This is a genomic window from Microvirga sp. 2TAF3, assembly GCF_052114965.1.
Classification (GTDB): domain Bacteria; phylum Pseudomonadota; class Alphaproteobacteria; order Rhizobiales; family Beijerinckiaceae; genus Microvirga.
In genome coordinates, this window is sequence record NZ_JBFRFT010000001.1 from 454,802 (window position 1) to 509,626 (window position 54,825).

Here is a 54,825-nt window from a genome sequence, read left to right on the forward strand (position 1 = left end):
TGCACGGTACAAATCATGGCCGAACGGCCCGACGGCACCATGTCGGTCGACGAATGCGAGACGGTGAGCCGGGCGATTTCGCCGGTTCTGGACCTCGAAGATCCCATCGATCGGGAGTACTATCTCGAAATATCCTCCCCCGGGATCGACCGTCCGCTCGTGCGCGCCAGCGATTTCGAGCGGTGGACGGGCTACGACGCAAAGATCGAACTGGCCGTGCCTCTCGACGGCCGCAAGCGCTTCCGGGGGTTCATCCGGGGCGTGGAGAACGGGACGCTCGTCCTCGAACTGCCGGATGTGAAGGAAGGCAACGAGCCGATCGCCCGTCTGCCCCTGAACGATCTGGGCGAGGCGCACCTCGTTCTGACCGACGAATTGATCCGCGAGTCGCTGCGCCGGGGATCGGCTCCGGCGGCGGGCGATAGCGAAGAAGACGAGACCGAAGATTTGAATGCGGAACCGGCGCCTCAGGGACGCGGCCCGCAGAAGAAGAAGACATCGAAGAAGGAGTGACCTCGATGGCTGTAAGCGCCAACAGGCTTGAACTCTTGCAGATCGCCGATGCGGTCGCGCGTGAGAAGGTGATCGACAAGCAGATCGTGCTGGATGCCATGGCGGATGCCATCGCCAAGGCAGCACGGTCCCGCTACGGCGCCGAAACCGATATCCATGCGGAGATCAACCCGAAGACCGGCGAACTGCGCCTGTCCCGGCATCTCCTGGTGGTGGACGATGCCGCGATGGAGAACGATTCCCGCGAGATCGCCCTCTCCGAGGCGCGCAAGCGCAACCCGGCCGCCCAGGTGGGCGACGCCATCTCCGAGACCCTGCCGCCGTTCGATTTCGGGCGTATCGCCGCTCAATCCGCCAAGCAGGTGATCGTGCAGAAGGTGCGCGACGCCGAACGCGACCGCCAGTACCAGGAATACAAGGACCGTATCGGCGAGGTCGTGAACGGCGTCGTGAAGCGCGTCGAATACGGCAACGTGATCGCCGATCTCGGCCGGGGCGAGGCCATCATCCGCCGCGACGAGCTGATCCCACGCGAGACCTTCCGTCCGGGCGACCGGATCCGCGCCTATCTCTTCGACGTGCGCCGCGAGGCGCGCGGGCCGCAGATTTTCCTGTCCCGCACGCATCCGCAGTTCATGGCCAAGCTCTTCACCCAGGAAGTGCCGGAAATCTACGACGGCATCGTCTCGGTGCAGGCGGTGGCCCGCGATCCCGGCTCCCGCGCCAAGATCGCCGTGATCTCGCGCGATTCCTCCATCGACCCGGTCGGCGCCTGCGTCGGCATGCGCGGCTCGCGCGTGCAGGCCGTGGTCGGCGAGCTGCAGGGCGAGAAGATCGACATCATTCCGTGGTCCCCGGACCAGGCGACCTTCATCGTCAATGCGCTCCAGCCCGCGGAAGTGGTCAAGGTCGTGCTCGACGAGGATGCGGACCGCATCGAGGTGGTGGTGCCCGACGACCAGCTCTCGCTCGCCATCGGCCGTCGCGGCCAGAACGTGCGCCTGGCCTCGCAGCTCACCGGCTGGGACATCGACATCCTCACCGAAGCCGAGGAATCGGAGCGCCGCCAGAAGGAATTCGCGGAGCGCACCGAATTGTTCATGAACGCGCTCGACGTGGACGAGGTGGTGGGTCAGCTCCTCGCCTCGGAAGGTTTCCGCACGGTCGACGAAATCGCCTATGTGGATCCCTCCGAAGTGGCCTCCATCGAGGGCTTCGACGAGGACACGGCGAGCGAGATCCAGGAACGCGCCCGCGAATACCTGGCCCGCATCGAGGCCGAGAACGAGACCCGCCGCACGGAACTCGGCGTTTCGGACGACCTGAAGGAGATCGAAGGCGTGACCACGGCCATGCTCGTGGCCATGGGCGAGAACGACATCAAGACAGTCGAGGATCTGGCCGGCTGCGCCACCGACGACCTCGTCGGCTGGACGGAAGGCCGCGGCCAGGACGCGACCCGCTATCCGGGCGCCCTCGACGGCTTCGACCTGTCGCGCACGGATGCGGAAACCATGATCATGGCCGCCCGCGTGAAGGCCGGCTGGATCGAGGCTCCGGTGGAGTCGGTGGAGACCGAGGGCTCGGCGGAAGAAGCCGAGACCGAGGCCCAGCCGTCTTAACCCGGTCATGGTCGAGCGAGGTCAGCACCCGTGTCGCGGCATGAACCGGAGCGCACCTGCATCGTCACCCGCACGGTTCATCCGTCGGCGGGGCTGATCCGCTTTGTCCTCGGGCCCGACCGCCAGATCGTCCCGGACCTGAAGCACAAGCTGCCGGGTCGGGGCGTCTGGGTCGCGGGCCGGCAGGATCTGGTGGAAGAGGCGGTCAAGCGCCGTCTCTTCGCGCGCGCCTTCAAGGCCGAAGCCAGGGCGCCCGAAACGCTCGCCGCCGATATCGAGCAGATGCTTCGGGCGGATCTGCGCCAGAGCCTGTCGCTCGCCAACAAGGCGGGAGCGGTGATCACCGGATTCGCGAAAGTTGAGTCGGCTATCGCCGAAAAACCCATTGCCGCCCTTATTCATGCCGCAGAAGCGGCTGAAGATGGGCGACGAAAGATCGCTAACCAGTTGCGAAAACGCCTCGGCGAGGCAATATCAGGCTTTCCGGTCATCCAAGATCTGTCAAATGACGAATTGGATTTGGCATTAGGCCGGTCACATGTGATACATGCTGCCCTCGTCGCGGGCGCTGGGAGCGACGGCTTTCTGAACCGCTGGCATCGTTACCGCACCTATTGCGGCCTCGATGCCGATCAGGCTGGCCTCGAAACCGAGTCCGGCGAACCCACGATTTTGAAACCCGCAGGATATTGAGCGGAATGACCGATACGAAAAATCCGGGCGACAAGACACTCCATGTGTCGTCCAAGACGCTTTCATTGAAGCGACCCGTCGAACAGGGCGTGGTGCGTCAGAGCTTCTCCCATGGCCGCTCGAAGGCGGTCGTGGTCGAGACGGTGAAGCGTCGCCCTGTTGGACCGGGCGGAGCGCCGGAGCAGAAGGCTGCGCCGCCACAGGCCGCGGCCCCGGTGACGGCTACGCCGAAAGTGGCCCCTCAAGGTCGTCCGCAACGGGGCGGCCCTTCCTCCAACGCGCCTCGTTCCGGCGTAGTGCTGCGGACGCTCTCCGATCAGGAGCGCGATGCCCGCGCCAGCGCGCTGGCCGATGCGCGCCGCCGCGAGGAAGAGGACCGCAAGCACCAGGAGGAAGAGGCCAAGCGTCGCGCCGAGCGCGAGGTGGCCGAAGCCAAGGAGCGCGCAGCGGCAGAAGCCCGCAAGCAGGAAGAGGATGAGCGTCGCCGCCAGGAAGACGAGCGCAAGCGCGTCGCCGAGAATCAGGCCCGCCGCCGCCTCGGAGAGGAGGCCGCGCCTGCCGCACAGGCTCCGCGTCCGAGCACCGGTGCGGCGCCGCAGGGCGCACGCAGCGAGAGGGGTCCTTCCGACCGCTCCGGCGACCGCGGCTTTGGCGACCGGCCCCGTCCGAGCGGTGACAGACCCCGTCCGGCCGGCGACCGGCCCGGCGGTGATCGCTCGGGACCTCGTCCGGCTGGCGCGGGTCCGCGCCCCGGTTTCGGCGGTCCCCGCAGTGGTGGCGGCACGACCGGAGGTCGTCCGCCGAGCCTGAATCACATGGCCCGTCCCGCTCCCCCGGCCGTGCCCGATCCGACGACGGCCAAGCCCAATACCCGCACGGCTCCGCCAGTGGCGGCCCGCGCCGTCGAAGTGGATGACGAGGACGGTGCGCGCATTGTCCGGCGTCCCGGCGTCGCAGCCAAGCCCGCTGCCCTGCCGAAGACGCCGAAGGCCGCTCCGGGCGAGGAAAGACGGCGTGGCCGCCTGACCGTGACCGCAGCGACCTCGGGCGAGGACGAGCGCACCCGCTCGGTCGCGTCCTTCCGTCGCCGCACGCAGCGCCTGACCGGTCACCGCCAGGTCGAGCAGAAGGAAAAGATCGCCCGCGAGGTGATCATTCCCGAGACGATCACCATCCAGGAACTCGCCAACCGCATGTCGGAGCGGGCCGTGGACGTGATCAAGATGCTCATGAAGCAAGGCCAGATGCACAAGATCACGGACGTGATCGATTCGGACAGCGCCCAGCTGATCGCCGAAGAGCTCGGCCATACGGTGAAGCGCGTTGCGGAATCGGACGTGGAAGAAGGTCTCTTCGACACGCCGGACGTGGACGAGAACCTCGAGTCGCGCCCGCCGGTCGTCACCATCATGGGCCACGTCGATCACGGCAAGACTTCGCTGCTCGACGCCATCCGCAAGACCAACGTGGTCTCCGGCGAAGCCGGTGGCATCACGCAGCATATCGGCGCCTATCAGGTGACCTCGCCGCTCGGCGGCAAGATCACCTTCATCGACACCCCCGGCCACGCAGCCTTCACCGCCATGCGCGCCCGCGGCGCCAAGGTGACGGATATCGTCGTGCTGGTCGTGGCTGCCGATGACGGCGTCATGCCCCAGACGGTAGAGGCGATTTCCCATGCCCAGGCCGCAGGTGTGCCGCTGATCGTTGCGATCAACAAGATGGACAAGCCCGACGCCAATCCGCAGCGGGTCCGTACCGAGCTGCTCCAGCACTCGATCGTCGTCGAGTCGCTGGGGGGCGAAACCCTCGAATTCGAGGTATCCGCCAAGACCGGCCAGGGCCTCGATGTCCTGCTCGAAGGCTTGCAACTGCAGGCCGAAATTCTCGATCTGAAGGCAAATGCGGATCGTTCGGCGGAAGGCACCGTCATTGAGGCGAAGCTTGATCGCGGTCGCGGCCCCGTCGCCACCGTTCTCGTCCAGCGCGGCACGCTGCGCACGGGGGACATCGTGGTGGCCGGCGCCGAATGGGGTCGCGTGCGCGCCCTCATCAACGATCTCGGCAGCTCCGTGAAGGAGGCAGGTCCCTCCGTCCCGGTCGAGGTTCTGGGCTTCAACGGCACGCCCGAGGCGGGCGACCGCGTGGCGGTCGTCGAGTCCGAGGCCCGCGCCCGCGAAGTCACCGAGTACCGTACGCGCCAGAAACGCGAGCGTCAGGCGGCCCGCATGGGCGCAGCCGGCCGCACACTGGCCGACATGATGCGCGATCTGAAGGCCGGAGCAGGCCGTAAGGAATTCCCGCTCGTGGTCCGGGCCGACGTGCAGGGTTCGGCGGAAGCCATCATCGGCGCGCTCGAAAAGCTCGGCACCGAAGAGGTTGGGGCCCGTGTGGTCCAGGCCGGTGTCGGCGGCATCTCGGAATCGGACATCACGCTCGCGGAAGCCTCCGGCGCCATCGTGCTCGGCTTCAACGTGCGCGCCCACAAGGAAGCGCGCGAGGCGGCCGAACGGGCCGGCGTCGAGATCCGCTACTACAACATCATCTACGACCTCGTGGATGACGTGAAGGCGGCGATGTCGGGTCTTCTCGCTCCGACGCTCCGCGAGGAGCGGCTCGGCGAGGCGCAGATCCTCGAAGTGTTCAACGTATCGAAGGTCGGCAAGATCGCCGGCTGCCGCGTCCTCGACGGCGTGGTCCAGCGCGGCGCCCATGTCCGCCTCATCCGCGACAACGTGGTCATCCACGAAGGCCGCTTGAGCCAGCTCAAGCGCTTCAAGGACGACGCCCGCGAGGTCACGGCCGGCCAGGAATGCGGCATGTCCTTCGAGAACTACCAAGACATGCGCGTCGGCGACCTGATCGAGTGCTATCGTGTGGAAGAGGTGAAGCGGTCGCTCTAAGCCCGTTTCCGACCCCTTTTTCAAAGTCTGAAGTCAATCGTCATGGCCGGGCCAAGCCCGGCCATGACCCCTTTTGAATGGTCCGGTTCAACTCCGGAATGTGACGATGGCCAAACGTTTCGAACAAAATACCGGCCCCTCCCAGCGCCAGCAGCGCGTGGCCGAACTCGTGCGCCATGCGCTCGCCGAAGTGCTGTCGCGCGGCGACCTGCAGGACGACGTGCTGACGAAGCACGTCATCACGATTCCGGAAGTGCGCATGTCGCCGGACCTGAAGCTCGCCACCGCCTATGTCATGCCGCTCGGCGGCAGGGACGAACAGGCGGTGATCAAGGCGCTCGACAAGAACAAGAAGGTCCTGCGCCAGGAAGTGGCCCGCCGGGTGAATCTCAAATTCGCGCCGGACCTGCGCTTCCTCCGCGACGAGACCTTCGACGAGGCCGCGCGGATCGATGCCCTGCTGCGCACCGAAAAGGTCGTCCGCGACACGGCCAAACCCTCTCCCGACGACGACAACGACGAGTAAGGTTCATGACGGAAGAACGACCGCAGCGGCGTCCGCAACACGACCGCCCGAAGAAGCGCGACGTCAACGGATGGATCATTCTCGACAAGGGCGTCGGCATGACCTCGACCCATGCGGTCGCAGTGGTCAAGCGCGGCCTCCTGGCCAAGAAGGCCGGCCATGCGGGCACCCTCGATCCGCTCGCCTCCGGCATCCTGCCGATTGCGCTCGGCGAGGCCACCAAGACAGTGCCTTTCGTCATGGACGGGCGTAAATCCTATGTGTTTACCGTCGCCTGGGGCGCGGAGACGAATACGGACGACGCGGAAGGCGAAGTGGTCGGGCGCACGGACCAGGTTCCGGAGCCTGCTTCCATCGAGGCCCTTCTTCCGCGCTTCACGGGCTCGATCCAGCAGGTGCCGCCACGCTTTTCCGCCATCAAGATCCAGGGCGAGCGCGCCTATGACCTCGCCCGCGACGGCGAGGTGGTGGAATTGCAGGCCCGCACCGTGGAGATCGACCGCCTGGCGCTCGTCCACCACGAAGGCAACCGCTCCGTGCTCGAGGCCGATTGCGGCAAGGGAACCTATGTGCGCGCCATCGCCCGCGATCTCGGCCGCGCGCTGGGCTGTCTCGGCCATATCGCGGCCCTCAGGCGCACCCGCGTCGGGCCGTTCACGGAAGCCGATGCGGTAGTGGTCGACGATCTCGCCACCGACCCGGCCGCCTTACGCCCCGTCGAAACGGCCCTGAGCGAAATCCCCTCGATCGCGGTCAGCCGCGACATGGCGGGACGCCTAATGCGCGGCCAGTCGATCATCCTGCGCGGCCGGGAGGCCCCGCTGTCGGGCAAGGTCTACGCCACCTGCAATGGCGTTCTCGTCGCTGTCGGCGACGTGGAGCGCGGCGAATTGGTGCCGCACCGGGTGTTCAATCTGGGGGCGTAAGAGGAAAGCGCTGTTTTTCCTCCCCCTTGCAGGGAGGGATCGAGGGTGGGGGTAGCAAAGTCAAAGCGCGTCTTCATTCGCGTTGATCATGACAGCCGATACCGCGCCTTACCGGGTCGTTCTCTCACCCGGCCGTTCCACCCCACCCTAACCCTCCCCGCAAAGGGGAGGGATTAAGCGGCGCAACCTCTTGGCTCCGCTTCACAATAACGAAATCTCTAGCACTCACACCGTTTTCGTGTATGGTGCGCCCACTTCCGGCAGGCTTGGCCTGCTGGATGCGCCCGAGAGAGCAGACCGCGCTGGACGACATCCCGGCCCGGCCCGTCTCGGGAAAACCGGACCTTCAGCCCTTCCAAAGGGTAAGGTCATTTCTTAAATCCAACTGAAAGGATTGACGATGTCGATTACGGCTGAGCGCAAGAACGCGCTTATCAAGGAATTCGCTCAAAAGGCCGGCGATACGGGCTCCCCCGAGGTGCAGATCGCCATTCTGACCGAGCGGATCAACAACCTGACCGGCCACTTCAAGACCCACGCCAAGGACAACCATTCCCGTCGCGGTCTCCTGAAGCTCGTGTCCCAGCGCCGCTCCCTCCTCGACTATCTGAAGAAGAAGGAAGAGAGCCGCTACAAGACCACCATCGAGAAGCTCGGCATCCGCCGTTAAGCTTTTCGTTTAACATTCCGTCCGGAGCCCGGCTCCGGACGGCCTCTCGACGCCGGCGGATCGACCCCCGCGTCCTATGAAAAGAGGCGGATGACGCGATGACCATGGCAGGATCGCAAGGGGCTTGCAGAGGCGGGTTCACCCGCTCAAGGAGCCTCTTGCCGTCTTGCTCATGGCATCGAGCCCCCGCCGTGTCATGAAAGACAAAACGATGTTTGATGTTCAACGCGAAGAACTGATCTGGGGTGGGCGCAAGCTCACGCTCGAAACAGGCAAGATAGCCCGTCAGGCCGACGGCGCCGTCGTCGCCACTTACGGCGAGACCACCGTTCTCGCCACCGTCGTCTCGGCCAAGGAGCCGAAGCCCGGCTTCGACTTCTTCCCGCTCACGGTAAATTACCAGGAGCGCACCTATGCCGCCGGCCGCATTCCGGGCGGCTATTTCAAGCGTGAAGGCCGTCCGACCGAGAAGGAGACCCTGGTCTCCCGCCTCATCGATCGCCCGATCCGCCCGCTTTTCGCTGATGGCTACAAGAACGACACCCAGGTCGTCGTGACCGTGCTCTCGCACGATCTCGAAAACGATCCGGATATCGTCGCCATGGTGGCGGCCTCCGCTGCGCTGACCCTCTCCGGCGTGCCTTTCATGGGCCCGGTGGGTGCCGCCCGCGTCGGCTATATCGGCGGCCAGTACAAGCTGAACCCGCCGCTCCAGGAGATGGATGAATCCTCTCTCGATCTCGTCGTCGCCGGCACCGCCGACGCCGTGCTGATGGTCGAGTCCGAGGCCAAGGAACTGGCCGAGGACGTGATGCTCGGCGCCGTGATGTTCGGCCACAAGCACTTCCAGCCGGTGATCGAGGCCGTCATCCGCCTCGCCGAGAAGGCCGCGAAGGAACCGCGCGACTACCAGCCCGCCGACATGTCGGACGTGGAGAAGGCCGTTCTCGACATCGCCGAGAAGGACCTGCGCGAGGCCTACAAGCTCACCAAGAAGCAGGACCGCTACGCCGCCATCGACGCCGTGAAGGCGAAGGTGATGGAAGCGCTGCTTCCGGCCGAAGGCCAAGAAGGTTCTCCGGCCAAGTTCGATCCGGAGAAGGTCAAGTCCGCCTTCAAGGAAGTCCAGGCCAAGGTCGTGCGCTGGAACATTCTGGACGAGGGCAAGCGCATCGACGGCCGCGATCTCAAGACTGTGCGCCCGATCGTCTCCGAAGTCGGCGTTCTGCCCCGCACCCACGGTTCGGCGGTGTTCACCCGCGGCGAGACGCAGGCTCTCGTGGTCGCCACGCTCGGCACCGGCGAGGATGAGCAGTACATCGACCAGCTCGAGGGCACCCGCAAGGAAACCTTCCTGCTGCACTACAACTTCCCGCCCTACTCCGTCGGCGAGACGGGCCGCATGGGCTCGCCCGGCCGCCGCGAAATCGGCCACGGCAAGCTCGCCTGGCGCGCCATCCACCCGATGCTGCCCCCGAGCCACGAGTTCCCCTACACGATCCGCGTCGTGTCGGAGATCACCGAGTCGAACGGCTCCTCCTCGATGGCTTCCGTCTGCGGCGGCTCGCTGGCGCTGATGGATGCGGGCGTTCCGCTTCGCCGTCCAGTGGCGGGCATCGCCATGGGCCTCATCCTCGAGGGTGAGCGCTTCGCGGTTCTCTCCGACATTCTCGGCGACGAGGACCACCTCGGCGACATGGACTTCAAGGTGGCCGGAACGGATCAGGGCATCACCTCGCTCCAGATGGACATCAAGATCGCCGGCATCACCGAAGAGATCATGCGCGTCGCGCTCGATCAGGCCAAGGACGGCCGCGCCCACATCCTCGACGAGATGAACAAGGCCCTCACCGCACCGCGCGCCGAACTCGGCGAGCACGCTCCGCGCATCGAGACCATGCAGATCCCGGTCGACAAGATCCGCGAAGTCATCGGTTCGGGCGGCAAGGTCATCCGCGAGATCGTGGAGAAGACCGGCGCCAAGATCGACATCAACGACGACGGCCTCATCAAGATCGCCTCCGCCGACGGCAAGTCGATCAAGGCCGCCTATAACTGGATCCGCTCCATCGTCGCCGAGCCCGAGGTCAACGTGATCTACGAGGGCACGGTGGTGAAGGTGATGGAATTCGGCGCCTTCGTGAACTTCTTCGGTTCGCGCGACGGTCTCGTCCACATCTCCGAGCTCGCCAAGAACCGCGTCGGCAAAGTCACCGACGTGGTCAAGGAAGGCGACAAGGTGAAGGTGAAGTTCCTCGGCATGGACGAGCGCGGCAAGGTCCGCCTCTCCATGAAGGTCGTCGACCAGGAGACGGGCGAAGACATCACCGAGAAGCTCAAGGCCGAACGCGACGCCGAAAAGGCCAAGCAGGCCGCCGGCGAGTAAGGCTCGAAACCTTCGGGTTCATGAAGGGGCGCGGCGCGAGCCGCGCCCTTTTCATGTAAGAGCCTTTGCAGCCGAGCCGCCTTGATCGGAGATATCGCCTTTCGTATATATGTATATCGAAAGGAATATATCATGTCCTATCTGATCAGGGACGAAGCCGTCTTGCGGAGTCTGCGGGGGTTGGCGAAGCGCCGAAAGGCGACCGTCGCCGACGTCTTAAGAACCGCCGTGGATCGGGAAATCGCCGCGGAACGGGACAAGCTGACGGTTCACGAGAAACTCGCGCCCGTGCTGGCGCGAATCCGCGAGATCTCCAAGCCGTCGCAGACGACCATCGAGGAACAGAAGAAATACTTCGACGATTTGTGGGGCGAAGACGATGTTCGTTGACGCCTCGGCGGTGCTCGCGATTTTTCTCGGCGAGCCCGATCAGGATGAGATCCTCGACCGGCTGGAGAATGCCAATACGCCTTTGACGATCTCCCCGATTGCCGTCGCCGAGATCGTGATGAATTTCGCCGACAAGGGACAAGTCAGCGTCGAACAGGCGGTTGAGGCGACACAGGCCTTCATCAAGGCCCTTAACATCCGCAACGTTCCCATCACGCCGGAGATCGGCATCGGCGCAATCCGGGCTTTCGCCAAATATGGACGCAGGCGCCACAAGGCCAGCCTGAACATGGGCGACTGCTTTTCCTACGCCTGTGCGAAGAACTACTCAATACCGCTGCTCTACAAGGGTAACGATTTCATTCATACGGATCTGAAATAAGGGGCAGCGTCATGACCACCATCACCACCCTCGACGCCCTCGAATCCCTTTATGGCGAGGTCGGGGAAGCCTCGCGCATCAAGGAAACCGACCGGGTCGTGCCGGTCTATCGCGCCTTCATCGAGGCTTCGCCCTTCGCGGCGCTCGCGACGCGCGGGCCTGAGGGTCTCGATTGTTCGCCGCGCGGCGACGGGCCGGGCTTCATCCGGGTGGCGGACGAGAAGACGCTACTTTTGCCCGACCGGCGCGGCAACAACCGTATCGATTCGCTTCGCAACATTGTGCGCGATCCGCATGTGGCGCTGCTTTTCATGATCCCGGGGATCGGCGAGACGTTGCGCGTGAACGGACGCGCCGCGATTTCCGTGGACCCTGCCCTGCTCGAAAGTTTCACCGTCGACGGCAAGGCGCCGAAATCCGTCATCGCGATCAGTGTCGAGACGGTCTATTTCCAATGCGCCCGCGCGATCCTGCGCTCCGAGCTGTGGAACCCGCAAAAGCACGTGGCGCGTAACAGCCTTCCGAGCGCGGGCCAGATCCTCGCGGCCTTGAGCGAGAACCGGTTCGACGGCGAGGCTTACGACGAAGCGCTGCCCGAGCGGCAGAAGACGACGCTTTACTGAGCTTTCATCCTCTACTGCGTTTTCGCGGCCGAAAGCGATTCGGCCGTTTGCAGATGTTTCTGCAGCGCCGGCAGGGTTTCGCTGGCATAACCGGCAACCGGATCGTTCTGCCGTTTGGCCTCTCGCTCGTATTCCGCCACGTCCTTCTTATGATCCGCCACCATATCCTTGATGAATTCACGATCGAAGGCAGCGCCCGAGAGCTTGGAGAGTTTCTGGTAGGTCTCCTTCTGCTCCTTGCTGGGCTCCGTCGGCGGCGTCACGCCCATGGAGCTCGCGACGGACATGGCCTTCTGGTTTGCAGCGGAATGATCCGTCTCGAGCATGCGTCCGAAATTCTTGACGCCGTCGGTGTTGCCCTTCTGCTGGGCGAGCTGGCCCACGGAAACCTCCGCCAGATTTCCCTCGATCGCCTTCTTGAGAAAGGCTTGGTTCGGCGAATCCTTGGCCAGGGCATAGGATGAAACTGACAAAGCGGCGGCAACGGCCAGGCTCACGATCATCGTCTTCGACATGATGCACCTCGTTTCGGAACATGGACTCGGATACGCATCACAGGTGCCCGGTGAACGGCTACAGGCCGAACCGGTTCCCTGTTGTTGAAGAGCCTCGTCGATCCGAAAGAAGTTGGCGCCAAGCCCTTTACGCTGCGCTGCCTAACGGCCAAAAGAACATCCTTTGCGATTGAAAGAGGCACATCATGACGATTCAGCGCATCAAGCCCGGCCAGCGCATGAGCGGCGCCGTCGTTCACGGCAACACCGTCTATCTCGCGGGTCAGGTGGCGGATAAGTCCGCCGGTCAGAGCGTCGCGGAGCAGACCAAGGAAATTCTGTCCATCATCGACGGGCTGCTGGAACAGGCCGGCACCGACAAGTCGAAGCTGCTGATGGTCAATATCTGGCTCACCGACATGTCCACGTTCCAGGAAATGAACGGCGTGTGGGATGCCTGGGTCTCCCAGGGCAACACCCCTGCCCGCGCGACGGTGGAAGCCAAGCTCGCGGCACCTCAGTTCAAGGTCGAGATCGCCGTCATCGCGGCGAAGTAAGCACTGAAAACGAAGCGGGCCCCAAAAGGGGCCCGCTCCAACATTGCGTTCAAGGCTTTCTTACGGACAGGCGTGACGCAGCCCGTCATAGCCGAGATAGGTTCCCGACGCCGGATCGTAGGATTTGAAGCGCTGGGCGCAATAGGCCACCGCGCCGTTCGGCGACGTGTAGACGGGCGCCGCCTGGCTCTGGGCGATGGCGCCGCCGATGATCGCGCCGGTCGCGAGACCGATGGCGCCGGCCGCGGCCGCCGAACCGTAATCGCGGCGATAATAGCCGGGACGGCCGTAATAATAGCCGCGCCCGTAGTAGGGACGCGCTACATAGCCCGGCCGGCCATACCAGCCATTACGGTCGCGCCATTGCGAATAGCTTGTCTGCAAGTCACCGTTCTGCAGAGCCATGAGAGGCTTGGTGGCCTGAGGCCTGGCAACCTGAGGTTTGGCAACCTGAGGTTTGGCGGCCTGTGTCGATTGTGCCTGGGCCGGCTTCGCATCGGCCAGAACGGCCGCCGAGCCCAAGGCCAATGTTGCGGCAACAGCCATCAGTACTTGACGCATAGCAAACTCCTTCCTGCATCATCGAACGTCTTTTGAAAGAACCCGTTCCCTATGGCAGGAAGAAATGTCCCGAAACTCGCAGTTTTGTGAGTTTAAGGACATTGTTGCAGATCGACCGCTATTTTTCCGCAAGAAGATCGTGACGCTGTACAGATATCAAAGCTTGCCGCACCGGGTTTGGAGCTGGAATTAAACATCGTTCAACTGAAAGGCGAGGAATCCGTTCGGATTCCTCGCCTCGATCATTCATGTTCTCCTTGAAGCATGACCCTTTCCAAAAATCGGTTTCAGATCATGCTCGCTTGAGTCCGCTCTCAGGGGCAGCGACGCTGCCGGCCGTCGTAACCGGTATAGGTTCCGGTCGCCGGATTATAGGACCTGAAGCGCTGGGCGCAGTAGGCTGAGGTACCCTGCGCCGCGATGCTGCCCGTCACCAGTCCCGCTGCGGCAGCGCCGTAATACGGACGATAAGTGCCGTAATAGGGACGGTAATACGCGCCACGGTAATAGGGACGGCCATAGCCGTATCCATACCGGTACCCATAGGGCCGGCCATAGCCGTATCCGTACCGGTACCCATAGGGCCGCGCCACTCCCGCGCGGTAGACGCCGGTGCGGTAACCGCCGCGATAGGCTGCCCCCCGGTACGCTCCGCGATACCCTCCCCTATGAACGGCGGCGCGGCCGCCATGATAACCGCCGACGCGCCGCACAGCGGCATAGCGCGTCGTCAACTGGTCCTGTTCAAGGAGTTGCAACAGGTTCTGTTTCGTCAAGGAAGCCGCTTGGGAGGCGGGTTGGGATGCCACTTGGGCGGAGGCCGTATTGGCGAGGAAGGATGCCGGGAGAAGCACGGCTGTGGCCAAGGCGGCAATGATCAGCTTTCGCATGGAATCGCTCCTTTCATTGCGCATTTCGCCATGGGCGAGCGTTGCGTCACGAGGACGCGACGCTCTGATAAAACCGATGGGCCTGCCCAAAGGTCCATCAAGATAGCGTCAACGGCAAAGATGCTCCCGCCCGTCAGTCCCCCAAAAGGTATTGGATTCCGGGTTATAGGTGGGATAGCGGCGCGAGCAGTAGCTGATCCAGGTCTGACCGGGCCAGTCCGGATAGGCGTTGGTGTGAAGCGGTCCGGTCGGCGTCGCCACGCCTCCCGTAGTGGTGGGCTCCTCGTAGCCCCTCGGATACCCGTATTCATAGCCGTAGGGATTGGTGGGGCTGTAATATCGCTGCGTCCGGGATCGCGGCGCGGTGTACTGTGCGTAAGCTGCGCTCCGGGTCAGGGTGGCGATCTTCTCGGGCGAGAAGGTCTGCGCAGAGGCAGACGCCGGTAACAGGGATACGCTCCCAAGGGCTGCCGCCGCCAGGGTTGTGAGAAGGGCCTTCATGGGAAGTCTCCTTGGACCGTGCGGGACACGAGGTCTTCCTTCGGACATAGTTCCGTTCCGCAAGCTCCGAACTGCCGTCATTCATCAGGATCGTTTCGATGAACGGATGGGCAGATCGCAACGACGGATTCCGCACGTCCGAAAAGTTTCTAGGGAATCCTCTCTCGGGTCGTTGACCTGCATCAACGACATGGCGCTTACCGCCGGCTGCGTCGTTGTGACCTGAAAATTAGCTTAAGTCCGGTCCCGTATTCTTAGAAACGGAACCGGGACCTCGTCTCTCGACGCACAGTCTCTTCGAAGATTCAGTTCCTGCTTGTCCCGCTCATCTCCTTAGAGAATGAACCGGCTGAGGTCCGTATTCTTGGCCAGGCTTTCCACCTCGCCGCGCACATAGGCCGCATCGATGGTGACCGCCTCGCCGGAGCGGTCGGGAGCCGTGAAGGAGACATCGTCGAGCACGCGCTCGAGCACCGTCTGCAGCCGTCGCGCGCCGATATTCTCGACCGAGTTGTTCACGTCGAACGCCACCTGCGCCAAGGCGTCGATGGCATCGTCCGTGAAGACGAGTTCCACGCCTTCCGTCCGCATGAGGGCGACGGTCTGCTTAATGAGGCTCGCTTCCGTCTCGGTCAGGATGCGCTTGAAATCCTCCACCGTCAGCGGCGACAACTCCACGCGAATCGGCAGGCGGCCCTGCAATTCGGGCAGGAGGTCCGACGGTTTCGACACGTGGAACGCGCCCGACGCGATGAAGAGGATGTGATCCGTCTTCACCGGCCCGTATTTGGTCGCGACCGTCGTGCCTTCGATGAGGGGCAGGAGATCCCGCTGCACGCCCTCGCGGGAAACGTCGCCGCTGGCGCGGCCCTCGCGGGCGCAGATCTTGTCGATCTCGTCGAGGAACACGATGCCGTTGTTCTCCACTTGCCGGATCGCCTCTTGCACGATGGCGTCCTGATCGAGGAGCTTGTCGGATTCCTCCGTGACCAGCGGCTCGTAGGCCTCGCTCACCGTGGCGCGGCGCATCTTGGCGCGGCCTCCGAAGGCCTTGCCGAACATGTCGCCGAGATTGATCGCGCCGACGGACGCGCCCGGCATGCCGGGGATCTCGAACATCGGCATTCCCTGCCCGCCGCTCGACTGCACCTCGATTTCGATTTCCTTGTCGTCGAGTTCGTTGTCGCGCAGCTTGCGCCGGAAACTCTCGCGCGTCGCGGCGCTCGCCGTCGTGCCCACCAGCGCATCGAGCACGCGCTCCTCCGCCGCCAGATGGGCCTTGGCCTGGACCTGCTTGCGGCGCTCGTCGCGCACGAGGCCGATGCCGACCTCCACCAGATCGCGCACGATCTGCTCCACGTCGCGGCCCACATAGCCGACTTCGGTGAACTTCGTCGCCTCGACCTTGATGAAGGGCGCATTGGCGAGCCGCGCCAGGCGGCGGGAGATCTCGGTCTTGCCGCAGCCGGTGGGCCCAATCATCAGGATGTTCTTGGGCGCCACTTCCTCGCGTAAGGAACCATCCAGCTGCTGACGCCGCCAGCGGTTGCGCAGGGCGATCGCGACGGCGCGCTTGGCCTCGTACTGGCCGACGATGTGGCGGTCGAGTTCGGAAACGATTTCACGGGGGGAGAAGGAGGTCATTCTGTTTCCAGCGTCTCGATAACGATGTTGGAGTTCGTATAAACGCAGATCTCGGCGGCAATATTGAGCGAGCGGCGCACGATGGCCTCCGCGTCGAGGCCCGAATCGTCGAGCGCACGGGCGGCCGCAAGGGCGTAATTGCCGCCCGAGCCGATCGCCATGATGCCGCCCTCCGGCTCCAGCACGTCGCCCGAGCCGGAAAGGAGCAGGCCCACCTCCTTGTCGGCGACGAGCATCATCGCCTCCAGGCGGCGCAGGTATCGGTCCGTACGCCAGTCCTTGGTCAGCTCGACGCAGGCGCGGGTGAGCTGGCCCGGATATTGTTCGAGCTTGCCTTCCAGGCGTTCGAACAGGGTGAACGCATCCGCGGTCGAGCCGGCGAAACCGCCGATCACGCCGCCCTTGGCGAGCCGGCGGACCTTCTTCGCGTTGCCCTTCACGATGGTCTGGCCGAGGCTGACCTGACCGTCGCCGCCGATGACGACGCGGCCTCCCTTTCGGACCATGAGGATCGTGGTGGCATGCATGCTGGGAGGGGTATTCTCGGACAAAGGGGCGACTCCGGCGGGGAATGAGACTGACTTAATCATCTTGTCCCCAAAAGCAACGCGGGTAGCGTTTCTCGCTCCAGCTTGATAGAAGGCGCCGTCACAAACGCGCCGTCTCTTGCACGAAGGATTTTCATGATGCGCGCCGCGAGCGTCAGCCGTCGCACCGCCGAGACCGATGTCGCCGTGTCGATTGCCCTCGATGGCACCGGCAAGGCCGAGATCGCCACCGGGGTGGGCTTTCTCGACCATATGCTCGAACTCTTCGCCCGCCACGGTCTCTTCGACCTCTCCGTGAAGGTGAAGGGCGACCTGCATGTGGACCAGCATCATACGACGGAAGATACCGGCATCGCGCTCGGACAGGCGATCGTGCAGGCATTGGGCGACAAGAAGGGCATCACCCGCTACGCCGATATCCACCTGCCGATGGACGAGACGCTGACCCGCGTCGCGCTCGATATTTCCGGCCGTCCGTTCCTGGTGTTCAAGACCGCGTTCCCGACGGAAAAGATCGGCGTGTTCGACACCGAGCTGGTGCGCGAGTTCTTCCAGGCCCTTGCGATCAATGCCGGGCTGACCCTGCATGTGGAGACGCTCTACGGCGAGAACAGCCATCATATCGCCGAGAGCTGCTTCAAGGGGTTGGCGCGGGTCCTGCGCCACGCCGTTTCCGTGGACCCGAAGGAGGGGGGCCGCGTTCCCTCCACCAAGGGAACGCTCTAGATCTTAAGTCTTCCAGGTTTCGCAAAACCTGGAAAAAGGCTCGAGATCGTCGGCAGACCGCCTTTTCCGGCTCCTCGAAGGAAATCCCTTCGCCGGAAAGGCATCTCAAGGAACTGCGCCATGACCACCTATACCCTGCACCTCCCACGCGATGCGCGGCCGGGTGATCCGGCGGCTCTGGACGAGGCGGAAATCGTGAAGGACGGCTTCTCCTGGGGCGCCTTCTTCTTCACTGTCCTCTGGTTTTTCTTCCACCGGCTGTGGCTCGCCGGGTTGATCGTCCTCGTGGCTCTCGCGGCCTTCAATGCGGGGCTGAACCTCATCGGCGTGAATCCCTTCGCCGGCTTCGTCGCAGAGGTGCTTCTGTCGGTCCTGATCGGCCTTGAGGCAAACAGCCTCAGGCGCTGGACCTATGAGCGCCGTGGACGTCCGCTCGCCGATGTGGTGATTGCCTCCAGCAAGGACGAGGCGGAGGCCAAGGCCTTCGCGCGCTGGCTGCAGCGGCCGGCGCCGTCCCGTATTCCTGTTTCTTCGCCCGTTTCTTCGCCGCTCTCGTCGGCCATCCGTCCCAGCCGGGGGGTGGAACCGGTGATCGGCCTGTTTCCCGATGCGGAGCGTCCCCGGTGAGCGTTGTTATCGTCGATTACGGTTCGGGCAATCTGCACTCCGCCGCGAAAGCCTTCGAGCGCGCCGCGCGGGAGGCGGGGCTTCCCGAGACCGTCACCGTGAGTTCGGATCCGGATCTGGTCGCCAAGGCGGACAGGATCGTGCTGCCGGGCGTCGGCGCCTTCGCCGATTGCCGCCGCGGCCTCGACGGGGTTCCGGGCATGGTCGAGGCGCTGAATCGCCGCGTGCGGGAGGAGGGCCGTCCCTTCCTCGGCATCTGCGTCGGCATGCAGCTCATGGCGAGCCGCGGCCTCGAATACGTGACCTCGCAGGGGCTCGACTGGATCCACGGCGACGTGAAGGCGATCACGCCGAGCGATCCCGATTTGAAAATCCCGCATATGGGCTGGAACACCCTGGACCGGCTTAAAACCCATCCGGTTCTGGACGGCATCGCCACGGGTCCGGACGGGCTGCATGCCTATTTCGTCCATTCCTATGCACTTGAACCCGCCGATGCGGGCGATGTCGTCGCCACCGCCGATTACGGCGGTCCGGTGACCGCCATCGTCGCCAAGGACAATGTCGTCGGCACCCAGTTTCACCCCGAGAAGAGCCAGGCCCTCGGCCTCAGGCTCATCGCCAATTTCCTAAGGTGGAGTCCGTGATTCTTTTTCCCGCCATCGACCTGAAGGAGGGCCGCTGCGTCCGGCTGATTCAGGGCGATATGGACCAGGCAACCGTGTTCAACGACGATCCGGCGGCGCAGGCCGCCGCCTTCGAGGCCCAGGGCTTCGAATGGCTGCATGTGGTCGATCTCGACGGCGCCTTCGCCGGCAAGCCGATGAACGCCGCGGCGGTCGAAGCGATCCTCAAGCGCATCAGGATCCCGGTGCAGCTAGGCGGCGGCATCCGCGACATGAAGACGGTGGAGGGCTGGCTCTCGAAAGGCGTCGCCCGCGTCATTATCGGCACAGCGGCGGTGCGCGATCCGGCCTTCGTGCGCGAGGCGGCGCGGCTCCATCCCGGCAAGGTCGCGGTGGGCATCGACGCCAAGGACGGGCTCGTCGCTGTCGAAGGCTGGGCCCAGACATCGACCCTGACGGCGGAAGAGCTCGGACGCCGCTTCGAGGACGCTGGCGTCGCGGCCATCATCTACACCGACATCGCCCGCGACGGCATTCTCAAGGGCCTCAACATGCCCATGACCTTGGCCCTGGCGCGTGCGGTGAAGATCCCGGTGATCGCCTCCGGGGGGCTCGGCTCCATGGCCGATATCGAGCGGCTGACGCAGCCCGATTGCGCCATCCTCGGCGGCGCGATTTCCGGCCGCGCCCTTTACGACGGACGCATCGACCCGGACCAGGCGCTGGCTTTGCTGCGTACGGCGCGCCGGGAGAATGCATGATGCTGAAGGTTCGCCTCATTCCCTGCCTCGACGTGAAGGACGGGCGCGTCGTCAAGGGCGTGCAATTCGTCGACCTGCGCGACGCGGGCGATCCGGTCGAGGCCGCGAAGGCCTATGACGCGGCGGGCGCCGACGAGCTCTGCTTTCTCGACATCACCGCAAGCCACGAGGCGCGCGGCATCCTGCTCGACGTGGTGCGGCGCACGGCGGAAGCCTGCTTCATGCCGCTCACCGTCGGCGGCGGCGTGCGTACGGTGGAGGATATCCGCAAGCTCCTGCTCGCCGGGGCCGACAAGGTGTCGATTAACACCGCCGCGGTGAAGAACCCGGATTTCGTGCGCGAGGCGGCGGAAAAGTTCGGCAATCAATGCATCGTCGTCGCCATCGACGCCAAGAAGGTGTCGGGGGAGGGTGAGGCGCCGCGCTGGGAAATCTTCACCCATGGCGGGCGCAACGCCACCGGCATCGATGCCATCGCCTTCGCGAAACAGGTGGCGGATCTCGGCGCGGGTGAGCTTCTCGTCACCTCCATGGACCGGGACGGTACTAAGGGCGGCTACGATCTCGCGCTCGTGCGCGCCATTTCGGATGCGGTCTCGGTGCCGGTCATTGCCTCGGGCGGCGTCGGCAATCTCGACCATCTGGTCGACGGAATCCGCGAGGGCCATGCCAGCGCCGTGCTGGCCGCCTCGATCTTCCATTTCGGCACGCATACCATCGGCGAGGCAAAAGGCTATATGGCCAAGGCCGGACTGAAGATGCGGCTGGACGAGCCTGCTCGTGCCTGACCGACCTCGAGAGGATCTCTACTGATGCGTATCGCCTGCCTGCACACTGCAGAGAGCAACATCGCCGTTTTCGAAAATGCCGCGAAGAGCGATGCCTTCGCACATGTCGTTCTCACGCACACAGTTCGCCCCGATCTGCTGGCAAAGGTCGAGCAAAGTGGTTTCACCACGCTGCTGGAGTCGGAGACGGTTGCGGTGCTGCTGAAACTCGCCACTAGTGCTGACGCGGTGATCCTGACCTGTTCGAGCATCGGCCCCGCCGCCACGGCGGCCGCGCAGGCCCACATCCCGGTTCTGCGCGTGGATGAGGCTTTGGCGCATGCAACAGCCGGAAGCGGCAAATCGGCAATCGCGCTCTGCGCCGCACCAACCACACTGGAACCGACCCGCATTCTTTTTGAAGCCGCGGCGCAGGCAACCGGCGCAAGGGTGGAGATCAGGCTCGTCCCCAAGGCCTGGGACCTGTTCAAGGCTGGAGACCGGGACAGCTATCTAAAAATGATCGCGGAAGCGGCGGATTGCGCCTTCGAGGAAGGCTTTGAGCTTGTTGCCCTAGCGCAAGCTTCGATGATGGCGGCGGCCGATCTGTGCCGCGCAGGACAGCCTCTGACAAGTCCTAGCGCAGGGCTAAGCGCTGCTGTTGTAGCGGCTGGCCAAGCCGAAGCGGCTTAATCGCGCTGGAAGGATAGCCTCATGACCACCTTCACGCTCCAAGATCTCACCCGCATCGTCGCCGAGCGCGCGGCGGCTCCTGCCACGGAGTCTTACACCGCCAAGCTTCTCGCGGATGGCCCTGCCAAGGCGGCCAAGAAGCTGGGAGAGGAGGCGGTGGAAGCGGCCATCGCGGCTGTGCAGGGCGACCGGCAGAACCTCACCGCCGAGGCAGCCGATGTGCTGTATCATCTTTTGGTCGTGTTGCAGGGCGCGCACATTCCGCTAAGTGACGTCATGGCCGAACTGGAGCGCCGCACCGCGCAATCAGGTTTGGCCGAGAAGGCCGCGCGCAAGCCTTAAAAGCCCGAAAGGGGATATTCATGGATCAGCGCAACGCGGTGTCCTTCGACGAGGACAACCTTTCCCCGTATCGGGTCTTCAACCGCGAAGAATGGGCGAAGCTGCGCGCCGACGCGCCGATGACGCTGACCGCCGACGAGGTGTTGCAGCTGCAATCCCTCAACGATCCGATCTCTCTCGACGAGGTCGCGGCGATCTATCTGCCTCTGTCGCGCCTGCTCTCCCTCTACGTCGCGGCGACTCAAGGGCTGTTCAAGGCGACGCAGCGCTTCCTGCTCGCCGAGAAAGAGGCCAAGGTTCCCTATATCATCGGCGTCGCGGGCTCGGTGGCGGTGGGCAAATCCACCACGGCCCGCGTGCTGAAGGCGCTTCTCGCCCGTTGGCCCAACACGCCGAAGGTCGATCTCGTCACCACGGACGGTTTTCTTCTGCCCAATGCGGAACTGACGCGACTCGGCCTGATGGAGCGCAAAGGTTTTCCGGAGAGCTACGACACCGGCGCGCTCCTGCATTTTCTCGCCGACATCAAGGCGGGCAAGCGCAATGTGCGCGCGCCGCTCTATTCGCACCTCGTCTACGATGTGGTGCCCGGCGAGGAGACGGTGGTCGACAGGCCGGACATTCTCATCGTCGAGGGGCTCAACGTGCTCCAACCGGCGCGCATGCCGAAGGACGGCACCGCCATCCCCTTCGTGTCCGATTTCTTCGATTTCTCAGTCTATATCGACGCCGACGAGGCCGACCTGCACCGCTGGTACGTGAACCGCTTCCTGCGCCTGCGCCATACCGCCTTCCGCGATCCGCTCTCGTTCTTCCGCCGCTATGCGGAACTGCCCGAGGACGAGGCCATCGCCACCGCCGACGGCCTATGGAACCGCATCAACCTGGTGAACCTGCGCGAAAACATCGTGCCGACCCGCCAGCGTGCGAGCCTGATCCTGAAAAAAGGCGCCAGCCACCGGATCGAGACCGTGGCGCTGAGGCGCTTGTAAAACACCGCCCTATGTCCTCCCCCGGATCTCGGGTGTTCTCGAGATCCGCTTCATCCTGCGCAAGTTCATCCTGCGCAAGTCGGGAACACCGACTTGCGGCGGGGAGGGAAGGCGCTGTTTCTTAACCCAGAAGCCCTTCCTGGCGGGCCATGTCCCGCAAGTCCGCCTGCGGCCGCGCACCGAGATGGCTGATGATCTCGGCTGCGGCGAGGCCGCCGAGGCGGGCGCAATCGACGAGGTCGAGCTCCTGGGTCAGGCCGGCGAGGAAGCCCGCGGCGAACAGATCGCCCGCGCCGGTGGTGTCGACCACGCGCGCGACGGGGAAGGCGGGAACAGCGCGGGTTTCGCCGCGGGTGACGACCATCGCGCCCTCGGCCGAGCGGGTGACGATTCCGAGCAGCTTTTCCTCGCGCAGGGCCGCGAGCGCGCTGTCCGGATCGGACGTGCCGTAGAGGCTCTGCAATTCATGGATGTTGGCGAAGAGGATATCGAGGCTGCCGTCGCGCATGAGGCCGAGGAATTCGTCCCGGTAGCGGTCGACGCAGAAGGCGTCGGACAGGGTCAGCGCCACCTTGTTGCCGGCCTGGTGGGCGATCTTCACGGCTTTCCGGAAAGCCTCCTTCGCCGCCGGCGGATCCCAGAGATAACCTTCGAGATAGACGATGGAAGAGGCCTGCACCGTCTCAGGCTTCACGTCATCGGGGGTGAGGTTCTGGCACGCGCCGAGATAGGTATTCATGGTGCGCTCGCCATCCGGCGTCACCAGGATGAAGCTGCGGGCGGTGGCCGGGCCGTCATCGGCGAAAGCGACGTCGTAATGGACGTCGATGGTCTTGAGATCATGCGCGAAATGACGGCCGGTCTCGTCGTTCTTCACCTTGCCGATGAAGCCCGCCTTGACGCCGAGCGCCGCAACGCCCGCCGCCGTGTTGGCCCCGGAGCCGCCCGAGACGATGATTGCCGGCCCCATGTCGCGGTAAAGCTCTTCCGCCCGCGCTTCATCGATGAGCTGCATCGCGCCCTTGTGGACATTCTTTTTGACGAGAAAGGCTTCATCCGTATGGGCCAGCACGTCAACGATGGCGTTGCCGAGCGTGAGCACGTCGATGCGGGTATGGGACATGGTGAACCGGGGAAATGAAAGAACGGAACGGCGCTTTCGCATCCGCAGCCGTGACGGTCAAGGGCCGGGGCTTTCACCAAGAGCTTTCGCACCGCGCCGCATGTCCCGGACGCTCACGCAAGAGGCAGGGCTTGTGGACCCGCGAGGCGTAATTTCCGATAAGACCGTTTATGGAACAGGGGAAGCCTCGGTCTCTGGCGGAGACAGCCTTAACCGGCCATTGTCACGATCAAAGGTCCGTTTCGGGTTGCGATAACGGTATGTTCGTACTGAACGGTAGGGGCCTCGGGGCTGCTGTAGAGCGTCCATGGATCATCCCCATCCTCGGCCCACTCCGCGCCAAAGGACAGGAATGGCTCGACGGTGAACACCAAGCCGTCGCTCATGATGCGACGTTCGGAGGAGTCGGGCCATGTTGCGATCTCTGTCGGCTCCTCATGGAGCGATAAGCCGACACCGTGACTGGCAAGGTTCCTGACGAGACTGTAACCGTTTTTTCGCGCAAAGGTCCCGATGGCTTGACCGATGCCGGCAATCGGTTTGCCGGCTCCAACCTGCCGCAGGCCCGTCCACATGGCCCGCCGACCATCCCTGCAAAGACGTTCAATCGAGCGGGTTACGGGCGGAACGGCGAACGAGGCTCCCGTATCCGCAAAGAAGCCGTTCTTCTCGGCTGAAACGTCGATGTTGACCAGGTCGCCACGCTCGATCCGTCGGGCACCCGGGATGCCATGAGCGATCTCCTCGTTCACACTGATGCAGGTCGCCCCAGGAAAGGCGTAGGCCAACTCCGGAGCCGGACGCGCGCCTTCAGCCTCCAGGAGCTTTCGCCCGATCTGGTCGAGTTCAGAGGTGGTCATGCCCGGCTCAAGGGCCTTCCCCATCGCTTCGAGGGTATTGGCGACGATACGCCCGACCTCTTTCAGGCGGGTGAGGTCGTTGTCATTCGAGATTGTCATATCAGGCTCTTCCGAAAGCCCGGACATAACGCTTGTGAACTCGACTTACAAACGACAGAACCAAAGGCGAGTCCACATCCTCCATTCCGGCGGTCGAAGTAGCCTCCTCACGGTCCGGGCGAGGAATCGTAGGCTGCGTCCTGCGGGGCCTGGACGGGGGTGACCGCCCGCCGCTCCCTTTCCTGCGCATTGTCGAGGATCGCGAGCATATCCTCAACATCGTCCTCCGACAGGTTGCCGATCTCGCGCGCGAGGCGGTTGGCGAAGAGGGTTGCGCGGTGGTTCGTGTTCGAGGTGTCGATCTTCACCCGGGGGTCGGAGAGATCGGCGAGGCGGGCCAATTCGTCGGCCTCGTCCCAGATGATGTTGAAATATTGCAGGACGCCCTGAATGAGCGTCCAGGTGGGCTTGCCGCGCTCGCCGCGCTCCAGAGCCGAAAGATAGGCGCTCGATACGCCTAAATGCGCGGCCATGTCCTTCAACATCAATCCGCGCTCGCGGCGAAGCTGCCGCACCCGTTCACCGAAAGGAGTCATCCGTTCATCCCACGCCGCGCCTACGGCGAAGCCTGACATAGAGTGCACCGGATCCGCCGTGATGGGGAGAGGCTTCCTCGAAGCCGATCACAAGAGATCTGAGATCGGGAAGCCGCAGCCAATGGGGAACCATCCTGCGAAGAACGCCGCGCTCGTCGAACAGGCCGCCATCGGCGCCGGCGCCGCCCTTGCCGGTGATGACGAGAACGAGCCCGTGGCCCGCGCCCTGCGCTCTATAGAGAAACCTCAACAGCGCCTCATGCGCCTCGCCCTGGCGCATGCCGTGGAGATCGATAATGCCGTCGACGGCCCTGGTGCCGCGCCGGAGAGCCTGCAGGGTCTTGCGCTCGACGGGGGCCAGCGGCGGAAGCGTCGCCTTGGGACTGGCCAGCGGCAGGGGCGCGGGCTTGAGGCCCGTTTCCGGCTTGGCCTCGGTGAGGGTCTCTTCTGCCTCCGGCTCAACGGGAAGGGTCCTGCCCTTCATCGGCGCGACGCCCCGGGCCACATGGGCCCAGAGCCGCCTCTCCTCGGCGTTGAGCTGGCGGGAGCGTCGGCGCTTGGTCATGACGAGGTTTTGGGCTGCAGAACCACGAAGCGCACGGGATGGCGCAGGAGCCCGGCCCGCGTCCCGGCCTCGGGACCGCTGCCGAAATAGAAATCGCCCCTGGCCGGGCCGACGATGGCCGATCCCGTATCCTGCGCGATCATGAGCCGCTGCAAGGGTTCGGTCCGGTCGAGGGTGACGGGAAGCCGGCCGTCGAGCCAGAAGGGCAGGCCATAGGCCCAGAGCGAGCGGTCGACCGCGAGAGAGCGGCCCGGAATCAGCGGAATGCCCGCGCCACCGATAGGGCCGTCCTCCTCCACCAGCTCACTCGCTTCGCGGAAGAAGATGTAGGACAGGTTCTGCCGCATCAGTGCGCGGGCCGGCTCGGGATGGTCCTTAAGCCAGCCCATGAGCTTTTCCAGCGTCATGGTTTCGAGATCCATCTCGCCCCGCTGCACCAGCAGGCGGCCGATGGAGGTGTAGGGCCGGCCGTTGCGCCCGGCATAGGCCACGCGCATCACCGAGCCGTCGGTCAGGCGGATGCGAGCCGAGCCCTGGACATGGATGATGAACGCCTCGCCCGGTTCGCGCAGATAGACCACCGGCTTCGCCAACGAGCCGAGTGCCCCGTCCTCGATGGCGGCGCGGTCGGGATAGGGCTCGTAGCCTTCGGCGGTGCGCCGGGCCGCCTGCAGATCCGGATCGAGGCCGGACAGGGTCTCACCCTGGGGAATCGTGACGAGATTGTCCGGGCGGGCGAGGAGGGGCACCGTATAGCGGGAATCCCGCGTCCGGGAGCCCTCGAATTCCGGCTCGTAATAGCCGGTGAGGAAGCCGTCTCCCGAGAGGGGCTTCACCGCGAAGGGCTGAAAATGCGTCTCGAAGAAGCGGCGCGCCTCGGCACCGGACGGCGCGCCGACGCTCAAGGCCTTGCGGCAGATTGCGATGAGGCCGGCCTGCTGCTTCTGCGCCGGGCGGAGTTCGGGACCTTGCGCATCAAGGGCTTGGCAGGAGCGGCGGAAGGCCTCGAAGGCTGCGGCGTGATCGTCCCGCGCCCAGCCGTCGAGATCGGAAAAGGCCAGGGGCTCAAGGCGCGCCTTGCCGGACAGCGAAGATGCGGCCTCCGGGGAAGACATGATCAGAATCCATGAGAGAAGGCCGAAGACGAGCCGTCCGGAGCCTCGGACCCAAAAGTGGAGTCCACTTTTGGGATCGATTCGATGCTCTCTCCTTGAATGAGCGCATCGTTCTGTGCGGAAAACCGCGTCCCCTTTTCCGCACGACGCGCTAGCATGCCTCATTGCCCCGCTTCGGTCGCGACAAGCTGCCAGTTCGGGTCGCGGCTGCCGAGGGCGCGGGAGAAGGTCCACATATCGGTGACGTCGACGACCGTGTCCGGGCTTCCGTCCACGACCGCGCCCGAAGCGTCGCGGGTCGCGGTGATGAGCTTGGAGAGGAAGCGGACCACGATCTGGGCATTGTTCTTGCCCTGAACCTCCGCCCCGGCCATTTCGGCCTTGTCGATGGAAACGAAGGTGGTCTCGACCTTCTCGCCCCGGCGCTCGCGCTCGGTGATGGCGCGCTCGAAGCCCTCATAGACATCCTTCGAGAGAAGGTCCTTGAGGGTCTTGCGGTCGCCTTGGGCGAAAGCGGTGACGATCATCTCGTAGGCCGCCTTGGCGCCTTCGAGGAAGGTGGCGGCGTCGAAGGAGGGCTCGGCACGGGCGATCTCGTCGAGGCTCTTCGCCATCGGCGTGCCGGGCTCGGCAAAATCCTTCCAGCGCTCGGCGGGAGGCGTCGCAGGCTCGGGCCGGGCGCCGTTGGTGCCGGGCAGCCGCACCACATTGTCCTGCTCGGCCTTCGAATTGCCGGGCTTCAGGGGGGGAACGTCGCGACGGGCGAGGGGATCGAACGGCGGCGGTTGCTCGTTGCCTGTCTTCTGGCCCAGCACCGAACGGAGGCGCCAGACTACGAAAACGGCGAGAACGATGAAAATGAGGGTCGTGATGTCGAAGGAATCCTGCATCGTCGATCCGTTATCGGCCTGCTTCATTCCGGCGAACGAATCCTGCCGGGCTTATGCCCCCGTCAATGCGAAGGCGTGATCCTCAGCATATGGGGCTTAAGGGTCGTAACATCCACCTCCTGCCGGGACAAGCGAGGTAAACAGCCCAAACTTGTTCCTGAAAGGGAAGCATGGTAGCGCGAAGATCGACGGCCCGTTGCCGATCCGGCGCTTTTTGAGGCGCTCCCTCCGGGCTCGACCGATTCCTCTCTCTTCTCTCTCTTCGGAGCATGAAACCATGGCCGACACCCCGGCAAACAACGGAGCGCAGGAAGGCGTCATGCCCTCGCTCAACGCCCTCGCTCAATACTGCAAGGATTTCTCGTTCGAGAACCCGAACGCGCCCCGCTCCCTGCAGTCGCAATCGGAAGGCCCGCAGATCAACCTGCAGGTCAACGTGAACGCCAAGCAGCTCGCCGAGGCCGATTTCGAAGTCGACCTGACCCTGGAAGGCGATGCCAAGATCGGCGGCAAGGACGTGCTGTTCGCGTTCGAGCTGACCTATTCCGGCGTGTTCCGTATCCAGAACATCCCGCAGGACCAGGTGCATCCGGTCGTGATGATCGAATGCCCGCGCCTGCTCTTCCCCTTCGCCCGCCAGATTGTGGCCGACGCGGTGCGCAATGGCGGCTTCCCGCCCCTCTATATCGATCCGATCGATTTCGTGGCGCTCTATCGCCAGCGCGCCGCCGAAATGCAGGCACAGCAGGGCGCCGGCCAGACCCTGTCGTAAGAACTTGTACTTCTCCGGCGGACGCGGTCTCCGCTCCGCCGGATCGTGCTCGAGAGCCGATTTCCCTTTTCGTGGAATCGGCTCTTTTCTTTTGCCTGGACGCATTTCCTACGGCGAACCGGATCCAGTTCGCCTGAAAATGCTCTAATCGGACGGATTCTCGCCGATATAGTCGCGCCAGAGCGGCGTCCCGCCGAGCGACTGGATGAATGCCTCATGGGCGGCCTTCTCGGCATCCGTCAGACGCGAGATCATGGTTCGCGGCCGCGCCTCCCGGGATGCGGCCGCTTCCGTCTGGAGGCCACGGCTCTGGCGGCCTGCGGGCTGCATGGAGAGATCGAATCCCACCTGCTTGCCGCCAATCAGCTCGATATAGACCTCGGCCAGGATTTCCGCATCGAGCAGCGCCCCGTGCTTGGTGCGCTTCGAATTGTCGATGCCGTAACGGGAGCAGAGCGCATCGAGGTTGTTCGCCGCGCCGGGATGCTTGCGCCGCGCCATCGAGAGGGTGTCGACCACATCCGCGAGCACGAAGGGCTTGTGGCCGGTGCGGGCGAATTCCGCATTGAGGAAGCCTATGTCGAAGGCGGCATTGTGAATCACCAGCCGCCCGTCGCCTACGAATTCCATGAATTCGTCCACGATGGCGGCAAAGACCGGCTTGTCCGCCAGGAATTCGTCGCTCAGCCCGTGAACGGCCAGCGCCCCCGCCGATACGGCGCGCTGGGGATTGATATAGACGTGATACGATTTGCCGGTCGGGATGTGGTTGAGCAGTTCGACGCAGCCGATTTCGATGACCCGATCGCCATTGGCGTGCTCGGTGCCGGTGGTTTCGGTATCCAGAACGATTTCACGCAACATGATCAAAACTCTGCTCGATGACGCCTGACGCGCCCCGGCCTTCCGGCGAGGCAGGCCAGGATAGACCAGACCTGCGCCTCGGCCGAAGCGAAGCCCCGGCCCGTATCAACAAGGAAATGGGCCCGCGCCCGCTTTTCGGGATCGGGCATCTGCTTAAGCAGGATCGCGTTAAATTTCTCCTCCGTCATATCCGGTCGCGCCAGAACACGCGCACGCTGGACGTCGGCCGGCGCCGTGACCACGAGGACCGCGTCGCAGCGCTTCTCGCCGCCCGTTTCGAACAGGAGCGGGATGTCGAGAACCGCCACCGGGGCGAGGGGGGAGATTTCTTCCAGGAAGGCTTCCTCTTCCTCCCGCACCAGGGGATGAATGATGGATTCGAGTTCCTTCATCCGCTCCGGAGCGTCGAACACGGCGGCCCCGAGCCTGGCGCGGTCGACGATGCCGTCCGCCACCGTGCCGGGAAAGGCCTTTTCGATCAGCGGTGCCGCGCGGCCGCGATAGAGGGCATGAACCGCGGCATCCGCATCGTGCACCGGAACGTTGAAGCGCCGGAAAATGGCGGCCGTCGCCGATTTTCCCATGCCGATGGAGCCGGTCAGTCCCAGCACGAAGGTCATCGTTCGCCCTCGATATCCGCCACGATCAGCGCCCGCAATTCCGGCGTGACGTCCGGCGTCACCCCGAACCAGCGGGAAAATCCCGGTACGGCCTGGTGAAGCAGCATGCCGAGCCCGTCGACGATTCTTAAATGTCGCGCCTCGGCGGCAGCGAGAAGCGGCGTCTTCAAGGGAACATAGACGATATCGGCCACCACCGCGTCGCTACGCGCGCCGGCCAGCTCGAGATCGAGCGCGGGCTGGCCCGCCATGCCGAGCGAGGTGGTGTTGACGATGAGGCCCGCCTTCGCGATTGCTCCGCCGATTTCCTCCCAGGGCAGGACTTCGAGCATCCCGCCACCGGCCAGATCCCGCACCAGTTCCGTGGCTTTCGAAAGGGTGCGGTTCGCGACAAAGATGCGCCCGATAGGGCGATCCTGCAGCCCCGCGACGATGGCCCGCGCCGCGCCGCCCGCACCGATGACGAGGGCTGTCTCCACAGCTTGTTCCCAGCTTTTCCCCAGGCTTCGGTCGAGATGGGACATGAAGCCGACCACATCCGTATTGTCGCCCCAGACAAGCCCGTCCTCAATCCATAAGGTGTTGACGGCCTTCAGCCTTTCGGCCTTCGCGGTCCTGCGGTCGACATTGAGATAGGCCGTTTCCTTATGCGGGATCGTGACATTTCCACCGGCAAAGCCCCGCGCCGCGAATGTCTTCAGGAATTCCGGGAAATCGGCGGGCGCCACATCGATCCGCTCATAGGATCCCGCCAATCCGTGCTGTTTAAGCCAGTGGCCGTGGATCAGGGGCGAGCGCGAATGCTTGATCGGGTGTCCGACGACAAAGGCCTTCGTCATGTTTGCAATCCTCAGAAGGCAAGATAGCCGAGACGGCGCAGGGCCGCGAGGAGGGGAATCAGGGGCAGCCCCAGAATGGTGGAATGGTCGCCCTCGACCTTCTCGAAGAGATGGATGCCGAGGCCTTCCAGCTGGTAGACCCCGACGCTGCGCCAGACCTCCGGCCCGGCGAGATCGAGATAGGTGTCGATGGCGTCCGGGCTCAAGGGCCGCATGGTGAGACAGGCGCTCTCGATGAAACCTTCGACGATCCGTCCATCTTTTGCCAGCACGGCGGCGGAATGCAGGACGTGGGTTTTGCCGGCAAGACGGCGCAGATGCGCCTGCGCCGCCGCCCGATTCGCCGGTTTGTGAAACACCTCGCCCGCACAGTCGAGAACCTGGTCGGCGCCGAGGACGAGCCTGTCCGGATGGCGGCGGCTGACGGCCAATGCCTTTTCCCCGGCAAGACGCAGGGCGAGCTGGGGCGGGTCGAGCGCTTTATGGCGGGCCGCCTCCTCGACGGCGCGCTCATCGACACCCGGCGCCTGGGTCTCGACGCTCAACCCCGCGTTCTCGAGCAGTCCCAGCCGGGTGCGGCTGGTCGAGGCGAGCAGAAGCGGCTGCAATCCGGTCCAGACAGACATCCGACTATTCCGCAATGAAACGCAGGCGATGGTCGCGGTAGAGATCGAGGATGGCGGCCGCCGTCTCCTCGATGGAACGCCGCGTCACGTCGATGGTCGGCCAGTTGTGGCGGGCGAAGAGCCGCCGGGAGGCCGCGATTTCCTCCGCCACCGCGTCGCGATCCACATAGGCCGTGTCGTCATCGGCCTTGAGGCTCAAGAGCCGGTTCTGCCGGATCTGGACAATGCGCTCGGGCGTCGCCACGAGGCCGACGATCAGCGGCTTTCGCGTGGTCTCCAGCACCGTCGGCGGCGGCACGCCCGGAACGAGGGGCACGTTCGCGGTCTTCACGCCGCGATTGGCGAGGTAGATGGCGGTCGGGGTCTTCGAGGTGCGGCTGACCCCGAGCAGGATCACATCCGCTTCCTCCAGATCGTGCGGCAGATGTCCGTCGTCATGGAGGAGCGTGAAGTTCATGGCGTCGATGCGCTTGAAATATTCCGCGTTCAGCATGTGCTGCGCGCCGGGCCGCGCGGTGGAATGGGCGCCGAGATAGGATTGCAGGAGCGAGTGCACAGGCTCCAGCACCGAAAGATGCGGCGAGCCGGTGGCGCGGCAGACCTCCTCGAGGCGTCCTGCGAGATCCCGCTCGACCAGGGTATAGAGAACGATGCCGGGGGCGGCCTCGATCTCGGACAGGACCCGCTCCAGCTGGGTATTCGAGCGCACGAGCGGATAGACATGCTCGATCGCCGCGATGCCCTCATATTGCGCCACCGCGGCGCGGGCGACCGTGATCAGGGTCTCGCCGGTGGAATCGGAAACGAGATGAAGATGGAAGTAGCTGCGCCCCACACAGGCCTCCTGAACAAGGAGTCGATGAATGTGGATAGATCGCTTGGATGCCCAGGTCCAGGGCAGGGGCCTGTGGGTAGTCCGCCACGCCATCAACAGCACTCGCCATTGTGCGATCCGGCCATCGCGGTTCTGGGAGAATCCGGCACGAATCACCTAAGAAGCTTCGATTCGAATCTCGCAACGTCACGTTAGGGATTTGTTAAGCTTTAAGAATTCGGAAAGGATTGTGGCGGCTCCGCCCTACCCGTAAACGAATAGTTAACGGCACGGCCCATGTGGACCGCCTGTGGACGGGGTTGCGGCTTTGTGATTCACCGCCCAAGAGAAACAACAGATTCTCGATTTAAAGAATTTAAGTAGTTAGAGAGGGCCTGTGAGCGAGCGTCCCACCAAAGCGATTCTACGCGTTCTCGATGGCGAACCGGTCTGGCCTCTGCCGATCTGGATCATGCGCCAGGCGGGACGCTATCTGCCGGAATACCGCGCCACCCGCACGCAGGCCGGCTCCTTCCTCGATCTGTGCTACACGCCCCGGCTTGCCGAAGAAGTGACGCTTCAGCCGATCCGCCGCTTCGGGTTTGACGCCGCGATTATGTTCTCCGACATCCTCGTCATTCCCCATGCCCTGGGCCAGGAGGTTCGTTTCGTCGAGAACGAGGGTCCGAAGCTCGATCCGATCACCTCGTCAGCCGATCTCAAGAGGCTTGCCGACGAGTTGCCGCTCGACCGGCTCGATCCGGTTTTCGAAACCCTTGACTGTCTGAGTGCCTCGCTCCCCCGCGAGACCACCCTACTCGGCTTCTGCGGCGCCCCCTGGACGGTCGCGAGCTACATGATCGCGGGGAAGGGCACGCCGGACCAGGCCCCCGCCCGCCTGACCGCTTATCGCGATCCGGCCTTCATGCAGGTGCTGATCGACAAGCTTGTCGCGGCTTCCACCGCCTATCTTATCCGCCAGATCGATGCGGGCGCGGAAGCGGTTCAGCTCTTCGAGAGTTTCGGTGCGGCGCTTCCGCCCGCTCTCTTCGACAAATTGTCGCTCGATCCGATTCGCCGCATCGTCGAGGGTCTCAAACAGGCCCGGCCGCAGGCGAAGGTGATCGTCTTCGTCAGGGGAGGCGGCTCGCATCTGCATCGCTTCGCCTCCGCCGGCGTGGGCGATGCGCTCGCCCTCGACTGGACCCTCGATCCCGCCCAGATCCTGCCGGACCTGCCGGGCCGGGTGGCGACCCAGGGCAATCTCGATCCGCTCGCCCTCATCGCCGGAGGCGAGGCGATGGAAAAGGGCGTCGATCATATTCTGTCCGCGGTGCGCGGCCGCCCGCACATCTTCAATCTCGGGCATGGCATCCTGCCCGAAACTCCCACCGAGCATGTGGCGCAGCTCATCGCCCGCGTTCGGGGCACGCGCGCATGATCCGCCAAAGTGCAAACGGTTTGGCGACAAGATCATGCGCCCACTCAAACTCTAAGGTCTGACATGGCGTATCTCTGGATCAAGGCGTTTCACGTGATCGCCGTCATCAGCTGGATGGCGGGGATGCTCTATCTGCCGCGCCTGTTCGTCTATCATTGCGAGGCGCAGAAGGGCTCGATCCAGTCCGAGACCTTCAAAATCATGGAAAGGCGCCTGCTCAAGGCGATCATCAACCCCGCCATGATCGCGACCTGGGTGCTCGGCCTGATCCTGATCTGGCAGGGCGGCTGGATCACGTCCGGCTGGCTTCACGCCAAGATCCTGCTCGTGCTGATCCTCTCCGGCGTGCATGGATTCCTCTCGAAGACCGTGAAAGTCTTCGCCGCCGACGCGAATGTCCGGCCCGCAAAATTCTACCGCATGCTCAACGAGGTCCCGACCGTGCTGATGGTCGGCATCGTGATCCTCGTGATCGTGAAGCCGTTCTGATGCGCCGATGACGCACGACCGTATCGCCGCACGCAACAACGCCCTGTGGTGCGATGCGGTGTGCCGGGCTCACGGCAATCCGGGGGAGTTTCGCTCCACGATCTGGCTCAACCGGCACGGCACGCCGCCCTTCTATCCCGACGCGGTGACGCTCGAGCCCGGCGATGCGCCCGGACATGTCGATCTCATCGCCGATCTCGTCGGCCGGAATGGCGATCGCGGCTGGGCTGTGAAGGACAGCTTTTGCAATCTCGATCTCTCGCCCCTGGGATTCGAGACTCTGTTTACGGCGCGCTGGCTTTTTCGCGACGCCCTGTCGACCCGGGATGCCGGCAGAAGCTCCTTGTCCATCGTGCGAAGCGAGGAGGAATTGCTCGCCTGGGAAAAGGCATGGGCAGGACCGGAATCGCACTTGCCGGAATCGCACTTGCCGGAATCGCACCTGCCCCTGCGGCTGTTCGACCCACGGCTTTTGAGCGAGCCCGATATCGTCTTCGCATTTTCGGCGCGCGACGGCGTGGTGATGAACGGCGGCATCATGAATCGCGGGGCGGGCGCCGTCGGCCTCTCGAACATCTTTTCGCCGCCTTGCGAAAATGACGGAACACGGCTGGAATTGGCGCGGCTCGCCGCCCATATCTTTCCGGGATGTCCGCTTGTCGGATACGAGCGCGGCGAGGATCTGGCCGCCTCATGCCGGGCCGGATTTGCGCCCATCGGCGATCTTCAGGTCTGGGTTCGGGCGGCAAGCTGAACCGAAAGGCGTAATCCCCAATCCCGGCGGTGGGGCCTTGAGACTCGCTCCGGAAAGGGTTAGAAGGGTCTTCCCTTCCTCAAAGAACAGGTTGCGCCGCACGGGCCCGTCCGGGTCCTCCAAGTCACAGCTCGTGAACTGGGTGGCCCTGTCCAACGTTCCCCTTAATCTCCTCACGCGTTCAGTTCTCCTGTCCGCTGACCCACCCCGAGAGTGTTCCCCGATGAGGGAAATCAAACTTCAAGATCTGAAATCCAAGACGCCGACCGAACTCATCGCTTTCGCCGAGGAGCTTGAGGTCGAGAACGCGAGCACGATGCGCAAGCAAGAGCTCATGTTCGCCATCCTCAAGCAGCTGGCGGCCCGCGAGGTTGAAATCATTGGCGCCGGCGTCGTCGAGGTGCTGCAGGACGGCTTCGGCTTCCTGCGTTCCGCCGATTCGAACTATCTGCCTGGGCCCGACGACATCTATGTCTCGCCCAGCCAGATCCGCCGCTTCGGCCTGCGCACCGGCGATACGGTCGACGGCCCGATCCGCGGCCCCAAGGAAGGCGAGCGCTATTTCGCCCTTCTCAAGGTCAACACGATCAATTTCGAGGATCCCGAGAAGATCCGGCACAAGGTGCATTTCGACAACCTGACGCCGCTCTTCCCGACCGAGCGCTTCAAGCTCGAAATCGACGATCCGACGAAGAAGGATTATTCGCCGCGAATCATCGACATCGTCTCGCCCATCGGCAAAGGCCAGCGCGCGCTGATCGTCGCACCGCCGCGTACCGGTAAGACCGTGCTGATGCAAAACGTCGCGCAGTCGATCACCACCAACCATCCGGAATGCTACCTGATCGTGCTGCTCATCGACGAGCGCCCGGAGGAAGTGACGGACATGCAGCGCTCGGTGAAGGGCGAGGTCGTGGCCTCCACCTTCGACGAGCCGGCCTCGCGCCACGTGCAGGTCGCCGAGATGGTGATCGAGAAGGCCAAGCGCCTCGTGGAGCATGGCCGCGACGTGGTCATCCTGCTCGATTCGATCACCCGCTTGGGCCGCGCCTACAACACGGTCGTGCCGTCATCCGGCAAGGTGCTCACCGGCGGTGTCGACGCCAACGCGCTCCAGCGTCCGAAGCGCTTCTTCGGCGCTGCGCGCAACATCGAGGAGGGCGGCTCGCTCACCATCATCGCCACCGCGCTGATCGATACCGGCTCGCGCATGGACGAGGTGATCTTCGAAGAGTTCAAGGGCACCGGCAACTCGGAAATCATTCTCGACCGCAAGGTCGCCGACAAGCGCACCTTCCCGGCCATCGACATCACTCGTTCCGGCACCCGCAAGGAGGAACTCCTGGTTCCGGCCGACACGCTCAAGAAGATGTATGTGCTCCGGCGCATCCTCAATCCGATGGGTACGGTCGATGCCATCGAGTTCCTGCTCGACAAGCTGCGCCAGACCAAGTCGAACGCCGAATTCTTCGAATCGATGAATACCTGACGGTTTCGCTCAGGTTTGAAAAACACAGCCCCATCCTCGGCAACGAGGGTGGGGTTTTTCATGAGTGGAAGACTCCCATCAGCCACAATACGAGCAGGGTCAGCAGGGCGGAGATCGCCAGCGACCCGAGGCAGCCGACGCGGTTCGAGAAGAAAAGGAACATGGCGTCATCATCCCGAAGATTTCATCCGGTCGCTCCATCCTCGTCCTGAGGAGTGGTCACAAGGCCGCGTCTCGCAGCCTCATCCCGCGAGCATCTCCCGCGCCCGTGCTTTCAATTCCTGCGGGTCACGGACCGGAAGCGAGCAGCGCATGCCGGCGCAGATCAGGGCCTCGGGTTCGGCAGCGGAGGAGGCGAGGGCCTGCGCCGGGTGGCCGGCTTCCAGATTCTCGCCCTGCCGCAGCACGTGGAGGCTGCGCTCGAGATAGGGCAGGTGGAGCGCGGCTTCGCGCAGAGCATCGATATTGTTTCCCGTGACGAGAATACTCAGGCCGCGAAGATGGAGGTCCAGCGCGTTGAGGATCGAGGTATGGCCGAGAGGCGCGGCGCGGGCGATACCGACGAGCCTGGTCAGGACCTGGTCGGCGCGTTGCCGGTCGTCGTCCCGTCCGGTAATCTGCGCCAGCCGCACCAGCGTCTCGGCGAAGACGCCATTCGCATTGGGCACCGCATCGTCATGGCTCGGCTGCGGACGCACCACGAGTGGATCGGCCTCCCGCGCGGTCATGGCGAGAAGGCCCGAATCGTCGATCATGAACTCGTTCAGCAAAATGTCGCGCCAGTCGATGGCATCCTGCCGATAGGTCTCGTCGCCGGTCGCTTCATGGAGGGCGAGCGCCGCGCGCATCATCGCCGCGTGATCGAGGGCGAAGCCGGGAAAGATCAGGGAATTGTTGCGCCAAGAATGGCCAAGCTGATGGCCAAGCCGAATGTCGCGGGTCATGGACTGCCGGATGAAGCGGTAAGCCCGCGCGGCGAGGGCGATCCAGTCCGGCCGGTCGAGGAGCAAGCCGCCGCGCACCAGGCTCGATATCATCAGGCCGTTCCAGTCGGCCAGCACCTTGTCGTCGAGGCCGGGGCGGATGCGTGTCGCCCGCCTTTCGAGAAGTTTCGCCCGCATGGCGGCAAGCCGTTCCTCCAACTGAGGCGCGACCTCGCCGGAGAGGAGGCGGTTGGGGATGTTGGTTTCCTCCCAATTCCCCTCCTCGGTGATGTCGTAGACTTTGGCGAAGATCGCGGCATCCTCGCCCAGCACCTCCCGGATCTCGGCAAGGCTCCAGACATAGAAGCGGCCCTCCACCCCTTCCGAATCCGCATCGAGGCTTGATGCGAAGGCGCCCTCCGGCGTGACCATCTCCCGCTCGAGCCAGGTGACGATCCCTTGAGCGGCGTCGCGGAACAGGGCCCGGCCGGTCTCGGCATAGGCCAGGGCATAGAGCTCAAGGAGCTGCGCATTGTCGTAGAGCATCTTTTCGAAATGCGGCACGAGCCAGCGCTCGTCGACCGTGTAGCGGGCGAAGCCGCCGCCGAGATGGTCATGGATGCCGCCGAGGGCCATGCGCTCGAGCGTCAGCAGAAACCGCTCGCGGGCCTGTCCGTCGCCGCCGCGCCTCGCCTGGCGGGCGAGGAATTCGAGGATCGGCGGGTTGGGGAATTTCGGCGCGCCCTGAAGACCGCCGTTTGCCGGATCGATGATGGAAGCAAGGCGGGAGCCGAGCTGATCGAGATCGGCAAGCGACAGCGTTCCGCTATCCCCGCCGCTGGTCTGGGAAAGATGTTCCTTAAGAGCGGTGGCATTCTTGGCGACCCGCTCCGGCTCGGCTCGATAGATGCGGGCGATCTCACGCATGACCTGAACGAAGCCCGGGCGGCCGAAACGCGGCTCCTTCGGAAAATAGGTGCCGCCCCAGAAGGGCTCGCCCTCCGGCGTCAGGAACATAGTGAGCGGCCATCCGCCCTGTTCGCCGAGAAGGTGGAGGGCGCTCATATAGACATGGTCCACATCCGGGCGCTCTTCGCGATCGACCTTGATATTGACGAAGAGCTCGTTCATGACCGCCGCCACGGCGGGATCCTCGAAGCTCTCATGGGCCATCACGTGGCACCAGTGGCACGCGGCATAGCCGATGGAGATCAGGATCGGCCGATCGGACTTCTTTGCCTCCGCCAGGGCCTCGGGCCCCCATTCCCACCAATGGACAGGATTGTCCCTGTGCTGCAGGAGATAGGGGGAAGAGGCGTCCTTCAGCCGGTTCATGGGGTCCTGCTCCGCTGTCTAAAATTTACGGCCGAGCGATTCGGATCAGAACCGATCGTGAGGCCGCAAGGCTTAAAGCTTTATCGTGCACCAAGGTTCAAGTTCATGCGCTCGGATGACACCATCTTTGCACCCGCTTCCGGTTACGGGCGAGCGGCCATCTGCGTGATCAGGATCAGCGGTGCAAAAAGCCGATTCGTTCTCGAAACGATGGCCGGGAGCGTGCCGTCGGCGCGCTACTTCTCCTTGCGCATCCTCCGCGATCCGCAGAATGGCGAGCCCCTGGATCAGGCCCTGGTCGCCTGGATGCCGGGGCCGCAGAGTTTTACGGGAGAAGATCAGGCCGAGCTTCACATTCATGGGGGCTTGGCGACACGGGCCGCGGTCCTGAAGGCTCTCGGCTCCCTGGAGGATTGCCGCCCTGCCGAGGCCGGCGAATTCACCCGTCGCGCCTTCCTGAACGGGCAGATGGACCTGAGCCGGGTCGAAGGCCTGGCGGACCTGATCGATGCCGAGACGGAGGCCCAGCGCCGGCAGGCCCTGTCCCAGCTCGAAGGCCGCCTCGGCAATGCCGCCGAGGGCTGGCGCGAGGAGATCCTGCAGATCCTTGCCCTGCTGGAAGCCACTCTCGACTTCTCCGACGAGGGCGATGTGCCGGAGGGTCTTGAGGCGGAGATCGTCCGCCGCCTCGTGGCGCTCGACGCCTCCCTCGGCCGGGTGCTGGAAAACCGCAGTGGCGAACGTCTGCGCGAGGGCCTGACCGTCGTTCTGGCCGGTCCGCCCAATGCGGGCAAGTCCACCCTCCTGAACGCCCTTGCCCAACGCGATGTCGCCATCGTCTCGCCGATCGCGGGGACGACGCGGGACATCATCGAGGTCCATTGCGATCTCGGCGGCCTGCCGGTGGTGATCGTGGATACGGCGGGCCTGCGCGAGAGCACGGATGCCATCGAGCAGGAGGGCGTCGCCCGCGCCCGTGCCCGCGCCCGCAATGCTGATCTCGTTCTCTGGCTCGTCCCGCCCGAGGGTCCGGAAGAGGAGGCGCCTGCGGCACGGCGGCTTCTGCGGATCGGCACGAAAACCGATTTGAATCGGATCCGACACGATTGCGACGTGATGGTTTCGGCCGCCACGGGGGAGGGGCTGCCGGAACTGATCAAGGTTCTGGAACAGGAGGCGGAAGCGTCCCTGGGGCAGGCGGATGCCCTGCTCACCCGCGAGCGGCACCGGCGCGCCCTGGAGCGGGCTCATCACTCCATCGCGACCGCCATCGCCATGCTGAAGAGCGCGGGACCCATCGAATTCATCGCGGAAGAGGTGCGTCTCGCAGCGCGTGCCTTTGGGGAGATCACCGGGCGGGTCGATGTGGAGGATGTTCTCGACCGTCTCTTCTCCAATTTCTGCATCGGGAAATAGGCGTCGGAAACCATATTTCGAAACGCGCCGAATCTTGTGCAGAGGCCTTGGAGAATCAGCGGGAAGAGTGTCTGAAAGCGTGTGGATTGCTTGTGGAGTGCTGTGCGCTACCCGTGATGTTTCACGTGAAACATTTTGTCCTTTGACCTGGGTTTCCGCAGGCCGTACAGCCCTTGCACGGAGATTGTGATGACTCGACATTTCGACGTGATCGTTGTCGGTGGCGGACATGCCGGGGCGGAGGCCGCGGCGGCTGCCGCGCGCGTTGGAGCGCAGACCGCGCTCGTGACCCATAAGGCCGCCACCATCGGCGCCATGTCCTGCAACCCGGCCATCGGCGGTCTCGGCAAGGGTCACCTCGTGCGCGAGATCGATGCCCTCGACGGCGTCATGGGACGCATCGCCGACCGGGCGGGCATCCAGTTCCGGCTGCTCAACCGCCGCAAGGGCCCGGCCGTGCGCGGTCCGCGCACCCAGGCAGACCGCAAGCTTTATGCGCGCGCCATGCAGGCTGAGCTGTCCCAGACTCCGAATCTCACGATCATCGAAGGCGAGGCCGACGATATCCTGATCCATGAGGGCAGGGTGGCGAGCCTCGTCCTGGCCGACGGCCGCGTGCTCCCGACCGGCTCCGTCGTGCTGACCACCGGCACCTTCCTGTCGGGCTTGATCCATATCGGCGAGCGGAAGATCCCGGCGGGACGCATGGGCGAGCGCCCCTCCCTCGGCCTGCCCAAGACTTTCCAGCGGCTCGGCTTCAGCCTCGGTCGCCTCAAGACCGGCACACCCCCGCGCCTCGACGGGCGGACCATCGATTGGGCCTCCGTCGACAAGCAGGCGGCGGATGACGAGCCGGTTCCTTTCTCGACGCTCACGACTCGCATCACCGTGCCTCAGATCGAGTGTGGCATCACCCGCACCACGGCCGCCGGCCATGCGCTGATCCGGGACAACCTGCACCGGGCGCCCATGTATTCCGGCGATATTCAGAGCACGGGTCCGCGCTATTGCCCCTCCATCGAGGACAAGGTGGTACGGTTCGGCGACCGGGACGGCCACCAGATCTTCCTGGAGCCGGAGGGGCTCGACGACATCACGGTCTATCCCAATGGCATTTCGACCTCCCTGCCGGAGGATGTGCAGCTTGGTCTTCTCGCCCATATCCCGGGTCTTGAGCGGGTGCGGATGCTCCAGCCCGGCTATGCCATCGAGTACGATTACGTCGATCCGCGCAACCTGACGCCGAGCCTTGAGACCAAGGCGGTGGAGGGGCTCTTCCTGGCGGGGCAGATCAACGGCACCACCGGCTATGAGGAGGCGGGGGCGCAGGGGCTAGTCGCCGGCATCAACGCGGCCCGCCGCGCAGTCGGCCAGGAAGGCGTCGTTTTCGACCGGGCCGAATCCTATATCGGCGTGCTCATCGACGATCTCGTCACGCGCGGCGTCAGCGAGCCCTATCGCATGTTCACCTCACGCTCCGAATACCGGCTGAGCCTGCGCATCGACAATGCCGATGAGCGCCTGACTGGGAAGGGGCTGGAAATCGGCTGTATCGGTTCCGCCCGCGAGGCGCATTTCCGGCTTTCCCAGAAGGACCTTCGCCGGACGGCAGAAACTCTCCAGGCCTTGACCATCACCCCCATGGAGGCGGCGCGCCGGGGGCTCGAACTGAACCAGGACGGCATCCGGCGCAGCGCCTATCAACTCCTGTCCTATCCCAATATCGGCTGGGCCGAGCTCACCGCGATCTGGCCGGAGCTGGCCTCGGTCCCCGCCGCGATTTGCGAGCGCGTGGAAACGGACGCCACCTATGCGGTCTATCTCGACCGTCAGAAGGCCGATATCGCGGCCTATCGGCGGGATGAGAGCATCGTGCTGGCGGATGCCATCGACTTTCAGAAGCTTCCCGGCCTGTCGAATGAGATCAAGGCCAAACTCGACCGAGTCCGCCCCCGGACGCTCGGGCAGGCGGCTCGCATCGAGGGCGTGACCCCGGCGGCGCTGACGCTTCTGGCGGCCCATGCCAAGCGCCTTGCCGGGAGCGAGCGGACCGAGATGGAATCGGTTCTGCAATGAAGCCGGTGACAGCAGATATCTCCGCAATCCTGAAGCCCTTCGATGTTTCACGTGAAACATCGGACAAGCTGGCGTTTCTGGAAAGCGAGCTGAGGCGCTGGCAGGCGATCAAGAACCTCGTCGGCCCTGGCACGCTCGACCAGATCTGGGAGCGGCATATCGCCGATTCGCTCCAGCTCTACACGCTGATGCCGGATGCCAGGCTGTGGCTCGATCTCGGATCAGGCGCCGGCTTCCCGGGGCTCGTCCTGGCCATTGCCGGGTTCGAACGCGGGCTCGAAGTTCATCTGGTCGAAAGCAATTCGCGCAAATGCGCTTTCCTTCGCCACATCGCGCGCCTCACCGGCGTTCATGCCAAGGTGCACGAAGCGCGGCTCGAGACCGTTATTCCCGACTTCGTCGGCCGGGCCGATGTCGTCTCGGCTCGCGCCCTGGCTTCCCTCGGCAGGCTTCTGGAATGGACCGAGCCCTTGTTGAAAACGGGGACAACCGGCCTCTTTCCCAAGGGCCGTGATGTGGAAGCCGAATTGACCGAGGCAGGAGAATCGTGGAAGTTCGAGGCAGAGATCCTGCCAAGCCGAACCGATTCCGAAGCCAGGATTCTTCGCATTACCTCCATTGAGAGCCAGTCATGATGACCGACCGCAGCGTATCCGAACCGGAAGCGCGACCGGCTAAGCCGCGTACTTTGGTGCTTGCCAATCAGAAAGGCGGCGTCGGCAAAACGACGACGGCCATCAACCTCGGAACGGCGCTTGCCGCCATCGGCGAGAAAGTGCTGATTGTCGATCTCGATCCACAGGGCAACGCTTCGACGGGGCTCGGCATCGACCGCAAGAACCGCAGTGTTTCGACCTACCATGTCCTGGCAGGGGAGGCGTCTCTGGAAGGCGCCATCACCGAGACAGTGGTGCCGCGCCTCTTCGTGGCGCCTTCGACCCTCGACCTGTTGGGCATCGAATTGGAGATCGCGAGCGAGAGAAACCGCGCGCATCGACTCCGGTCGGCGATTCAGGGTCTCATGACCTATGAGGTAACGGATCCTTTTACCTATATTTTGATCGATTGCCCGCCATCGCTCAATCTTTTGACCATCAATGCATTGACGGCTGCTGACGCCGTTCTGGTCCCCCTCCAATGCGAATTTTTCGCCCTGGAAGGCCTCAGTCAGTTGCTGAAGACCGTCGAGCAGGTCCGCTCGGCTCTCAATCCGCAACTGTCGATCCATGGCGTCGTCCTGACCATGTTCGACCCGCGCAACAACCTGTCGGGACAGGTGGTGGCGGATGTCCGCCAGTTCATGGGCAGCAAGGTCTACGAGACCATGATCCCACGTAACGTCCGCGTGTCGGAGGCGCCGTCCCACGGCAAGCCGGTCCTGCTCTACGATCTGAAATGCGCCGGCTCGCAGGCCTATCTCCGACTTGCATCCGAAATCATCCAACGGGAGCGCGCGCTGCGCGCCGCTTGAAATCAACCTTAAGAGGGGTCAATGGCAGAAGAAAGTAAGCCGCGCTTGGGACGAGGTCTGGCCGCTCTGATCGGCGAGGTCGGCGACGAGATTGGCACGGTCGAGCGTGGCGGCAAGGGCCAGCGCAAGGTGCCGGTCGAGTTCTTGCGCCCCAATCCGCGCAATCCGCGAAAGACTTTCGAGGATAGCGAGCTTCAGGAATTGACCCAGTCGATTCGCGACCGTGGCATCATCCAGCCCATCGTCGCCCGGCCTGCGCCGAACAAGCCGGACCATTACGAGATTGTCGCCGGCGAGCGGCGCTGGCGCGCGGCCCAGGCCGCGGGGCTGCACGAGGTTCCGGTTGTCGTCGTCGATATCGACGACAAGACCTCGCTCGAATACGCGATTCTCGAAAACGTCCAGCGCGCCGATCTCAATCCGATCGAGGAGGCGCAGGGCTATTCGCGGCTGATGGCCGAATTCTCCTATACGCAGGAGAAGCTGTCCAAGGTCATCGGCAAGAGCCGTAGCCACATCGCCAATATGATGCGTCTCGGCGATCTGCCCGATCCGGTAAAAAACCTGCTTGTGAACCGGCAGATCACCGCAGGCCATGGCCGCGCGCTCCTTTCGGTCAAGGACCCGCTCGGTGTGGCGAAGAAGGTCATGAGCCAGGGGCTGAGCGTCCGCCAGGTCGAGGAAATCGCCCAGGCGGACCAGGCTGAGCCTGCCGCGCTCGAGACGAAATCGGCCAAGCCGAAGGCGGCAAAGGACCCCGACACCCGCGCGCTCGAAAAGGCGCTGCAGGACGTGCTCGGCCTCGCGGTGACCATCGACCACAAGGGGCAAAGCGGCGAGTTGCGCATCCGCTACAAGACCCTGGAACAGCTCGACGGCCTGTGCCGCCGGTTGAATCCGGCGAGTTGAAAAGCCTTTTTTATCAAGTTGTTGGATGAGATCCCGACGATGGCCGCCAGCCCTTCGCGAGATCGCATCCAGCCCCTCTAGAGCATCGTGCGCAAAAATGGACCCGGTTTTTGCGGCCACAGGATGCTCTCACCAAAAGAGAAAGCATCGGATGTTTCTAGAAGTGGAATCCACTTTTAGGTCCGAGGCTTTAGCGGTAGGAAAACCGATAGGTTTTTACGATTTCAAGTTCGGTGAGCGGATTATGAGCACGCAAAGTCGAGACGGCCTTACCCTTGCCACGCCTGCTTCAGGGGCTCTGCCGACCTATGAGGACGTGGTTGCCGCGGCCGGGCGCATTGCGGGGATCGCTCACCGCACGCCCGTGCTCACTTCGCGCACCGCCGATTCCAGGACCGGTGCGACCCTGTTCTTCAAGGCCGAGAACCTGCAGCGGGGAGGGGCCTTCAAATTCCGTGGCGCCTATAACGCCATCGCGCGGTTGTCCGGCGAGGCCAGACGGCTCGGCGTCGTGGCCTTCTCCTCGGGCAATCACGCCCAGGCCATCGCCTATGCGGGCCAGCTTCAGTCCGTGCCTACCGTCATCATCATGCCCCAGGATGCGCCGGCCCTGAAGGTTGCGGCGACCAGGGCCTATGGCGCCGAGGTCGTCCTTTACGATCGCTACAAGGAGGACCGGGAGGAAATCGGGTGGCGGCTCTCGGCGGAGAGGGGCCTGACCCTGATCCCGCCCTACGACCATGACGACGTGATCGCCGGTCAGGGCACGGCCGCCAAGGAACTGATCGAAGAGGTCGGTCCCCTCGACATGCTCTTCGTCTGCCTCGGCGGCGGAGGCCTGCTCGCCGGGGCGGCCCTGGCGGCCGAGGCGCTCTCGCCCGGATGCCGGGTCTTCGGTGTCGAGCCGGAGGCGGGCAATGACGGCCAGCAATCCTTCAGAACGGGGTCCATCGTCAGGATCCCCATCCCGAAAACCATCGCCGACGGCGCGCAGACCCCCTCACTCGGCCAGAAAACCTTCCCGATCATCCGGGCGCTTGCTGAGGATATCGTGACCGTATCCGACGCGATGCTGGTCGACACCATGCGCTTCTTCTTCGAGCGCATGAAGATCGTGGTCGAGCCCACGGGCTGCCTCGCCGCCGCAGCCGTACTGAACGGCGTCGTTCCTTGCGCCGGAAAGCGCGTCGGCATCGTCCTCAGCGGCGGCAATGTGGACCCGAAGGCTCTGGCGGGGTTCTTGGCGGGCTGACCAACGGCTCGATAAGTTGTTGTCGATGGCGGCCTGAGCTTGCGAGGTTGTGGTTGGCCCGCAGGCGATCTATTGCTCGCACATGGCCGGTCTTTACCCAGAAATCGAACCCTACGACGCCGGTATGCTCGATGTCGGCGATGGGCATATCATCTACTGGGAGACCTGCGGCAATCCCGAGGGAAAGCCCGCGCTTGTTCTTCACGGAGGGCCCGGCTCCGGTTGTACTCCCGGTGCGCGACGGTACTTTGATCCTGAGGCCTACCGCATCGTTTTGTTCGACCAGCGCGGCTCCGGCCGAAGCACGCCACATGCCAGCTCGCCCGATATCGATCTGGCCACCAACACGACCGCCCATCTGCTCGCGGATATAGAACGACTGCGGGTCCATCTCGGAATCAGGCGATGGTTGGTGCTCGGGGGTTCCTGGGGATCGACATTGGCGCTGGCCTATGCCGAGACTCATCCCGACCGTGTGACCGAGATGGTGCTCTTCAGCATCGCGACCACCTCAGCCTGGGAAATCGATTGGATCACACGCGGCGTCGGTGCTTTCTTTCCCGAGGCCTGGGTCCGTTTTCGCGCTGGCGTCCCGGAGACCGAGCGCGACGATTGCCTCGTCAATGCCTATCATCGTCTTCTCATGGACGTGGACCCTGCGGTTAGCGAAAAGGCGGCGCGGGATTGGTGCGATTGGGAAATGGCCATTGTTGCTGTTCATCCGAACCACAAGCCTCATCCTCGCTATGAGCAGGCAGCGTTCCGGCTGGGTTTTGCCCGTCTCGTCACGCATTATTGGCGTCACAGAGGTTGGCTGGAGGAGGGCATTCTGGTGCGGGACGTGGACCGCCTCTCCGACATCCCCGGAGTTCTGATCCATGGCCGCTTGGACATCGGCGGTCCGCTCGTCACGCCCTGGCGTCTTAAGGAGCATTGGCCCGCGAGTGAACTCATCATTGTCGGCGAAGCAGGCCACGATGCGCGCGATCCGGGCATGAGCGAATCCATTGTCGCCGCCACGAATCGTTTCGCCGCGCGTCGCGAAGGATGAATGGTCGTCTCAGCGCCGCGCCGCCCGCGCCAGATCGAGTAAGGTCTTGGCCGTCACCACATGATCGAGATGGGACAGGCGGCGGGTTTCCAGAAGGCTCGCCTGGAGCTGGGCGATGGCCTGTTTGAGGCTCTCGGCCGTCCAGCGCTGGAGATGGCGCTCGACGAGGGGTTTTCGGCGAAAGTGCAGGCTGCGCATGCTTTCCATGACGGCGCTGACCGGTCGCCCTTCCTCGACGGCGAGGCGGGCGGAGAGCAGCATCAGGGCATGGCGGAGCGCCGCGCCGAGAACGGTCGAGGCGCTGACCCCCTCCGCCGCCAGCCGGCGCGAGCCGGTTTCCAGCTCCGTTCCCTGGCCAGCGAAGGCCGCGTCCACCACCGTGTCCATGGCGAGACTCGACACGTCGCTCATGATCGCGTCCACGTCCTCGAGGGTGATCTCGCGCTGGCCATGGGCATAGAGCATGAGCTTGGACAATTCCCCGCGCGTGGCGAGCCTGTCGCCGCCAAGGCTGGCGATGAGCGCGGCCCTCGCGTCGCGGGTGATGGAAAAGCCGCCGTTTTTCAGGGTTTCGTCGACGACCGCGCCGAGATCGCGTCCCGTATCTGCGTAGCAGGGCAGGGCAAGCGCGTTCTGCGAGCGCTCGCACAGGGTGCGCAAGGGAGAGGATTTCGCCAGATCCCCGCCCTCGATCACGATGACCGTATCCTGCAGCTTGCCTTTCAGGACCGCATCCACGGCCGGCGCGATGTTGCGCGAGGTCGCCTTGATCCAGAGCGCGCGCTTGCCGCCGAACAGGCCCATCGTCCCGGCCTCGTCGGAAAGACGGGCCGGGTCGGAGGCGATGTCGTCGCCATCGATGCGGATGAGCTGGAACGGATCCGACGGATCCTCGACCGACCGCTCGGCCAGCGCCCGCGCCCGCTCGTTGATCAGGCCAATATCCGGGCCGTAGAAGAGAAAGACGCCGATGACAGGATTGGGGCGCCGCAGTACCCCATCCACATCACCGGCTTTGACGGCCACCATGGCCTTTAGCTGCGCGTTGCCAGCGTCGCCGCCAACCGGGTCTTGGTCTGCTCCGCCAGGGCCTTCGCCAGCCTGATTTCCGCATCGCGCGCTGCGCGCACGGTGGCGAAACGCTGCGGGAAGCGTTCATAGGTCACCTGCGACGTCGCCGTGCCCGCGGTCACGACCTTCGATCCGTCTGGAGTGGCCAGCGTGTAGGCCAAGTTGCCGATGATCGTCGCCGTCTGCGCCTGACCGGTTACCGTATCGACGATCGGCGAGGTGATCTGCTGGTTCAGGGACAGATTCAGCACGTAGCGCTTGGGCGTATCCGATCCCGACCCGTTGAGGGCATAGATCATCTCACTGCGAATGTAATGGCTGATGCGGGTCTGCGAATCGGCCCATTTCAGCTCGGGAACGTCGATCGAGGCGAGGACGGCCTGAAGCGATTCGCCCGACGCGGTCGGGCCGTAGAGCGGCCGGAAGCAGGCGGACAAGCCGAGAGCGAGGCCCGCCACGACAGCAAAACGGGCGAAGCCTTTGACATTAAGCGACGACATTCACGATCCTCTGTGGGACGACGATGATCTTGCGGGCAGGCTTCCCTTCCATAGCCCGTTGCACGGCTTCGAGCGAGAGCACGGCGGCCTCGATGGCGGCCTGATCCGCATCGCGGGCCACGGTGACATCGGCCCGTTTCCTGCCGTTGACCTGGACGGGCAAGGTGACGGCGTCCTCGACCAGGAGCGAGCGGTCGATCTGCGGCCAGGCGGCTTCCGCCGCGAGGCCCGGCTGGCCCAGGGCCGCCCAGCTCTCCTCCGCCAGATGCGGCATCATCGGAGCGAGCAATTGCACGAAGATGCGTCCCGCCTCGCGGAAGGCGTCCGCGAGACCCGGCTCGTCGGAACCCTTGGCTTGGCTCAGCAGATCCTGCAGGCTGTTCGAGAGCTCGTAGAGATGGGCGACGCAGCGGTTGAACCGCAGGCGCTCCACATCCTCTTCGACGGCGGCGAGAGCCTTGTGCGCGGCCTTGCGCAGGGCCGTGCCGATGGGACCCTGCTCCGCCGCGCCGTCGCCCCTGGCGCCAGCCGAGCGATCCGCCAGATCGGAGACGAGACGCCACACGCGCTGGACGAAGCGGCCCGCGCCCTGCACGCCCTCCTCGGTCCAGATCACGTCGCGCTCGGGCGGCGAATCGGACAGCATGAACCAGCGTGCGGTATCGGCGCCGTAGGAGGCGATGATCTCGTCCGGGTCGACCGTGTTCTTCTTCGATTTCGACATCTTCTCGATCGAGCCGATCTCGATCGGGGCGCCGGTCGTCACATGGAAGGCTTTCCGCGCGCCGCCTTCGGATTCGAAGCGCACCTCGGCGGGCAGCACCCAGGCGCCGTTCGCGTCCTTGTAGGTCTCGTGCACCACCATGCCCTGCGTGAACAGGCCGGCGAAGGGCTCGTCGAGCCCGGCATGGCCGGTCACCTTCATGGCGCGGGTGAAGAAGCGCGAATAGAGCAGATGCAGGATCGCATGCTCGATGCCGCCGATATACTGGTCGACCGGCAGCCAGTGATCGACGGTGGCCCGGTCGGTGGGCCGGTCGGTCAGGGTCGGATCGGTGAAACGGGCGAAATACCAGGACGAATCCACGAAGGTGTCCATGGTGTCCGTCTCGCGGCGGGCAGGCCCGCCGCATTGCGGGCAATTCACGTGCTTCCAGGTCGGATGCCGGTCTAGCGGATTGCCCGGCACGTCGAAGGATACGTCTTCCGGCAGGGTCACCGGCAACTGGTCCTGCGGCACGGGAACGGTGCCGCAATCGTCGCAATGGATGATCGGGATCGGGCAGCCCCAATAGCGCTGGCGCGAGATGCCCCAGTCGCGCAGGCGGAAATTCACCTTGCGCTCGGCCACCGGACGGTTGTTGCGGGTCTGGCTTTCCAGGCGGCGCGCGACTTCTTCCTTCGCCTCGGCGATGGTCATGCCATCGAGGAACCGGGAATGGATCATGCGGCCGTCGCCGTCATAGGCCGTGTCGGTGATGACGAAGCTCGCCGGATCCACGTCCGGCGGGCAGACGACGGGGGTGTTGCCGAGGCCGTATTTGTTGACGAAGTCCAGGTCGCGCTGGTCGTGCGCCGGGCAGCCGAAGATCGCCCCCGTGCCGTATTCCATCAGGACGAAATTCGCCACATAGACCGGCAGTTTCCAGTTCGGATCGAAGGGATGCTCCGCGCGGATGCCGGTGTCGAAGCCGAGCTTTTCCGCCTTGTCGATGGCTTCCTGCGCCGTGCCGGTGCGCTTGCACTCCTCGATGAAGGCGGCCAGCTCCGGGTTCTTCTCGGCCGCGGCCTTGGCCAGCGGATGATCGGGTGCGACCGCCACGAATTTCGCGCCGAACAGGGTGTCCGGCCGCGTCGTGTAGATCTCGACCTCGTTCTCGCCGCGCGGGGTAGTCGCCGGATCGAGGGCGAAGCGCACCAACAAGCCCTCGGAGCGGCCGATCCAGTTGCGCTGCATCAGGCGCACCTTCTCCGGCCAGCGCTCCAGGGTATCGAGGCTGTCGTAGAGTTCCTGCGCGAAATCGGTGATCTTTAAAAACCACTGGGTCAGCTCGCGGCTCTCAACCAGGGCGCCCGAGCGCCAGCCGCGCCCGTCGATCACCTGCTCGTTGGCGAGCACCGTGTGGTCGACCGGATCCCAGTTCACCTTCGCGGTCTTGCGGTCCACCAGGCCGGCCTTGAGGAAATCAAGGAACATGCGCTGCTGGTGCTTGTAATAGCTCGGGTCGCAGGTGGCGATCTCGCGGCTCCAGTCGATGGCGAGACCCATGGATTGGAGCTGGCTGCGCATGGAGGCGATGTTGGCGTAGGTCCATTCCTTCGGGTGAACCTTGTTCTGCATGGCGGCATTCTCCGCCGGCATGCCGAAGGCGTCCCAGCCCATCGGATGGAGAACGTTGAAGCCCTTGGCCCGCTTGTAGCGCGCCACCACGTCGCCCATGGTATAGTTGCGCACGTGGCCCATATGGATGCGCCCGGACGGATAGGGGAACATCTCGAGCACGTAGTATTTCGGGCGTGGATCGTCGTTCCCGGTCTTGAACAGGTCGCGGTCGTTCCAGACCTTCCGCCATTTCAGCTCGGCTTCCTTGGCGTTGTAGCGCTCGGGCCTCATTTTTCTTTTCTGTCCGTCATTGCAAAGATGTTAGCGGCGAAGATAGCAGGACCTTGCGCCACAGGGTTGGCGCGGACTAGGACACAGCTCTCCCGCGCGGTCAACGGCTTCCCGCGCGAGAATGCCGTGCAGAGGAATCATATGAGCGACAACACCCCCGTCGAGCGCCTGGAACAGGTCCAGGCCGGCATCGCCCGCGCGGCCTCCGATTACGGGCGCGATCCCTCGTCGATCACGCTTGTCGCCGTCTCCAAGACCTTTCCCGCCGAGGATATCGAGCCGGTCTTGGCCGCGGGCCAGCGGGTCTTCGGCGAAAACTACGTGCAGGAGGCCAAGGCCAAATGGCCTGGACTTCGCGAACGTTACCCGGACGTGGAGCTCCACCTCATCGGCCCGCTGCAATCCAACAAGGCCAGGGAGGCGGTGCAGCTCTTCGACGCGATCCACACCCTCGACCGGCCCTCGCTCGCCGAAGCGCTCGCGAAGGAAATCGCCAAGCAGGGAAAGACGCCGCGCCTTCTGGTGCAGGTGAACACGGGCGAGGAGCCGCAGAAGGGCGGTGTCATGCCGGCCGATGTCGACAGCTTCCTGGAAGCCTGCCGCGACCGCTACGGCCTGACCGTCGAGGGACTGATGTGCATCCCGCCGTCGGAAGACCCGCCATCGCCGCATTTCGCTCTCCTCAATATGATGGCGAAGAAGCATGGTCTCAAGACGCTCTCCATAGGCATGAGCGCCGATTACGACGCGGCGATCCAGCTCGGGGCCACCCATGTGCGGGTGGGCAGCGCGATTTTCGGGACGAGGCCGAGGGCGGGTTAAGACCCCATGATTTTCGCGAACAGGGTTGCTTGGCGGCCAGCCCACGGCTAAGGTTTCCGCCTATCGGCAACGCCAACCAGGGAGGGCTGCATGTATAAGCGAATTCAGCAACGCATGTTCGGCCCCTGGAATGCCCTGCAGCAGCTTGTTGCAGGGCCGGCCACGATACGGATCTGACGCTTCGCGTCTTCATCTCATCTCAAGGTCAGCTCTGAACGGCTTTCCGCGCCGCTGCCCCTCAAAGGCTTAGGCCGCGCCTGACGAACCGTTCACGATTTCGCGCGATATCCGCCACCATGCGGCCGCGCCGCACCTCAAGAGATGAAAAATGGGCTCCATCAGCCTCCGCAATGTTACCGTCCTTGCGCAAGATCCGCTGTTTCAAAATCTGAATATCGTCATCGGCGAGCAGGACCGGCTCGGTCTCGTCGCCGGTAACGGTGCCGGAAAAACCACGCTGCTCAAATGCCTCGCCAACCTTTTTGAGCCGACACATGGCGAGATCACCCGCTCGCGGGGGATGCGCGTGGCGCTCGTGGAGCAGGACATGCCGCAGGGCCTGCTCGATCTGTCGCTCCATGAATCCATCCGCCGCGCCATTCCGCCCGCCGAGCGCGACGGGCAGGATTGGCGGGTCGATGTGGTGCTCGACGAGTTCGAGGCTTCTGCCGAGCTTCGTACGCTGCCGGTGCGGTCCTTGAGCGGCGGCTGGCAACGGCTCGCGCTCATCGCGCGGGCCTGGGTCACGGAGCCGGATGCCCTGCTGCTCGACGAGCCGACGAACCATCTCGATCTCGAGAAGCTGTTGCTGCTGGAAGAATGGATCGGCAGCGTCGCCCGTCAGGTTCCCGTGGTCGTTGCCAGCCACGACCGGGACTTTCTGGACGCCTGCACCACGAAAACCCTCTTCCTGAGGCCCGAGACCTCGGTTTCCTTTAACCATCCCTATCGCCGGGCTCGCGCCCTGCTCGACGATTACGACGCGGCGATTGCCGGCAGGAACGAGAAGGACCGGCGGGAAATCAAGCGGCTGCGGCAGAATGCGGGCGAGTTGCGCAATGTCGGCATCAATAGCGGCAGCGATCTCTTATTGACCAAAGCCAAGCAGTTGAAGAAACGCGCGGAGGCGCTGGAGGAGGGATTGCACGCGGTGCACAAGGAGCGGACCGGCGAGATCCGCCTCGCCAATCGCGGCACGCACGCCAAGGTTCTCGTCGCCCTGGAGAATGTCACCGTTCGCAAGCCGGATGGAGACAGGCTGTTCGAGATCCCGAAACTCGAAGTGGCGCAGGGCGATCTCATCGTCGTGCTCGGCCGCAACGGGGTCGGCAAGTCGCAATTCGTCCGCCTGTTGCGAAAGGCCATGGAGCAACCGGACCAAACGGCCGGCATCAGGGTCAGCCCTACACTCGTGCTCGGCTATACGGATCAGGAATTGTCGCAGGTGCCGGTGAAGGAAACGCCCCTCGGCTTCATCCTGTCGGCATTCCGCCTGGGCGACCAGCGCAGCAGGGCGCTGCTGGCCGGCGCGGGTTTCAGCATCGAACAACAGCAGCGGCCGATCGGAGCTCTCTCGCCGGGCGAGAGGGCGCGGCTCGGCCTTCTGGCGCTGCGTCTGGCACAGCCGAATTTCTACCTGATGGACGAACCCACCAACCACCTCGACATCCCCGGCCGGGAGGCACTGGAATCGGAAATTCTCGCATCGGAGGCCACCGGCATCCTGGTCTCGCACGATCGCAGTTTCATCGGGGCCATCGGCACGCGTTTCCTCGTCGTCGAAGGCCGCAAGGTGAAGGAGATCGAGTCGCCCGACATCTTCTACGCGACGCTGAGAGCCGGATGACGTTGCCGGGCCAGGGAAAAGGGCAGCCTCAGAGCTTCGCCAGCAGATGCTCTTCGATCTCGTGAACGGGATGCTTGGTCAGATCCTTGTTGATCTCGGCGATGATGCAGCCCTTCACGGCGTCGGAGAAGTGCTTGCGGAGTTCTGCCAGGGTGCGCGGCGGGGCCGCCACGATCAGGGTCCCGGCCCGGGGCGCGATGCCCTCTATTTCCGCCGCGACATCGGCGGCAAAGCGCGCCTCGGCCAGAGCATGCCAATCAGTCTGTTCCACGGCGCTGCGCGGGCCGCCGACCATGAAGGCCCGTCCCGGCTTGTCCGTTCCCTGCTGCGCCGTCGACGGATTGTCGGGCGCGTTCAGCACTTTCTCGACCTTGAGGTTCCAGCGGACCTCATCGCCCGCATTCTTCAACAGCAAAGCCTTTCGCCCGTCGCTGACGAGCACAAGGCCGTCGTGAGGCAATTTGAGATGTTTGGTCACGGACACGCTCCCTTCGCGAGAGGTGACAAGATCGGCGCGAAATCCCCCAGCCCAAATCCTCCAAGCCTTGGGGCAGGTTACCATGCCGCCATCTCGAACGGGAAGGCGGTGGATCGCGTCAGCGGCCGTTCTGCCGCAGCGCTTCGGCGATCTTCCTGTCGGTCTTGAACTGGCTGAGCGCATAGACCGCCCAGAGCGCCGCCGGAAGCCAGCCGATGATGGTGATCTGCAGGATCAGGCAGATCAGCCCGGCGAAGGGTCGGCCGATGGTGAAAAAGGTCAGCCAGGGCAGGATCAAAGCAATCAGGAGGCGCATTCGCGATCGGCCTTTCGTTCGAAACCAAGCCGTAGATAAGAACGCGGCTTTCCGTTGCAAAGGCCGGTCGGGTTGCGTCGCCTATCCCACGATCCTGATCCGCGTCTCCGGCCCGATGCGTTCCATCAGGCGACGGATCATGGCCCTGTCCACCGCAACGCAGCCCTCCGTCGGCGTGAAGCCGGGGCGGGCGAGGTGGAGGAAGATGGCGCTGCCGCGCCCCCGCGTGATGGGGCCGCGGTTCCAGCCGATATCGATCACCACGTCATAGAGATGATCGTCCCGCCACATCTTTTCGTGGCTCGTCGGGCAGGGCAGGGGCACGAGGCGGTTGTAGCGCCGGTCCTTGGGATCGTCCGACCAGCCGTCGCCCCGCCTGATCGGGCGAAGCCTGAGGCCCGACCGGGGGCGCGGCCCATGGTCGGCGCGGTAGAAGCCCTGCAGCAGGGCGAAGCGGCCGATGGGAGAGGCGCCGTCGCCCTCGCG

The 54,825-nt window shown here is 64.2% G+C and carries 58 protein-coding genes (2 of these 58 only partly in view); 34 read left to right on the forward strand and 24 right to left on the reverse strand.

Features of this window, described 5'->3' with window-relative positions; genetic code table 11:
- The 11 genes from rimP to AB4Y97_RS02150 all read left to right on the forward strand — a co-directional run.
- Positions 1–513: the 3' portion of a ribosome maturation factor RimP gene (gene rimP / locus AB4Y97_RS02100; RefSeq protein ID WP_441997330.1), read on the forward strand. Its footprint begins 132 nt before the window's first position; the window shows 513 of its 645 coding nt (coding positions 133–645); the start codon falls outside the window, past its left edge; it ends in the stop codon at positions 511–513.
- A 5-nt stretch (positions 514–518) separates the two neighbouring features.
- Entirely contained in the window at positions 519–2,135 is a 1,617-nt protein-coding gene (nusA, locus tag AB4Y97_RS02105; protein WP_441997331.1) for a transcription termination factor NusA, read from the forward strand.
- Positions 2,136–2,165: 30 nt separating this feature from the next.
- Positions 2,166–2,828, forward strand: coding sequence for an RNA-binding protein (locus AB4Y97_RS02110; protein WP_441997332.1), 663 nt, complete (start codon positions 2,166–2,168; stop codon positions 2,826–2,828).
- Positions 2,829–2,833: 5 nt separating this feature from the next.
- Positions 2,834–5,731, forward strand: coding sequence for a translation initiation factor IF-2 (gene infB, locus AB4Y97_RS02115; RefSeq protein ID WP_441997333.1), 2,898 nt, complete (start codon positions 2,834–2,836; stop codon positions 5,729–5,731).
- A 106-nt stretch (positions 5,732–5,837) separates the two neighbouring features.
- Complete coding sequence (rbfA, locus tag AB4Y97_RS02120) at positions 5,838–6,257, forward strand: 30S ribosome-binding factor RbfA (protein WP_441997334.1); 420 nt, start codon at positions 5,838–5,840, stop codon at positions 6,255–6,257.
- A 5-nt stretch (positions 6,258–6,262) separates the two neighbouring features.
- The gene (truB, locus tag AB4Y97_RS02125) at positions 6,263–7,183 is read left to right on the forward strand and encodes a tRNA pseudouridine(55) synthase TruB (RefSeq protein WP_441997335.1); all 921 of its coding nucleotides are present in this window, start codon (positions 6,263–6,265) and stop codon (positions 7,181–7,183) included.
- A 400-nt stretch (positions 7,184–7,583) separates the two neighbouring features.
- Positions 7,584–7,853, forward strand: coding sequence for a 30S ribosomal protein S15 (rpsO, locus tag AB4Y97_RS02130; RefSeq protein WP_441997336.1), 270 nt, complete (start codon positions 7,584–7,586; stop codon positions 7,851–7,853).
- 211 nt (positions 7,854–8,064) lie between these two features.
- Positions 8,065–10,239 carry a polyribonucleotide nucleotidyltransferase gene (gene pnp, locus AB4Y97_RS02135; RefSeq protein ID WP_441997337.1) on the forward strand — a complete coding sequence of 725 codons (2,175 nt, stop codon included), beginning with the start codon at positions 8,065–8,067 and terminating at the stop codon, positions 10,237–10,239.
- 132 nt (positions 10,240–10,371) lie between these two features.
- Positions 10,372–10,629: a type II toxin-antitoxin system VapB family antitoxin gene (locus AB4Y97_RS02140; protein WP_441997338.1), complete on the forward strand. Its 258-nt coding sequence runs from the start codon at positions 10,372–10,374 to the stop codon at positions 10,627–10,629.
- On the forward strand, positions 10,619–11,011 hold the full coding sequence (locus AB4Y97_RS02145; RefSeq protein ID WP_441997339.1) for a type II toxin-antitoxin system VapC family toxin: 393 nt from the start codon (positions 10,619–10,621) through the stop codon (positions 11,009–11,011). The genes AB4Y97_RS02140 and AB4Y97_RS02145 overlap by 11 nt, the downstream gene beginning before the upstream one ends.
- 11 nt (positions 11,012–11,022) lie before the next feature.
- Entirely contained in the window at positions 11,023–11,634 is a 612-nt protein-coding gene (locus tag AB4Y97_RS02150; protein WP_441997340.1) for a pyridoxamine 5'-phosphate oxidase family protein, read from the forward strand.
- 11 nt (positions 11,635–11,645) lie between these two features.
- Here AB4Y97_RS02150 and AB4Y97_RS02155 read toward each other — a convergent pair whose 3' ends face one another.
- On the reverse strand, positions 11,646–12,149 hold the full coding sequence (locus tag AB4Y97_RS02155) for a DUF4142 domain-containing protein (protein ID WP_441997341.1): 504 nt from the start codon (positions 12,147–12,149) through the stop codon (positions 11,646–11,648).
- Positions 12,150–12,334: 185 nt separating this feature from the next.
- On the opposite strand from AB4Y97_RS02155, the gene AB4Y97_RS02160 reads away from it, so the two are divergent.
- Positions 12,335–12,685 carry a RidA family protein gene (locus AB4Y97_RS02160; protein ID WP_441997342.1) on the forward strand — a complete coding sequence of 117 codons (351 nt, stop codon included), beginning with the start codon at positions 12,335–12,337 and terminating at the stop codon, positions 12,683–12,685.
- A gap of 60 nt (positions 12,686–12,745) precedes the next feature.
- Here AB4Y97_RS02160 and AB4Y97_RS02165 read toward each other — a convergent pair whose 3' ends face one another.
- From AB4Y97_RS02165 to hslV, 5 genes are all read right to left on the reverse strand, one after another.
- A complete protein-coding gene (locus AB4Y97_RS02165) occupies positions 12,746–13,246 on the reverse strand; it encodes a BA14K family protein (RefSeq protein WP_441997343.1) in 501 nt (166 codons plus the stop codon).
- Positions 13,247–13,560: 314 nt separating this feature from the next.
- Positions 13,561–14,136 carry a BA14K family protein gene (locus tag AB4Y97_RS02170; protein ID WP_441997344.1) on the reverse strand — a complete coding sequence of 192 codons (576 nt, stop codon included), beginning with the start codon at positions 14,134–14,136 and terminating at the stop codon, positions 13,561–13,563.
- Between the two features lie 108 nt (positions 14,137–14,244).
- Positions 14,245–14,637, reverse strand: a complete 393-nt coding sequence (locus AB4Y97_RS02175) for a BA14K family protein (RefSeq protein ID WP_441997345.1) — start codon at positions 14,635–14,637, stop codon at positions 14,245–14,247.
- A gap of 333 nt (positions 14,638–14,970) precedes the next feature.
- On the reverse strand, positions 14,971–16,281 hold the full coding sequence (hslU, locus tag AB4Y97_RS02180; RefSeq protein ID WP_441997346.1) for an ATP-dependent protease ATPase subunit HslU: 1,311 nt from the start codon (positions 16,279–16,281) through the stop codon (positions 14,971–14,973).
- Positions 16,278–16,808 carry an ATP-dependent protease subunit HslV gene (hslV, locus tag AB4Y97_RS02185; RefSeq protein WP_441997411.1) on the reverse strand — a complete coding sequence of 177 codons (531 nt, stop codon included), beginning with the start codon at positions 16,806–16,808 and terminating at the stop codon, positions 16,278–16,280. Before hslV ends, hslU begins: the two co-directional genes overlap by 4 nt.
- Positions 16,809–16,967: 159 nt before the next feature.
- Here hslV and hisB point away from each other — a divergent pair, with 159 nt between their 5' ends.
- From hisB to coaA, 8 genes are all read left to right on the forward strand, one after another.
- A complete protein-coding gene (hisB, locus tag AB4Y97_RS02190) occupies positions 16,968–17,555 on the forward strand; it encodes an imidazoleglycerol-phosphate dehydratase HisB (protein WP_441997412.1) in 588 nt (195 codons plus the stop codon).
- 120 nt (positions 17,556–17,675) lie between these two features.
- Complete coding sequence (locus tag AB4Y97_RS02195) at positions 17,676–18,182, forward strand: DUF2628 domain-containing protein (RefSeq protein WP_441997347.1); 507 nt, start codon at positions 17,676–17,678, stop codon at positions 18,180–18,182.
- Positions 18,179–18,829 (forward strand): imidazole glycerol phosphate synthase subunit HisH, encoded by a 651-nt coding sequence (gene hisH / locus AB4Y97_RS02200; RefSeq protein WP_441997348.1) that lies wholly within the window; start codon positions 18,179–18,181, stop codon positions 18,827–18,829. The genes AB4Y97_RS02195 and hisH overlap by 4 nt, the downstream gene beginning before the upstream one ends.
- The gene (gene hisA, locus AB4Y97_RS02205; RefSeq protein ID WP_441997349.1) at positions 18,817–19,569 is read left to right on the forward strand and encodes a 1-(5-phosphoribosyl)-5-[(5-phosphoribosylamino)methylideneamino]imidazole-4-carboxamide isomerase; all 753 of its coding nucleotides are present in this window, start codon (positions 18,817–18,819) and stop codon (positions 19,567–19,569) included. Before hisH ends, hisA begins: the two co-directional genes overlap by 13 nt.
- Positions 19,569–20,357: an imidazole glycerol phosphate synthase subunit HisF gene (gene hisF, locus AB4Y97_RS02210; RefSeq protein ID WP_441997413.1), complete on the forward strand. Its 789-nt coding sequence runs from the start codon at positions 19,569–19,571 to the stop codon at positions 20,355–20,357. The genes hisA and hisF overlap by 1 nt, the downstream gene beginning before the upstream one ends.
- Before the next feature lie 24 nt (positions 20,358–20,381).
- The gene (locus AB4Y97_RS02215; protein WP_441997350.1) at positions 20,382–21,029 is read left to right on the forward strand and encodes an Asp/Glu racemase; all 648 of its coding nucleotides are present in this window, start codon (positions 20,382–20,384) and stop codon (positions 21,027–21,029) included.
- Positions 21,030–21,050: 21 nt separating this feature from the next.
- Positions 21,051–21,371 carry a phosphoribosyl-ATP diphosphatase gene (locus tag AB4Y97_RS02220; protein WP_441997351.1) on the forward strand — a complete coding sequence of 107 codons (321 nt, stop codon included), beginning with the start codon at positions 21,051–21,053 and terminating at the stop codon, positions 21,369–21,371.
- Between the two features lie 20 nt (positions 21,372–21,391).
- The gene (gene coaA, locus AB4Y97_RS02225) at positions 21,392–22,363 is read left to right on the forward strand and encodes a type I pantothenate kinase (protein ID WP_441997352.1); all 972 of its coding nucleotides are present in this window, start codon (positions 21,392–21,394) and stop codon (positions 22,361–22,363) included.
- Between the two features lie 121 nt (positions 22,364–22,484).
- Here coaA and AB4Y97_RS02230 read toward each other — a convergent pair whose 3' ends face one another.
- The 6 genes from AB4Y97_RS02230 to AB4Y97_RS02255 all read right to left on the reverse strand — a co-directional run bounded on the left by AB4Y97_RS02230 (position 22,485) and on the right by AB4Y97_RS02255 (position 27,551).
- Positions 22,485–23,486 (reverse strand): adenosine kinase, encoded by a 1,002-nt coding sequence (locus tag AB4Y97_RS02230; protein ID WP_441997353.1) that lies wholly within the window; start codon positions 23,484–23,486, stop codon positions 22,485–22,487.
- A gap of 209 nt (positions 23,487–23,695) precedes the next feature.
- Entirely contained in the window at positions 23,696–24,445 is a 750-nt protein-coding gene (gene map / locus AB4Y97_RS02235) for a type I methionyl aminopeptidase (protein WP_441997354.1), read from the reverse strand.
- A gap of 107 nt (positions 24,446–24,552) precedes the next feature.
- Entirely contained in the window at positions 24,553–24,981 is a 429-nt protein-coding gene (locus AB4Y97_RS02240) for a helix-turn-helix domain-containing protein (protein ID WP_441997355.1), read from the reverse strand.
- Positions 24,982–24,985: 4 nt separating this feature from the next.
- On the reverse strand, positions 24,986–25,546 hold the full coding sequence (locus tag AB4Y97_RS02245) for a Smr/MutS family protein (RefSeq protein ID WP_441997356.1): 561 nt from the start codon (positions 25,544–25,546) through the stop codon (positions 24,986–24,988).
- On the reverse strand, positions 25,543–26,661 hold the full coding sequence (mltA, locus tag AB4Y97_RS02250) for a murein transglycosylase A (protein ID WP_441997357.1): 1,119 nt from the start codon (positions 26,659–26,661) through the stop codon (positions 25,543–25,545). Before mltA ends, AB4Y97_RS02245 begins: the two co-directional genes overlap by 4 nt.
- Positions 26,662–26,822: 161 nt before the next feature.
- Complete coding sequence (locus AB4Y97_RS02255; protein WP_441997414.1) at positions 26,823–27,551, reverse strand: Tim44/TimA family putative adaptor protein; 729 nt, start codon at positions 27,549–27,551, stop codon at positions 26,823–26,825.
- A 277-nt stretch (positions 27,552–27,828) separates the two neighbouring features.
- Between AB4Y97_RS02255 and secB the strand changes: the two genes are divergently transcribed.
- Positions 27,829–28,323 carry a protein-export chaperone SecB gene (gene secB / locus AB4Y97_RS02260; RefSeq protein ID WP_441997358.1) on the forward strand — a complete coding sequence of 165 codons (495 nt, stop codon included), beginning with the start codon at positions 27,829–27,831 and terminating at the stop codon, positions 28,321–28,323.
- Positions 28,324–28,467: 144 nt separating this feature from the next.
- Here secB and dnaQ read toward each other — a convergent pair whose 3' ends face one another.
- The 5 genes from dnaQ to AB4Y97_RS02285 are packed head-to-tail and all read right to left on the reverse strand — an operon-like array spanning position 28,468 to position 32,107.
- Entirely contained in the window at positions 28,468–29,187 is a 720-nt protein-coding gene (dnaQ, locus tag AB4Y97_RS02265; protein WP_441997359.1) for a DNA polymerase III subunit epsilon, read from the reverse strand.
- A gap of 2 nt (positions 29,188–29,189) precedes the next feature.
- Positions 29,190–29,807, reverse strand: a complete 618-nt coding sequence (gene coaE, locus AB4Y97_RS02270) for a dephospho-CoA kinase (protein WP_441997360.1) — start codon at positions 29,805–29,807, stop codon at positions 29,190–29,192.
- A complete protein-coding gene (locus AB4Y97_RS02275; RefSeq protein WP_441997361.1) occupies positions 29,804–30,646 on the reverse strand; it encodes a shikimate dehydrogenase in 843 nt (280 codons plus the stop codon). The genes coaE and AB4Y97_RS02275 overlap by 4 nt, the downstream gene beginning before the upstream one ends.
- Before the next feature lie 11 nt (positions 30,647–30,657).
- Entirely contained in the window at positions 30,658–31,272 is a 615-nt protein-coding gene (locus AB4Y97_RS02280) for a Maf family protein (RefSeq protein WP_441997362.1), read from the reverse strand.
- Between the two features lie 4 nt (positions 31,273–31,276).
- Positions 31,277–32,107 (reverse strand): pyruvate, water dikinase regulatory protein, encoded by an 831-nt coding sequence (locus tag AB4Y97_RS02285; RefSeq protein WP_441997363.1) that lies wholly within the window; start codon positions 32,105–32,107, stop codon positions 31,277–31,279.
- A gap of 376 nt (positions 32,108–32,483) precedes the next feature.
- Here AB4Y97_RS02285 and hemE point away from each other — a divergent pair, with 376 nt between their 5' ends.
- The 4 genes from hemE (at position 32,484) to rho (ending at position 36,259) form a co-directional block, all read left to right on the forward strand.
- Positions 32,484–33,527 (forward strand): uroporphyrinogen decarboxylase, encoded by a 1,044-nt coding sequence (gene hemE / locus AB4Y97_RS02290; protein WP_441997364.1) that lies wholly within the window; start codon positions 32,484–32,486, stop codon positions 33,525–33,527.
- A 63-nt stretch (positions 33,528–33,590) separates the two neighbouring features.
- Positions 33,591–34,016 carry a protoporphyrinogen oxidase HemJ gene (gene hemJ, locus AB4Y97_RS02295; protein ID WP_441997365.1) on the forward strand — a complete coding sequence of 142 codons (426 nt, stop codon included), beginning with the start codon at positions 33,591–33,593 and terminating at the stop codon, positions 34,014–34,016.
- A 7-nt stretch (positions 34,017–34,023) separates the two neighbouring features.
- A complete protein-coding gene (locus AB4Y97_RS02300; RefSeq protein WP_441997366.1) occupies positions 34,024–34,770 on the forward strand; it encodes a hypothetical protein in 747 nt (248 codons plus the stop codon).
- A gap of 223 nt (positions 34,771–34,993) precedes the next feature.
- On the forward strand, positions 34,994–36,259 hold the full coding sequence (gene rho / locus AB4Y97_RS02305; protein WP_441997367.1) for a transcription termination factor Rho: 1,266 nt from the start codon (positions 34,994–34,996) through the stop codon (positions 36,257–36,259).
- Between the two features lie 242 nt (positions 36,260–36,501).
- Here rho and AB4Y97_RS02310 read toward each other — a convergent pair whose 3' ends face one another.
- Complete coding sequence (locus AB4Y97_RS02310; protein ID WP_441997368.1) at positions 36,502–38,517, reverse strand: thioredoxin domain-containing protein; 2,016 nt, start codon at positions 38,515–38,517, stop codon at positions 36,502–36,504.
- Between the two features lie 105 nt (positions 38,518–38,622).
- Between AB4Y97_RS02310 and mnmE the strand changes: the two genes are divergently transcribed.
- The 7 genes from mnmE (at position 38,623) to pip (ending at position 46,692) form a co-directional block, all read left to right on the forward strand.
- On the forward strand, positions 38,623–39,933 hold the full coding sequence (gene mnmE, locus AB4Y97_RS02315; protein ID WP_441997369.1) for a tRNA uridine-5-carboxymethylaminomethyl(34) synthesis GTPase MnmE: 1,311 nt from the start codon (positions 38,623–38,625) through the stop codon (positions 39,931–39,933).
- A gap of 189 nt (positions 39,934–40,122) precedes the next feature.
- The gene (gene mnmG, locus AB4Y97_RS02320; protein WP_441997370.1) at positions 40,123–42,009 is read left to right on the forward strand and encodes a tRNA uridine-5-carboxymethylaminomethyl(34) synthesis enzyme MnmG; all 1,887 of its coding nucleotides are present in this window, start codon (positions 40,123–40,125) and stop codon (positions 42,007–42,009) included.
- 5 nt (positions 42,010–42,014) lie between these two features.
- Positions 42,015–42,644: a 16S rRNA (guanine(527)-N(7))-methyltransferase RsmG gene (gene rsmG / locus AB4Y97_RS02325; RefSeq protein WP_441997371.1), complete on the forward strand. Its 630-nt coding sequence runs from the start codon at positions 42,015–42,017 to the stop codon at positions 42,642–42,644.
- Positions 42,644–43,480 (forward strand): ParA family protein, encoded by an 837-nt coding sequence (locus tag AB4Y97_RS02330; protein WP_441997415.1) that lies wholly within the window; start codon positions 42,644–42,646, stop codon positions 43,478–43,480. The genes rsmG and AB4Y97_RS02330 overlap by 1 nt, the downstream gene beginning before the upstream one ends.
- A gap of 21 nt (positions 43,481–43,501) precedes the next feature.
- Entirely contained in the window at positions 43,502–44,389 is an 888-nt protein-coding gene (locus AB4Y97_RS02335; protein ID WP_441997372.1) for a ParB/RepB/Spo0J family partition protein, read from the forward strand.
- A 244-nt stretch (positions 44,390–44,633) separates the two neighbouring features.
- Positions 44,634–45,641 (forward strand): threo-3-hydroxy-L-aspartate ammonia-lyase, encoded by a 1,008-nt coding sequence (locus AB4Y97_RS02340; RefSeq protein ID WP_441997373.1) that lies wholly within the window; start codon positions 44,634–44,636, stop codon positions 45,639–45,641.
- Positions 45,642–45,723: 82 nt separating this feature from the next.
- Positions 45,724–46,692 (forward strand): prolyl aminopeptidase, encoded by a 969-nt coding sequence (gene pip / locus AB4Y97_RS02345; RefSeq protein WP_441997374.1) that lies wholly within the window; start codon positions 45,724–45,726, stop codon positions 46,690–46,692.
- A 9-nt stretch (positions 46,693–46,701) separates the two neighbouring features.
- On the opposite strand, the gene holA is transcribed toward pip, so the two are convergent.
- From holA to leuS, 3 genes are read right to left on the reverse strand one after another with little or no spacing between them, the layout of a single operon-like run.
- Positions 46,702–47,721 carry a DNA polymerase III subunit delta gene (gene holA / locus AB4Y97_RS02350; protein WP_441997375.1) on the reverse strand — a complete coding sequence of 340 codons (1,020 nt, stop codon included), beginning with the start codon at positions 47,719–47,721 and terminating at the stop codon, positions 46,702–46,704.
- 5 nt (positions 47,722–47,726) lie between these two features.
- On the reverse strand, positions 47,727–48,263 hold the full coding sequence (gene lptE / locus AB4Y97_RS02355) for an LPS assembly lipoprotein LptE (protein ID WP_441997376.1): 537 nt from the start codon (positions 48,261–48,263) through the stop codon (positions 47,727–47,729).
- Complete coding sequence (gene leuS, locus AB4Y97_RS02360) at positions 48,250–50,877, reverse strand: leucine--tRNA ligase (RefSeq protein WP_441997377.1); 2,628 nt, start codon at positions 50,875–50,877, stop codon at positions 48,250–48,252. Before leuS ends, lptE begins: the two co-directional genes overlap by 14 nt.
- A gap of 141 nt (positions 50,878–51,018) precedes the next feature.
- Here leuS and AB4Y97_RS02365 point away from each other — a divergent pair, with 141 nt between their 5' ends.
- Positions 51,019–51,699, forward strand: a complete 681-nt coding sequence (locus AB4Y97_RS02365; protein WP_441997378.1) for a YggS family pyridoxal phosphate-dependent enzyme — start codon at positions 51,019–51,021, stop codon at positions 51,697–51,699.
- Between the two features lie 328 nt (positions 51,700–52,027).
- Positions 52,028–53,545: an ATP-binding cassette domain-containing protein gene (locus tag AB4Y97_RS02370; protein WP_441997379.1), complete on the forward strand. Its 1,518-nt coding sequence runs from the start codon at positions 52,028–52,030 to the stop codon at positions 53,543–53,545.
- A gap of 28 nt (positions 53,546–53,573) precedes the next feature.
- Here AB4Y97_RS02370 and AB4Y97_RS02375 read toward each other — a convergent pair whose 3' ends face one another.
- The 3 genes from AB4Y97_RS02375 to AB4Y97_RS02385 form a co-directional block, all read right to left on the reverse strand.
- Positions 53,574–54,023, reverse strand: coding sequence for a baeRF12 domain-containing protein (locus AB4Y97_RS02375; protein WP_441997380.1), 450 nt, complete (start codon positions 54,021–54,023; stop codon positions 53,574–53,576).
- A 118-nt stretch (positions 54,024–54,141) separates the two neighbouring features.
- Positions 54,142–54,339: a YqaE/Pmp3 family membrane protein gene (locus tag AB4Y97_RS02380; protein WP_441997381.1), complete on the reverse strand. Its 198-nt coding sequence runs from the start codon at positions 54,337–54,339 to the stop codon at positions 54,142–54,144.
- 81 nt (positions 54,340–54,420) lie between these two features.
- Positions 54,421–54,825 carry the 3' portion of a L,D-transpeptidase family protein gene (locus AB4Y97_RS02385; protein WP_441997382.1) on the reverse strand. 129 nt of this gene lie beyond the right edge of the window, so the window shows 405 of its 534 coding nt (coding positions 130–534); the start codon falls outside the window, past its right edge — the gene reads right to left on this strand; its stop codon occupies positions 54,421–54,423.

Bases quoted from the DNA above. Each gene is read 5' to 3' on its own strand.
- nusA (WP_441997331.1), top strand. From the start codon at position 519: ATGGCTGTAAGCGCCAACAGGCTTGAACTCTTGCAGATCGCCGATGCG.
- infB (WP_441997333.1), top strand. From the start codon at position 2,834: ATGACCGATACGAAAAATCCGGGCGACAAGACACTCCATGTGTCGTCC.
- rbfA (WP_441997334.1), top strand. From the start codon at position 5,838: ATGGCCAAACGTTTCGAACAAAATACCGGCCCCTCCCAGCGCCAGCAG.
- truB (WP_441997335.1), top strand. From the start codon at position 6,263: ATGACGGAAGAACGACCGCAGCGGCGTCCGCAACACGACCGCCCGAAG.
- rpsO (WP_441997336.1), top strand. From the start codon at position 7,584: ATGTCGATTACGGCTGAGCGCAAGAACGCGCTTATCAAGGAATTCGCT.
- pnp (WP_441997337.1), top strand. From the start codon at position 8,065: ATGTTTGATGTTCAACGCGAAGAACTGATCTGGGGTGGGCGCAAGCTC.
- AB4Y97_RS02140 (WP_441997338.1), top strand. From the start codon at position 10,372: ATGTCCTATCTGATCAGGGACGAAGCCGTCTTGCGGAGTCTGCGGGGG.
- AB4Y97_RS02145 (WP_441997339.1), top strand. From the start codon at position 10,619: ATGTTCGTTGACGCCTCGGCGGTGCTCGCGATTTTTCTCGGCGAGCCC.
- AB4Y97_RS02150 (WP_441997340.1), top strand. From the start codon at position 11,023: ATGACCACCATCACCACCCTCGACGCCCTCGAATCCCTTTATGGCGAG.
- AB4Y97_RS02155 (WP_441997341.1), bottom strand. From the start codon at position 12,149: ATGTCGAAGACGATGATCGTGAGCCTGGCCGTTGCCGCCGCTTTGTCA.
- AB4Y97_RS02160 (WP_441997342.1), top strand. From the start codon at position 12,335: ATGACGATTCAGCGCATCAAGCCCGGCCAGCGCATGAGCGGCGCCGTC.
- AB4Y97_RS02165 (WP_441997343.1), bottom strand. From the start codon at position 13,246: ATGCGTCAAGTACTGATGGCTGTTGCCGCAACATTGGCCTTGGGCTCG.
- AB4Y97_RS02170 (WP_441997344.1), bottom strand. From the start codon at position 14,136: ATGCGAAAGCTGATCATTGCCGCCTTGGCCACAGCCGTGCTTCTCCCG.
- AB4Y97_RS02175 (WP_441997345.1), bottom strand. From the start codon at position 14,637: ATGAAGGCCCTTCTCACAACCCTGGCGGCGGCAGCCCTTGGGAGCGTA.
- hslU (WP_441997346.1), bottom strand. From the start codon at position 16,281: ATGACCTCCTTCTCCCCCCGTGAAATCGTTTCCGAACTCGACCGCCAC.
- hslV (WP_441997411.1), bottom strand. From the start codon at position 16,808: ATGCATGCCACCACGATCCTCATGGTCCGAAAGGGAGGCCGCGTCGTC.
- hisB (WP_441997412.1), top strand. From the start codon at position 16,968: ATGCGCGCCGCGAGCGTCAGCCGTCGCACCGCCGAGACCGATGTCGCC.
- AB4Y97_RS02195 (WP_441997347.1), top strand. From the start codon at position 17,676: ATGACCACCTATACCCTGCACCTCCCACGCGATGCGCGGCCGGGTGAT.
- hisF (WP_441997413.1), top strand. From the start codon at position 19,569: ATGCTGAAGGTTCGCCTCATTCCCTGCCTCGACGTGAAGGACGGGCGC.
- AB4Y97_RS02215 (WP_441997350.1), top strand. From the start codon at position 20,382: ATGCGTATCGCCTGCCTGCACACTGCAGAGAGCAACATCGCCGTTTTC.
- AB4Y97_RS02220 (WP_441997351.1), top strand. From the start codon at position 21,051: ATGACCACCTTCACGCTCCAAGATCTCACCCGCATCGTCGCCGAGCGC.
- coaA (WP_441997352.1), top strand. From the start codon at position 21,392: ATGGATCAGCGCAACGCGGTGTCCTTCGACGAGGACAACCTTTCCCCG.
- AB4Y97_RS02230 (WP_441997353.1), bottom strand. From the start codon at position 23,486: ATGTCCCATACCCGCATCGACGTGCTCACGCTCGGCAACGCCATCGTT.
- map (WP_441997354.1), bottom strand. From the start codon at position 24,445: ATGACAATCTCGAATGACAACGACCTCACCCGCCTGAAAGAGGTCGGG.
- AB4Y97_RS02240 (WP_441997355.1), bottom strand. From the start codon at position 24,981: ATGACTCCTTTCGGTGAACGGGTGCGGCAGCTTCGCCGCGAGCGCGGA.
- AB4Y97_RS02245 (WP_441997356.1), bottom strand. From the start codon at position 25,546: ATGACCAAGCGCCGACGCTCCCGCCAGCTCAACGCCGAGGAGAGGCGG.
- mltA (WP_441997357.1), bottom strand. From the start codon at position 26,661: ATGTCTTCCCCGGAGGCCGCATCTTCGCTGTCCGGCAAGGCGCGCCTT.
- AB4Y97_RS02255 (WP_441997414.1), bottom strand. From the start codon at position 27,551: ATGCAGGATTCCTTCGACATCACGACCCTCATTTTCATCGTTCTCGCC.
- secB (WP_441997358.1), top strand. From the start codon at position 27,829: ATGGCCGACACCCCGGCAAACAACGGAGCGCAGGAAGGCGTCATGCCC.
- dnaQ (WP_441997359.1), bottom strand. From the start codon at position 29,187: ATGTTGCGTGAAATCGTTCTGGATACCGAAACCACCGGCACCGAGCAC.
- coaE (WP_441997360.1), bottom strand. From the start codon at position 29,807: ATGACCTTCGTGCTGGGACTGACCGGCTCCATCGGCATGGGAAAATCG.
- AB4Y97_RS02275 (WP_441997361.1), bottom strand. From the start codon at position 30,646: ATGACGAAGGCCTTTGTCGTCGGACACCCGATCAAGCATTCGCGCTCG.
- AB4Y97_RS02280 (WP_441997362.1), bottom strand. From the start codon at position 31,272: ATGTCTGTCTGGACCGGATTGCAGCCGCTTCTGCTCGCCTCGACCAGC.
- hemJ (WP_441997365.1), top strand. From the start codon at position 33,591: ATGGCGTATCTCTGGATCAAGGCGTTTCACGTGATCGCCGTCATCAGC.
- AB4Y97_RS02300 (WP_441997366.1), top strand. From the start codon at position 34,024: ATGACGCACGACCGTATCGCCGCACGCAACAACGCCCTGTGGTGCGAT.
- rho (WP_441997367.1), top strand. From the start codon at position 34,994: ATGAGGGAAATCAAACTTCAAGATCTGAAATCCAAGACGCCGACCGAA.
- AB4Y97_RS02310 (WP_441997368.1), bottom strand. From the start codon at position 38,517: ATGAACCGGCTGAAGGACGCCTCTTCCCCCTATCTCCTGCAGCACAGG.
- mnmE (WP_441997369.1), top strand. From the start codon at position 38,623: ATGCGCTCGGATGACACCATCTTTGCACCCGCTTCCGGTTACGGGCGA.
- mnmG (WP_441997370.1), top strand. From the start codon at position 40,123: ATGACTCGACATTTCGACGTGATCGTTGTCGGTGGCGGACATGCCGGG.
- AB4Y97_RS02330 (WP_441997415.1), top strand. From the start codon at position 42,644: ATGACCGACCGCAGCGTATCCGAACCGGAAGCGCGACCGGCTAAGCCG.
- AB4Y97_RS02335 (WP_441997372.1), top strand. From the start codon at position 43,502: ATGGCAGAAGAAAGTAAGCCGCGCTTGGGACGAGGTCTGGCCGCTCTG.
- AB4Y97_RS02340 (WP_441997373.1), top strand. From the start codon at position 44,634: ATGAGCACGCAAAGTCGAGACGGCCTTACCCTTGCCACGCCTGCTTCA.
- pip (WP_441997374.1), top strand. From the start codon at position 45,724: ATGGCCGGTCTTTACCCAGAAATCGAACCCTACGACGCCGGTATGCTC.
- holA (WP_441997375.1), bottom strand. From the start codon at position 47,721: ATGGTGGCCGTCAAAGCCGGTGATGTGGATGGGGTACTGCGGCGCCCC.
- lptE (WP_441997376.1), bottom strand. From the start codon at position 48,263: ATGTCGTCGCTTAATGTCAAAGGCTTCGCCCGTTTTGCTGTCGTGGCG.
- leuS (WP_441997377.1), bottom strand. From the start codon at position 50,877: ATGAGGCCCGAGCGCTACAACGCCAAGGAAGCCGAGCTGAAATGGCGG.
- AB4Y97_RS02365 (WP_441997378.1), top strand. From the start codon at position 51,019: ATGAGCGACAACACCCCCGTCGAGCGCCTGGAACAGGTCCAGGCCGGC.
- AB4Y97_RS02370 (WP_441997379.1), top strand. From the start codon at position 52,028: ATGGGCTCCATCAGCCTCCGCAATGTTACCGTCCTTGCGCAAGATCCG.
- AB4Y97_RS02380 (WP_441997381.1), bottom strand. From the start codon at position 54,339: ATGCGCCTCCTGATTGCTTTGATCCTGCCCTGGCTGACCTTTTTCACC.